This is a genomic window from Microbacterium sp. ACRRU, assembly GCF_022346945.1.
Classification (GTDB): Bacteria; Actinomycetota; Actinomycetes; order Actinomycetales; family Microbacteriaceae; genus Microbacterium; species Microbacterium mcarthurae.
On the sequence record NZ_JAKRNI010000011.1, the window covers coordinates 1 to 55,477 of the forward strand.

The window sequence follows — 55,477 nt, forward strand, 5'->3', positions numbered from 1 at the left end:
CCCTTCTTCCCCCACCCCCCGGACTTCGTCCCCCTGACGCAGAAGGCCTCAACGATGACGGCTCCCCTCCTCGAATCCGACGCGCCCGCCGCGAAGAGACCCGATCCCGCCGCCGAGCGTCGCCGCCGCCGAGCGGAGCGTTACGCCGAAGCCGCGTCCGCCGGCTGGAAGGTGTGGCTGGTCAAGATCGTCGCGCTGGCGATGATCGACGCGGCCGCGGTGTACGCCGTCATGGTGCTCGCGGGGACCGGACAGTGGGCTGTCGCCGCGGCCGTCGCGCTCATCGCGGTCGGCGTCAACGTCGTCTACCTGACCCCGGGTCTGCTGCCGGCGAAGTATTTGACGCCGGGGCTCATCTTCCTGCTGATCTTTCAGATCTTCGTCGTCGTGTACACGGTCTACATCGCCTTCACGAACTACGGCTCGGGCCACAACTCGACCAAGGACGATGCGGTGAACGCGCTTCTGCTGCAGTCGCAGACGCGCGTGGCCGACTCGGCGACCTACCCCATCACCGTCGTCGAGCAGGGGGGCGTGTTCTCGTTGCTGGTGACCGACCCCGAGACCGGCGACGCTCTGGTCGGCACGACCGACGAGGCCCTCGAGCCCGTGGACGCGGAGTTCTCCAGCGGGCGCGCCGTGTCGGCGGACGGCTACACCAGCCTCGACTTCGCGAGCATCATCGCCAATCAGGCCGAGATCGGCGCGATCGCCGTTCCCGTCTCGGACGACCCCAACGACGGGTTCCTCCGCACCACCGACGGCTCGAACGCGTACCTGTTCACGTCGAGCCTGACCTGGGATGCCGCGGCCGACACGATGACCGACACCACCGACGGCACGGTGTACCGCGACACCGGCACGGGCGCCTTCACCGCCGATGACGGGACCGAGCTTCTGCCCGGGTGGGTGGTGACGGTCGGCGCGGACAACTTCGTGCGCGCCTTCACGGAGGAGTCCATCCGCGGCCCCTTCGTCGCGGTGGCGATCTGGACGTTCGTCTTCGCGTTCCTGTCGGTGGCCACGACGTTCGTGCTGGGCCTCTTCCTCGCGATCGTGCTGAACGATCCGCGCATGAAGAGCCGCAAGTACTACCGCGTCGTGATGATCCTGCCGTACGCGTTCCCCGCCTTCCTGTCAGCGCTGGTGTGGGCCGGCATGTTCAACCAGGACTTCGGGTTCATCAACCAGGCGATCCTCGGCGGGGCCTCGATCCCGTGGCTGCAGGATCCGCTGCTGGCGAAGATCGCGATCCTCATCGTGAACCTGTGGCTGGGCTACCCGTACATGTTCCTCGTGTGCACGGGGGCTTTGCAGTCCATCCCCGACGACATCACCGAGGCGGGGCGCGTGGACGGCGCCAGTGTGTGGCAGGTCTTCCGCCACATCAAGTTCCCGCTCCTGCTGGTGTCGGTGGCTCCGCTTCTGATCTCGTCGTTCGCGTTCAACTTCAACAACTTCAACCTGATCTACATGCTCACCGGCGGCGGACCGCGATTCGCGGATGCCGCGATCAACGCCGGCGCCACCGACATCCTGATCTCGATGGTCTACAAGGTCGCCTTCGTCGGCCAGCTGCGTGACTTCGGTCTGGCCAGCGCGTTCTCGATCGTCATCTTCCTGCTCGTGGGCGTGATCTCGTACATCGGGTTCCGCCAGACCAAGGCTCTCGAGGAGCTGAACTGACATGGCCACCGACACCGCGACCGTCACCCGTCCCCGTCGTCCGGCGCCGGCGCCTCGCCGGTCGTTCGGCACCTGGTTCCGACAGACCGGGTGGCGCCACCTCGTCGGCATCGCGATGCTGATCTTCTCGGCGTTCCCCCTGTTGTACGTGCTGTCGGCGGCGTTGAACCCGGGGGGAACCCTGCTCACCGCGAACGGGCTCTTCCAGACGTTCAGCATCGACAGCTTCATCCGGTTGTTCTCTCTGCCGCAGCAGCCGTTCGCGGCCTGGTTCGTCAACTCTCTCGTGATCGGGCTGGCGACCGCGGCGGGGACGGTCTTCCTCGGTGCTCTCGCCGCGTACTCGTTCTCGCGCATGCGCTTCACGGGTCGACGCTTCGGTCTGCTGAGCCTGCTGCTGGTGCAGATGTTCCCGCAGCTCCTGGCGTTCGTGGCGATCTTCCTTCTCATGACGACGATCGCCGACGTGTTCCCCGCGATCGGACTGAACACGCAGATCGGGCTCATCATGGTGTACCTCGGCGGCGCGCTCGGGGTGAACACGTACCTGATGTACGGCTTCTTCAACACCGTTCCCGCATCCATCGACGAGGCCGCCAAGATCGACGGTGCCGGTCACGCCCGCATCTTCTTCACGATCATCCTGCGTCTGGTGGCCCCGATCCTGGCGGTCGTGGGGCTGCTGTCGTTCATCGCGACGATGAACGACTTCGTGCTGGCATCCGTGATCCTCGTCGATCCCGCGAAGCAGACCCTCGCGGTGGGCCTCTACCAGTTCGTGTCGCAGGAGACGGCGACCAACTGGTCGGTGTTCGCGGCCGGGGCGGTGCTCGCGGCGATCCTGCCGATGGCGCTGTTCCTCGCGCTGCAGCGCTACATCGTGGGAGGGCTCACGGCCGGCAGCGTCAAGTGAGCCCCGGCCCGTCGCGCTTCGCGCGCTTCTAGACTCGGATGCCATGCGAGCACTCACCGAGAACGAGGTGCGCGACGCGTTCGTCAACGCCGCACCGGACGAGCTGCGAGTCGTGGCTCTGCCGCACGACTTCCTACTGACCGATTGGGATCACCTCGACTTCTGGGCGTGGCGGGATCCCCGCACCCGGGGCCGCGGCTATCTCGTGACCGAACGCGACGGGGAAGCGACCGGGGTGGTTCTCCGGGTCGCCGACGGGCAGTCGCGGGCACGGTCGGCGATGTGCAATCTGTGCCACACGATGCAGCCGGGCGACCAGGTGGCGCTTTTCACGGCGCGCAAAGCCGGGGCCGCGGGGGAGCAGGGCGATACGGTCGGAACGTACATGTGCGCCGACCTGTCGTGCCACGAGAACGTGCGCCTGGCGATGCCCCTGGCGCCGAGTGAGATCCGCGGGAGTGTGGACATGAAGATCGACGGCACGAAACGCCGTACCGAGGCGTTCGTCGAGCGGGTGCTCGAGACGGCCGGGGTGGAGCGGTGAGCGGGCGCGTCGTCGTGATCGGCGACGCCCTGATCGACGAGCTGCGCGATGACCACGGCGTGCGCGAGTTCGTCGGTGGCGCGGCGCTGAACGTCGCGGTGGGGCTGTCGCGCCTTGGCGTGCCCGCTTCGCTCATCGCGATGGTCGGCGACGACGCCGCGGGCGAGCAGATCCGGGCGTACCTCGCAGAGTACGACGTCGACCTGCTCCCGAGTCCGTCGGAGCACGGCTCGTCGCGTGCGGTCAGCACGCGGTCGGCGGGCGGCGAGCCGGAGTACGTCTTCAACGACGCCGCGCAGAACCGCCGCGTCCACTACGGCGACGCCGAGCGCCAGGCGCTGGCCGACGCGACCATGGTGGTCGTCAGCTGCTTCCCCTTCGACGACGCCGAGCAGACGGACGCGCTCCTGGATGCCGTGGGCTCGGCGTCCGCGTCGCTCGCGATCGATCCGAACCCCCGCGCCGGCATGCTGCACGACCGCGACGCGTTCGTGCGCGGTTTCGAGAAGGCCGCCGCCCGCGCGCAGCTGGTGAAGGTCGGCGAGGATGACGCGCAGCTGCTCTACGGCGGCCCGTTGGAGGACCTGCGCGAGAAGCTGACGGGCCTCGGCGTGGATGCCGTGCTCGCCACCTACGGCGCCGGGGGAGCCGCGATCGACGCGGACGGGATGACGGTCTCGCGCGGTATCGCCGACCTCCCTGGCCGCATCGTCGACACGATGGGCGGCGGCGACGCGGTGCTCTCGACCACCGTCGCGCTCGTGCGCGAGGGCCTGCCCGAGGACGAGGCATCCTGGGGCTTCGTGTTGGACCGTGCGATGGAAGTGGCCGCGGCGACCTGCCGCAGCGAGGGAGCGCTCCTGCGCATCCCGGAGTGACCCCGCCCCGTGTTGGAACCATGCCCTCGGGGAGGGTAAGGTAGGTGATCGCGCCTCTGGTCGACTGTGAAAGCCGGGCGGGTGCGCACCTGGCGAGTTACCCAAGCGGCCAAAGGGATCTGACTGTAAATCAGACTGCATTGCATTCGGGGGTTCGAATCCCTCACTCGCCACCACCAACACCAGCAAGAGCCCCGGGAGACCGGGGCTTTTCGCTTTTCTTGCGCCTTCCCCGCCCGGGTTCCTGCCCGATGATCCGGCCGGCCTCCATCCGGACGACGACGTCGGCTTCGGCGATGAGCCGGTCGTCGTGGCTGACGCACACCACGGCGGTGCCGCGCGCCGTCTCGTCAGCGATCGCGTCGCGGATGAGCGCCGCACTGGCGGCATCCAGGGCCGTGGTCGGCTCGTCGAGCAGGAGCAGGTCGGCGCCGCGGGCGAGGCCCTGCGCGAGGAGGGCGCGCTGACGCTGACCGCCCGAGAGGGTGGCGAACGGCCGGCGGTGGAGGGCCGTCATGTCGACGCGGCGCAGCGCGTCATCGACGGCGGCTCGGGCCTCGCGGTCGAGGCGGCGCATCGCTCCGACGCGCCCCCAAGCGCCCACGACCACGACGTCGCGCACGGTAAGCGGGAGGCGCTCCGCGACCGCGGCGCGCTGCGGCACGAACGCGCGCGCCCGCGCGTCGACGACGACCGTGCCCGCGGAGGGGGCGCGCGCTCCGGCGAGCACCTCGATGAGCGTCGACTTGCCCGAGCCGTTGGGGCCGACCACCACGGTCAGGGCGTGCCGAGCGATGTCGAGATCGACGCCGTCGACCGCGCGCGTGTCATCGAAGTCGACGCGGATGCCGCGCAGTGCGGCAGCGGGCGAGAGTCGGGTGATCGGGGGCATGGCATCCATTGTATGAGTTTGAGAATCGTTCTCATTACGGATACGGTCGACTCCCGTGCCGTGGTTCACCGATCCCCTCTCCCTCGAGTTCGTGCAGCGCGCGCTCCTTGGCGGCGTTCTCGTGGCCGTGCTGTGCGCGGTCGCCGGCACCTGGGTGATCGTGCGAGGCATGGCGTTTCTCGGCGAAGCGCTCGCGCACGGCATGCTTCCCGGGGTGGCGCTGGCCACCGTCCTCGGGCTCCCCGTCCTGCTCGGCGCAGCCGTCAGCGCCGTGGTGATGAGTTTCGGCATCGGCGTGCTGCAGCGTCGGGCGCGGCTGTCCTACGACACGAGTATCGGGATGCTGTTCGTCGGCATGCTGGCCCTCGGCGTCATCGTCATCTCCCACGCCGGAAGCTTCGCGACGGATGCCACGGCGATCCTGTTCGGTGACATCCTCGCCGTCGGGACCGGTGACCTGGTCGTGCTCGTCGTGGCCACGGCGGTGGGCGTGGCCTCCGCGGCGTTCTTCCACCGCTCTCTCGTGGCCCTGGCGATCGACGAGCGTGTCGCCCGCGTTCTGCGACTGCGTCCCCGGGTCGCACAGACCGTGCTCGTGGGGCTGGTGACCCTCGCGGTCGTGGCCTCGTACCAGGCCGTGGGCTCTCTGCTCGTGGTCGGCCTCTTGGTCGCCCCGGCCGTGGCCGCCCGGCAGTGGACCGAGCGCGTCCCCACCACCATGGCACTCGCCGCCGTGATCGGTTCGGCCGCCGTCTGCGCGGGACTTCTCGTCTCGTGGCACGCGGCCACCGCCGCCGGCGCCACCATCGCCGCCACCGCGATCGCCGCAGCCGGCGTGTCCTGGGTCCTCCGCGCGGGGATCGACACCGTTCGGCGCCGCCTGGTCGCGCCCGATCTCGTCCCCGCCTGATGCAGAAAGCCTCCATGTCTCACCGTTCTCCCCTTCGTCCTTTCGTCCTGTCGCTCGCGATGGTGCTCGCGCTGACCGGGTGCGCGGCGAACGGTCCGACGGCATCCGTGACCGAACCGGCCCCCGACACCCACGGCGAGATCGCCGGGGCCGAAGAGCTCGCGGAACCGGCGCTCGGTCTCACCTCGATCGATGCCCAGGGGCAGGTGTCCCACCTCGACCTCCTCGACGAGACGACGGTGGAGCTCGGGGCGGTCCGTGCCCCGCGCGCGGTCCACAGCGACGGCCGCTACCTCTTCGCGATCGACGAGACCGGCGTCTCGGTCGTCGACAGCGGGGTGTGGACGTGGGATCACGTCGACCACTTCCACTACTACCGCGCCGAGGCGCGCGTCCTCGGCGACGTCGAGGGGGCGGGGGCGGCGACGGTCGCGACGTCGAACTCGTCGACCACCGGCGGAACGGGCGTGTTCTTCCCCGAGTCCGGCGACGCCGTGCTGCTGGACACCGAGGCCCTCTCGAAGGGGCGGCTCGTGGAGTCCTTCCGTCTTTCACGCGAGCCCGGACCCGGCATGGTCGTGCCCGCCGGATCGTTCGCCGCGGTCGCCGCGGGCGACGAAGTGACGCTGCACACGGCGGACGGCGCCACCACGGGTGAGCCGGTCGCGTGCGAGGCCGCCGCCGGGACCCTCACCACCCGCGTGGGGGCCATCATCGGATGCCAGGACGGCGCGCTCCTCATCCACGTCGAGGACGAGCGGCCGGTCGTGGAGCGTATCCCGTATCCCGACGGCGTGAACGCACCGCGGGCCACGACTTTCGCGAACCGCGAGGGGCGTCTCCGCGTCGCGGCTCTCGCGGGCGACGCCGGCATCTGGATGCTGGACACCCGCGCCCGCACGTGGACGCTCCTTCCCGTGCCCGAGCCGGTCGTCCAGGTCACCGCGGTCGACGACGCCGACGCGAACGTGCTCGCACTGACCCCCGACGGGCGCGTGCTCGTGCTCGACGGCGAGACGGGCGCCATACGCGCGGCATCCGTTCCCCTGGTCGGGGCGAGCCTCGCCGCAGGCGACCCCGTGACCCTCGTGGCCGACCAGCAACGCGCGTACCTCAACGGTCCGGCGGAGGGACGGCTGTGGGAGATCGACTTCGCCGACAACTCCCGCCTCGCCCGTGAGTTCGAGACCGCTTCCGCGCCCGTGTTCTTCGCCGAGACGGGACGCTGATATGAAACTCTCCCGCCTCGCGGCTTCGCTGCTGCTCGCCGGAGCGCTGCTCACCGGCTGCGCATCCAGCCAGGGCGAGCGCCCGCTCGTCGTGGTGTCGACGAACATCCTCGGCGACGTCGTGTCGAACCTCGTCGGCGACGACGTCGAGGTCCTGACCCTCATGCGCCCGGGCGCCGATCCGCACTCGTTCGAGATCTCGGCATCCGAGGCGGCCCGCGTGCGTTCGGCCGACCTCGTCGTCTCGAACGGGCTGGGGCTCGAGGAGGGCCTGCAGCAGCACCTCGATGCCGCCGCCGACGCCGGTGTGGCCGCCTTCGTCGCGGGCGACGTCGTCGACGTGCTGCCGTACACCTCGACCGACGCCGGGGGTGCGGACGACCCGCACTTCTGGACCGACCCCGCGCAGACCATCGCCGTCGTCGACGCGCTGGTCCCCGTCCTCGAAGGCGTGGACGGGGTGGATGCCGCCGCGATCGCCGCGCGCGCGGCCGACTACCGCGAGGCCCTCGAAGCCCTCGACGCCGACATGATGACCGCCTTCGCCGCCATCCCCGAGGCTCGGCGCGCCCTGGTCACGAACCACCACGTCTTCGGCTACCTGGCCGAGCGCTTTGGGTTCCGCGTCGTGGGCGCCGTCATCCCTGGCGGGACGACCCTCGCGGCCCCGAGCGCGAGCGATCTCGCCGATCTCGTCTCGGCGATCGACGAGGCGGGGGTGCGCACGATCTTCGCCGAGTCGTCGCAACCCGACCGCTTGATGAAGGCGCTCGCCGAGGAAGCCGACGTGGACGTGACCGTCACCGAGCTCTTCACGGAGTCGTTGACGGATGCCACCGGGGGAGCCCCCGACTACCTGACCATGATGCGCGTCAACACGGAGCGCATCGCGACCGGCCTGTCGCCCTGAGCGCCCGGCCACCCCAGAGAAGAAAGAAGAATCACATGCGCACCCTTCCCCTCCGACGCGCGGGCGTATTCGCGCTCGCGGTCGGCGCCACCGTCGGACTCGCCGCGTGCTCCGGCGGCGCCGGCGGCGGTTCGGCCGCTCCCGCCCCCGGCTCGTCGTCGTCGGCCGCCGACGAGACCGGAACCCGCGTCGCGCTGTCGTACCCGGGCGGCATCGTCGTCCTCGACGGCGAGACGCTCGAGGTCGTCGGCGACGTCGACTCCGAGGAGTTCACGCGGCTCAACTCCGCCGGCGACGGTCGGCACGTCATGGTGACCACCACCGCCGGCTTCCAGGTGCTGGATGCCGGGACGGCGCAGGACGAGCCCGTCCTCACCGACCTGGTGTTCCCCGCCGAGAAGGCCGGTCACGTCGTCGTCCACGGCGGCAAGACGGTGCTGTACGCCGACGGCACGAGCGACACGACCGTGTTCGACACCGACGCCCTGCTGGCATCCACCGACGAACTCCCCGAGACCGAGACGATCCCGGGCGTCGAGGCGCACCACGGTGTGTCGATCGTGCTGGAGGACGGCTCCTTCGTTACGACCGTGGGCAACGCCGACGGGCGCACGGGCATCGTCGTGAAGGACCCGTCGGGTGCGACCGTCGCCGAGAGCGCCGACTGCCCCGGCGTTCACGGTGAGGGCACCGCTCAGGACGAGGTCGTCGTGTTCGGGTGCGAGAACGGCGCGCTCTTCTTCGACGACGGCGAGATCACCAAGCTCGACGCTCCCGACCAGCCGTACGGGCGCACCGGCAACCTGTTCGTCAGCGAGACCAGCCCGCTGGTGATCGGCGACTACAAGGACGACCGGGATGCCGAGGGCTACCTGCTGAACCGCATCGCCCTCATCGACACCGCAGCCAAGACCCAGACCGTCGTCGACATGCCCGAGGGCGCGGAGTACACCTTCCGTGACCTCGCTCGCGGCCCCGGTGACCTCGGCTACATCCTCGCCTCCGACGGCTCGATCCACGTCTTCGACCCCGAGGCCGGCGCTTTCACGGACGCGTTCCCGGTGATCGACGCGTGGGAGGGTCCGGCCGAGTGGCAGGACGCGCACCCCGCCATCAAGGTCAGCGGTGACATCGCCTACGTGACCGAGCCCGCCAAGAACATGGTGCACGCGGTCGGCCTCACCACGGGCGAGGTTCTCACGAGCGCGACGCTCGAGGTGACGCCCAACGAGATCGCCCTCACGCGCTGAGTGCGACGAGCCGCCCCGGGACTTTCCCGGGGCGGTTTCGTGCGCTCACGCCGATTCGCGCCAGACGATCGGGCTCTCCAGCAGGATCGGGGCGTCGAAGGTCTGACCGTCGAGCTGGGCGAGGACGGCGCGGGCGGCGGTACTGCCGAGCTGGTCGGCGGGCTGGTGCACGGTCGACAGCGGGGGGTCGCAGCGCAACGCCCACGAGCTGTCGTCGAAGCCGACGATGCCGACGTCGTCCGGCACGCGGCGCCCCGCCTCGCGCAGGGCTTCCAGCGCCCCGGCGGCGACGGCGTCGCTGGAGGCGAAGATGCCGTCGACATCGGGAGCCCGGTCGAGCAGACGCTTCATGCCCGCCTTGCCGTCGGAGAACGAATAGAACGGCACGCGTTCGACGAGCTGCGGATCGAAGCCGGCGCCGAGGGCGTCGACGAACCCGGCGAGGCGGTCGGCGCCGGAGTCGCGGTCGAGGGCCGCGGCGACCATGCCGACGCGGCGACGGCCCGTGCCGACGAGCCGCCGCGTGATCTCGCGCGCAGAGCCCCGGTTGTCGATCGCCACGTGGGCGGCATCGCCGATGTCGCGAGGGTTTCCGACGAAGGCGGCGGGCAGACCCAGCTCGACGACCGCGCGCGTGATGGGGTCGCCGACGCGGGCCGAGACGATGATGACACCGTCGATGAGTCCGCCGCTGAGGTAACGCGCGAGCCGGTCGACGTCGCGCGGGGTGTCGGCGATGAGGCAGGACAGCTGGTAGTCGGCCTCGGACAGGGCGCTGTTGGCCCCCAGCAGAATGGACGCGATGTTCGGGTCCTCGACGAACAGCGAGTGCGGTTCGTGCACGATCAGGCCGATCGCCTGGGAGCTGCGCATCACGAGGCTCCGCGCGGCGCGATTGGGAACGAATCCGACCTTCGCGATGGCCGCCTCGATCGCGGACCGGGCGTCTTCCGACACGTACGGCTGCCCGTTCAGCACGCGGCTCACCGTGCCCCGCGAGACGCCCGCCTCGAGGGCGACGTCCTTCACGGTCGCGCGACGCCGACGCTCCGTTTCCACGCCCCGATCCTAGGGGGAGGAGGGGCCCTCTGTGAACGAGCACAGATTGGTAACGAAGCCTTGACGCGGAAAACGCGGGATGTCACTCTGTGTACGTTCACAGAACCTCGACGGTGAGGCATCCGCTCGAATCTGTGCACGTTCACAGAACGAGGAGCAGGATGACCGATCGCACCACCTTTACTCACGAGGGCATCGCCTTCGGGTGCGACTACAACCCCGAGCAGTGGTCGCCCGAGGTCTGGGACGAGGACATCCGTCTCATGCGCGAGGCCGGGGTCGACCTCGTCGCGATCAACATCTTCGGGTGGTCCCACCTGCAGCCGGCCTCCGACGCGTTCGACTTCGCCGCCCTCGACGACATCCTGCAGCGACTCCACGACGCCGGGATCCGCGTCAACCTCGGCACCGGCACCGCGTCGGCCCCCGCGTGGCTGAGCCGGGCCTACCCCGAAGTGCTGCCCATGGCCGAGGACGGGACCCGCCGGTACCCGGGTGGGCGTCAGGCCTGGTGCCCGAGCTCGCCGATCTTCCGCACGGCATCCCTGCGTCTGGTCGAAGCGGTCGCCGCCCGCTACGGAGCGCACCCGGCGGTGGCGCTATGGCACGTCTCGAACGAACTGGGATGCCACAACGCCCTCTGCTACTGCGACGAGAGCGCCGCGGCGTTCCGCCTCTGGCTGCGCGAGCGGTACGGGTCGATCAGCGAACTGAATCGCGCGTGGGGGACCGCCTTCTGGAGCCAGACGTACCACGACTGGGAGGAGATCCTGCCGCCGCGGGCGGCGCTGTCGGCCCGCAACCCCGGTCAGCTGCTCGACTTCCACCGTTTCAGCTCGGACGCCGTCTTCGCGCAGTACCGCGCGGAGGCCGACGTGCTCCGCCGTCTCAGCGACCGCCCGGTGACGACGAACTTCATGGTCACCGCGCACATCGAGAACATGGACTACTGGTCGTGGGCCGCCGAGATGGATGTCATCGCCAACGACCACTACCTCGACCACCGGCTCGGCGACCCCCGGAGCGAGCTCGCCTTCGCCGCCGACCTCAGCCGCGGCCTCGCCGAGGGAGCGCCCTGGATCCTCATGGAGCACTCCACCGGGGCGGTGAACTGGCAGCCGCTCAACCTCGCCAAGGAGCCCGGCCAGCTGCTGCGCAACTCTCTCACGCACGTCGCGCGCGGCGCGGACGGGGTGTGCTTCTTCCAATGGCGGGCGTCGGTGCAGGGCGCCGAGAAGTTCCATTCCGCGATGCTGCCCCACGCCGGCACCGACTCCGCGGTGTGGCGCGAGGTCGTCGAACTCGGAGGGATCGTCGACCGCCTCGGCGAGGTCGCGGGCTCCCGGGTGGTGGCGGATGCCGCGCTGGTCTTCTCGTGGGAGGCGTGGTGGGCCACCGACACCGAATGCCGTCCGAGCCAGGCGGTCGGATACCTCACGCAGGTGCACGCGGTCTACGCCGCGCTGCACCTCCAGGGCCTCACGGTCGACATCGTCCGACCGGGCGCCGACCTGTCGGCCTACCGCTTCGTCGCGGTACCGGGACTCCACCTCCTGCGCGCCGACGAGGCGGCCGTCCTGACCCGCTGGATCGATGCGGGCGGGACCGCCGTGGTCACCTTCAACTCGGGCATCGTCGATGAGAACGACCGCATCTGGGCGGGCGGCTACACCGGTCCGCTGCGCGAGGCGCTCGGCATCCACGTCGAGGAGTTCGCGCCCGTCGCCCCCGGTGTCGGGATCGCGCTCGACGACGGTACGGCCTCCCGTCTCTGGAGCGAACGCCTCCGTGCGACGACGGCCGAGACCGTCGCCCGCTTCGTCGACGGCCCGGCGGCCGGGTCGCCCGCGATCACGCGCAATGCCCACGGGCGGGGGAACGCCTGGTACTTCGCCACGCAACTGGAGCCCGCCGCCCTCGCCGACCGGCTCGGTGCGATCGCGCGCGAGGCGGGCGTCCGCCCGCCCGTCGAGGTCGATGCCCCGGGGGCGTGCGAGATCGTGCGGCGGCGCGGCGAGACCGCGTCGTACGTCTTCGTCGTCAACCACGGCGACACCGAGCTGGTCGCCGACGTGCGCGGCGCCGAGCTCGTCACGGGAACGGCGGTCGACGGACGACTGCCCGTTCCCCCCGGCGCCGTGCGCGTCGTCCGAGAGGAGAACCACTCATGACCGCTCCCGTCGCCACCGCGGCACCGGCCGGGGCATCGACGCCCCGGGTGCGCCGCCGCATCCCCCACAAGGGAGCGATCGTGGCCTTCATCGCCCCGTTCGTGGTGCTGTTCGTGCTCTTCTACCTCGTGCCGATCGGCTACGCGGTGTGGAAATCTCTGCTCGTCGTCGAGCGGGACGGCACGTTCGGTCAGGCCCGCGAGGTGTTCGGTGGGCTGGCCCAGTACGCACTGGTGTTCCAGAACACCGCGTTCTGGACGTCCGTCGGGCGCGTCCTGCTGTTCGGTGTCGTGCAGGTGCCGGTGATGCTGGGACTCGCGCTCCTGTTCGCGCTGCTGCTGGACTCGCCGTTGCTGCGCGGCAAGCGGTTCTTCCGTCTGGCGTTCTTCGTGCCCTACGCGGTGCCGGGAGTGATCGCGGCGATCATGTGGGGGTTCCTGTACTCCCCGAACCTGTCGCCGTTCCCCGCGGTCACCGCCAACGTCGACCTGCTGTCCGCCGACCTGGTGCTGTGGTCCATCGCCAACGTCGTGACGTGGGTGTTCGTGGGCTACAACATGCTCATCATCTACTCGACGCTCCTGGCGATCCCGCAGGAGATCTACGAGGCCGCACGCATCGACGGGGCGGGTCAGGCCCGCATCGCGTGGTCCATCAAGATCCCGCTCGTGCGGCCCGCTCTCGTCCTCACCGGCGTGCTGTCGATCATCGGAACCCTGCAGCTCCTCGCCGAACCGCAGACCTTCCGGTCGTTCAGCTCGGCGGTGACGAGCACCTTCACCCCCAACATGACGATCTACGCGACCAGCTCGATCCCGAACGTCTCCCTCGCCGCGGCGTTCTCGGTCGTGCTCGCGCTGGCGACCTTCGTGCTGTCGTTCACCTTCCTCCGTCTCAGCCGTCGTGGAGTCCAGTCATGAGCGCGCTCGCCCCCCACCCCACCGACACCCGCACGCTCACGACGGGCCGGCGCGCCGCGCGGCGTCCCGTGGCGACCGGCCCGCGCGAAAGCATCGTGTCGCGCACCACGGCCATGGTCGTGATGTCGATCTTCACGCTCTACTTCCTCATTCCGCTGTGGTGGCTCGTCGTGGCATCCACGAAGGACCGCGGACAGCTCTTCAGCACCAACGCGCTGTGGTTCGCCGACTTCCGGTTCTTCGAAAACGTGGCGCAGCTGTTCACCTACCGCGACGGGGTGTACCTGAAGTGGCTGGCCAACAGCGCCCTGTACGCCGGCGTCGGCGGTGTCATCGCGACCATCGTGGCCGCGATGTGCGGCTACGCGCTGGCGAAGTACCGGTTCCCGGGCCGCGAAGCGATCTTCAACACCGTCCTCGGCGGCGTCCTCGTGCCGGCGACGGCCCTCGCCCTGCCGCTGTTCCTGCTGTTCAGCCAGGTGCAGCTCACCGACACCTATTGGGCGGTGCTGCTGCCCAGCATCGTCAGCCCCTTCGGCGTCTACTTGGCGCGGGTGTTCGCCGAGGCATCCGTGCCCGACGAGCTCCTCGAGGCCAGCCGCCTGGACGGGGCGGGGGAGGTGCGCACGTTCTTCACGGTGTCGATCCGCCTGATGTTCCCCGCGCTGGTGACGGTGTTCCTGTTCCAGTTCGTCTCGATCTGGAACAACTTCTTCCTGCCGCTGATCATGCTGCGCAGCGAAGAGCTCTTCCCCGTCACGTACGGCCTCTACGCGTGGAACTCCACGATCAACCAGTTCCCCGAGCTGCGCACGTACGTGCTCGTCGGCTCACTCATCTCCATCGTCCCGCTCATCGTGACGTTCCTGCTGCTCCAGAGGTACTGGCGCACCGGGCTCGGCACGGGGGCCCTCAAGTAACGAACCTCCCGTCGGCGCGACCGACGGGCCAACCGAGAGAAGGAATCATGCAGCACAAGAAGAGAGCGGTCAGTGTCGCCCTGCTCGCCGCGGGCGCCCTGGTCATGGCGGGATGCTCGGCGTCGAGCACCGGCGGCGGCGACGCGGCGTCGTGCGCCCCCGCGGGCGAGGACGTCACGCTCACGTTCACCTCGTGGATCCCGGGCATCGAGGATGCCGTGGCGATCTGGAACGAGCAGAACCCCGACATCCAGGTCGAGGTGCAGACCGGCCCCTCCGGCAACGCCGGCACGTACCAGAACTTCTTCAACCAGCTGCAGGCGGGGAACGCCCCCGACCTGGGCCAGATCGAGTACGACGCGCTGCCGAACTTCCGCGTGCAGGACGGACTGGCGAACCTCGGCGCGTGTGAAGAGGTCGTCGCCGCTCAGGACCAGTTCGTCGACTGGACCTGGAAGCAGGTAACGCTCGGCACCGAGAACGAGGTCTACGGTGTGCCGCAGGACGCCGGCCCCATGGCGTTGTTCTACCGCAGCGACCTGTTCGCCCAGAACGGCATCGAGGTTCCCACGACGTGGGACGAGTACCGCGAGGCGGCCGTGAAGATCCGCGAGCTGGGGGGATACATCACCAACTTCTCGCAGAGCGACATCAACCAGTTCGCCGGCTTCGTGTGGCAGGCGGGCGGGCAGTGGTTCGCCAACGACGGGGACGCGTGGCAGGTCGATCTGACCGACAGCGTCTCGACCCAGGTCGCCGACTACTGGCAGGGTCTCATCGAAGACGACCTCGTCTCGTCGTACCCGGCGTGGACCGACGAGTGGAACAACGCCTACAACACCGGTGAGGTGTGGACGTGGAACTCCGCCGTGTGGGGCGCCAACTCCATCTCGAGCGGCGCTCCCGACACGGCCGGCAACTGGTCGGTCGCGCAGAGCCCGCAGTGGGAGGCCGGTCAGTCGGCGGCGGGGAACTGGGGTGGATCCTCCATCGCGGTGTTCAAGTCGACCGAGCACCTCTACGAGGCGGCGAAGTTCGCGCTGTGGCTCAACACGTCGGAGGAAGCCCTGACGTCGCTGAACACGACCGCGGCGATCTACCCCGCGACCAAGGACGGCCTGTCGCTGCCGTCGCTGCAGGAGGGCGTGCCCTTCTACGGTGACCAGAAGATCTACGACGTCTTCGCCGAGGCCTCCGGCCAGGTCGACCCCAACTTCGTGTGGGGCCCGACCATGACCCAGGTGTACGCCGACGTGTCGGACGGCTTCAAGTCGGCCGTCGCCGGTTCGGGGACTCTGGCCGAGGCACTGGCCTCCGCTCAGGAGAAGACCATCGCGACCCTCGAGGCGCAGTCGATTCCGGTCGCGGAGTAACCGCGGGCATGATCCATCACCTCCGCGCCGCGGGCGTCGACCTCATCATCGACGCCCGCGGCACGGCGGCGCCGGTCGTGGTGCATTGGGGCCGCGCCCTCGGTGACCTCGACACCGCCGCCCTCACCGCCCTGGCCGACGCGAGCGCACCCGCCATCGCCCCGAGTTCGATCGACCGCCCGTTCCGGGTGAGCGTCGTCCCTCTCCTCACGGAAGGCTGGACCGGGCGTCCCGCCGTCGAGATCTCCCCCCACGCCGCCGCGCTCCGCCACATCGGGACCGGCCGCGACGGCGACGCCGTCCTGACGATGCTCGCCCTCGGCGGCGCCCGGATCGAACTGCGGTACGCCCTCAGCCCCGAGGGCGTTCTGCTCGTGGACCGCCGGGTGCGCAACGACGGCCCCGCCGACATCGAGGTGCGCGCCCTCGCCGCCCTCCTGCCCGTGCCGTCGCGGGCCCGCGAGGTGCTCGACTTCACCGGCCGCTGGGCCGGCGAGCGCGAGCCGCAGCGCCTGCGTCCGGGCCACGGCGTGTGGGCGCGTGACACGCGCCACGGCCGAGGCGGACACGACGATCCTTTCCTGTTCACGGTCGGGACTCCCGGGTTCGGGTTCCGCCACGGCGAGGTCTGGGCCACGCACGTCGCGTGGAGCGGCGACCGCTCGGTGTGGCTCGAGCGCAGCGACCTGGGTGCGTCCGTGGTCGGGGCCGGAGAACGCCTCGACGGTCACGTGCTCGCCCCGGGCGAGACCTACGCCGCCCCCACGGTCGTGGCCGTCTGGTCGGACGAGGGTCTGGACGGGCTCTCCGCGCGCCTGCATCCGTGGGTGCGGTCGTGGGCCGCCCCGCGTGGCCCGCGCCCGGTGACCCTGAACACGTGGGAGGCCGTGTACTTCGACCACTCGCTCGAGCGGCTCACGCCCCTGGTCGAGGCGGCCGCCCGAGTGGGCGCGGAACGCCTGGTGCTCGACGACGGCTGGTTCCACGGCCGCACCGATGACCGCCGGGCGCTCGGCGACTGGACGGTCGACGAGCGGGTGTGGCCGGACGGCCTCGGTCCTCTCATCTCCCGCGTCTCGGAGGCGGGGTTGCAGTTCGGGCTCTGGGTCGAGCCCGAGATGGTCAGCGCCGACTCCGACCTCGCGCGCGCACACCCCGACTGGATGCTGACGCCCGCGGACGCGGTGTCGTGGCGGTGGCAGCACGTGCTCGACCTCACGCATCCGGATGCCTGGCGGCACGTGTTCGACAGTCTCGATGCCCTGCTGACGCAGTACCCGATCGCGGCGCTCAAGTGGGACCACAACCGCGACCTCCTCGTCCCGCACTCCGGCGGGCAGGTTAGGGCGTTGTACCGGCTGCTCGACGCGCTTCGCGCCGCCCACCCGGACGTCGAGATCGAGTCGTGCGCGTCCGGGGGTGCTCGCATCGATCTCGGCATCCTGCGGCGCGTCGACCGGTTCTGGACGAGCGACACCAACGATCCCCTCGCCCGTCAGCGGATCCAGCGGTGGACCGGCATCCTCATCCCGCCGGAGTTCCTCGGATCCCACGTGGGCGACGAACGTGCGCACACGACCGGCCGGACGGCCTCGATGGCGTTCCGTCTCGCGACGGCGCTGTTCCTGCACGCCGGCATCGAGTCCGACATCTCGCGGCTCGACGACGCTCAGCTCGACGTCCTCGCGCGATGGACCGAGGTGTACCGCACGCACCGTGCCCTGGTGCACGGGGGCACGACCGTCCGGTCCGACGATGCCGACCCTGCCCTGCTGCAGCACGGCGTGGTCTCGCCCGACCGCACCGAGGGACTGTTCGCCTACGTCGCCCTGGATCGTTTCGAGGCGGCGCTGCCGTCGCCGATCTCGCTGCCGGGCCTCGACCCGACCCGGCGCTACCGCGTGCGGGTGTGCGATGTCGGTGCTCCCGTGCGGACGGTCCAGGATGCCGATCCCGCGTGGCTCGCGAACGGAATCGAGCTCCCCGGCTCGGTGCTCGCCGAGGGCGTGCTGACGGCGCCGCTCCTGGCCCCGGGGGAGGCGCTCCTCCTTCACGCCGTCGCCCTGTGACGACAGACGAATCGCCCCGTCCCGGGTTCGGGACGGGGCGATTCGTCGTGGGGCGCGGGTCGGTCAGTCGTCCTCGGGGGTGAAGGGGACGCTGCCGGCGCTGCAGTACGAGCCCGGGGAGTGCACGAGGTGCGCGATGCGCAGCTCTGCGTCGGCGTCGCCGGACATCTGCGGACGCACCTCCGGCGAGGCGTTCCACTGGAACTGCTCGCTGTCGGGGAAGCGGCGGGCGTGGGCCTCGAGCCCCAGCGGCAGCAGGCGCATGCGTCGGTCCACCCACTCGGCATCCCAGGGCCCCTCCGTGCGGATCTGCTCTGCCGCGCGGAACTCGTAGTAGATGGTGCGGCGCAGACGGTTGCCGGTGACGGCCTCCGATCCGTGCACCACCATGACGTCGTGGACGAGCACGTCTCCGGGCTCGAGCTCCACCTGGACGACGCCGGGTGCGTCCCACCCGAACTCGTCCTGCAGCTGGCAGACGTCGACGGGGGCGAGGTGCGACCCGGGAGCCACGCGGAGCGCGCCTTCCCCGGCTTTCGACGCGTCGAGGTAGACGTCGATGTTGAAGATGCGGTGCGTACGGGGGTGCACGGCATCCTGGTGCCAGTCGATCGCGGCGCCATCGCCGGTGTCCTTGAAGACCAGGGATTCGTAGGTCGGCACCAGGTCGGGGCCGGCGAGGCTCTCGGCGATGCCGAGCACCGCGGGCGAACCGAGGAGCTCGAGCGAGGCGGGGGAGCCCTTCCCGTGGAGGTAGTCGACGCGGAACATGCGGCGGGCACCGCCCCGGGTGGCCCACTGGTAGTCGGGCCCCTCGGGGTGGTCGGGGCCGAGGGCGCGGCCGGCGGCGATCCAGTCATCGGCGGCGTCCTGCAGGCGCGCGAGCAGGTCGGCGGGGATCCGCCCGGGGAGGACGACGTAGCCGTGTGCGTCGAAGTGCGCGATCTGCTCGGGGGTCAGGTGGTACGGCGAGGTCGACACCGAGGGCAGTGTCGGCGCGAGCGAGGTCATGAGGTTCCTTTCTGTCGCCTCGGCGAGGCGTCCCCTCACGCTACGAGCCGAAGAAAGACGATCTCATCGCGTACAGACCTCGGTTCTTCCGGGATACTCGGATCATGGGTTCCGCGATCTCGTCGTTCGACCTCGCGTGTTGGCGGGGAGCGGTGCCGCGCATGTCGGTGGCGCACACGCACGACGACCTCGAGTTCAACACCGCTCCGGTGGATCTGGAGTACCTGATCGACGGGCGTCAAGTGGTCATCCCCGCGGGAGCCCTCGCGGTGTTCTGGGCGGCGCGCCCGCACCAGCTCGTTCGCGACTCGGGCGAGAGCGCGCTGGCGTGGCTGACCGTTCCGTTGGCGCAAGCGCGGGGATGGCGCCTGCCCGGCGCGTTCCTCGCGCGGATGTTCGCGGGCGAGATCGCGGTGGCGGGAACCGCCGTCGGTCCGCTGGCCCTCGCCGACCGCGTCGAGTCGTGGAGCGACGAGCTGGCGGCGGCTCACCCCCTGCGCCGCGCCGCGGTGGGGGAGGTGCAGGCGTTCGTCCTGCGCGCGGCGCACGCGGTTGCTCCTGCGGCGCCCGCGGGTCGCGCTGGCGGAGGCCTGAGGGCGGATGTGGCCGACATGGCGGCGTGGATCGCCCGTCACGCGGCGGAGGACATCTCCGTCGCAGACGTCGCCGCGCAGGTCCACCTGCACCCGCATCACGCGATGTCGGTGTTCCGGGCGGCTCTGGGCGTCACGGTCGGCGAGTACCTCGCGCAGTGCAGGATCGCACGGGCGCGCGAGCTGCTGCTCATGACGGATGCCGGCATCCCCGACATCGCGGCATCCGCGGGGTTCGGCTCGCTGAGCCAGTTCTACGCCCGGTTCCGCGAACACACCGGGGAGGCGCCGGCCGCGTACCGGCGTCGCCACGGAGGGTGACACGGCGCTAGCAGGAGGCGAGCAGCGCCCGCGACTTCGTCTCCAGGAAGGACACCAGCGCGCCGAGGACATTGACCTCGTTGCCGAGGTTCACCAACTCGACCGCCGTGAGCTCGATCGTGGTGTCGCGCGCCTCCATCGTGGCCTTCCAGCGGCCTTCGCTCCCGGCGATCGGCTGGAGGTACGTGATGGTCGCCGCCTCGCTCAGGTCGACGACGATCAGTCCGCGACGGGCGTCGGCGTCGTCCTGCTGCTCCAGCACACGGATGTCGCTGCCGGTGAGATAGCCGAGGCTTCGGAACTCGTCGAGCCACTGCTCCAGCAGCTGCATGTCGAGCAGATCACGTACAGGCACGGCGGACTCCGTCTCGGCGCTCGGGCGGCGCTCACGTCATTATCCCGTGCCGGGACGCGGACGTGACCGTACCATCATTTAAGCGTCTTAAATAGTGAGCCGAATTATTCACAGATCTAGGCAGTCGCCCATACTGTGGAGCCATGTCGTCCCGTCCCGCTCTCTCCCTCGCGCTCGACGCCTACGTCGAGGCGCGGCGCTCCGCGGAGCTGGCGACACGGGCCGAGCTGCGGCTCAGTGAGACCGAGGTGCGGGCACTGCTGCGCATCCGCGAGCGTCCCGGCATCCGGCCCTCCGAACTGCGCGACCACCTGGGCGTGACGTCGGCCGGTGTGACGACGCTGGTCGACCGGCTCGTCGAGCGCGGTCTGGTGCGTCGCGAACTCGACACCGCGGATCGCCGGATGAACCACATCCACCTCGAGGTCGACCTGGATGCCGTGCCCTGGTCACGGCTCGACCGCTTCGCGCGCGACCTCGATGGTGCCGTCGACGCCGAGCCGGCGTCGACGACCGACGACTTCGCGGAGACTCTGCACCGCATCATCCGCGCGGCGCAGGGTCCGCGCTGATCCCCGTCGCCCCATCGAACGCCGTCTGCAGGGCCGACCGCACGGCTCGGATGCCGGGACGCTCGGCCGTACCGCGCCGCACCGCCGTGAAGATCTCCCGTCGCGGCCGCCCGGGGAGGTCGAGGAGCCGGGTCGCCGGCTCGTCGCCCCCGAAGACCAGCGCCGGGATCATGCCGACCGCGTGACCGGACGCCACCAGGCGCACGTGTGCGGTGAGGTCGGCGAGCTCGAAACGCACGTCGGGTTCGAATCCCGCGGCGCGGCACTGTTGCGTCGCCCAGTGGCGGGCAGCCGTCCCCTCCGGCTCCATCACCCACGCCCGCTCGCTCAGGTCGGTGATCGACGCGGCGTCGTCGCCGTGCGCGACGGCGAGGTGGATGGCATCCCTTCCGAGCGTGCGCCGCTCGAGGAGCTGGCGCTGCTCGCGCGTGTGCCCCGGATACTGTTCGGCCACGGCGAGATCGAATCCCCGCGCGGCGACCTCGAAGAGGCTCTCTTCGGGCGCGAGCTCGACGACCTCGACACGCAGTCCCGGCTCGGTCTCGGCGAGGGCGCCCAGAGCGCGCGGGAGGATGCCGTGCGCGGCGGACTGCATCACCGCCAGTCGCACGGGGGCGCGTGACGGCTGCAGCGACTCGAGCTCGGCCCTCGCGGCCTCGTCGGCGGCGAGCATGCGGGCCGCGTGCGCGGCGAGGGCTTCTCCCTGTGCCGTGAGGCGCACGCGCCTGCCGTCCGGCTCGAGCAGGGGAACGCCGGCGTCGCGTTCGAGCTGCGCGAGCTGCTGCGAGATCGTCGACGGGCTGAACGAGAGGGCATCCGCGACCGCCGCCAGCGTGCCGCGCATCGACAGCTCGTGCAGGAGCCGCAGACGACGAAGGTCGAACATCCCGCTCCGTTCAGGTTTCGCGAACAATACCGTTCGCAAATCATCGCTTTTCTCGATCGTACGCCGGCCGCACACTGAGGGCATCCGAGGAAGGATCCCCATGTCGCTCACCGATGTCACCCCCGCCGAGATCGCGCCCGCCGACCTGGCCGACGACGCCGTCGCGCTCGTTCGACGCTGGCTGGCGGAAAGCCGTTCGGAGCCCGTCGATGCGGCGGCCACCCGACTCGCCGGTGTGCTGCGTGACCCGAACGGTCTGGCGTTCACGGTGGGATTCGTCGACGGTGTCGTCCGACCCGAAGACCTGCGCGTCGCGGCCGCCAACCTCGCCGGTCTCGCACCGCTCGTCCCCTCCTTCCTCCCCCTGCATCTGAAGGCCGCGATCCGCCTCGGCGCGCTCACCGCCCCGATCGTGCCCCGGGTGGTGGTCCCGGCCGCTCGCGCGGCGCTGCGGTCGATGGTGCGTCACCTCATCGTCGACGCGAGCGACCGCCGCCTGGGGGATGCCATTGCCGCCATCCGCGGCCGCGGCGAGGGCATCCGTCTCAACGTGAACCTCCTCGGCGAGGCGATCCTCGGGAAGAAGGAGGCGGCTCGCCGTCTGGAGGGCACGCGGCGCCTGCTCGCCCGCGACGACGTCGACTACGTCTCGATCAAGGTCTCGTCGACCGTCGCGCCGCACACCCCGTGGGCCTTCGACGCGGCGGTGTCGGACGCGGTCTCGGCCCTGCGCCCCCTCTACCGGGTGGCGAAGGAGACCGGGACGTTCCTGAACCTCGACATGGAGGAGTTCAAGGACCTCGATCTGACGTTGGCGGTGTTCGAGACGCTGCTCGGGGAGGCGGAGTTCCACGACGTCGAGGCCGGCATCGTGCTGCAGGCGTACCTTCCGGATGCCCTCGCCGCGATGATGCGCCTGCAGGACTGGGCGGCGGCGCGCGTGGCATCCGGTGGCGCCGCCATCAAGGTCCGCGTCGTGAAGGGCGCGAACCTGCCGATGGAGCGCGTGGATGCCGATGTCCACGACTGGCCCCTGGCGACCTGGCCGTCCAAGCAGGCCACGGATGCCTCGTACAAGGCGGTGCTCGACTACGCTCTGCGCCCCGAGCACACGGCGCACGTGCGCATCGGCGTCGCGGGGCACAATCTCTTCGACATCGCGCTGGCCTGGCTGCTGGCAGAACGGCGTGGCGTCACGGGCGGTGTCGATGTGGAGATGCTGCTCGGCATGGCCACGGCGCAGCAGGCGGTGGTGCGGCGCACCGTCGGCTCGATCCTGCTCTACACGCCGGTCGTGCACCCGCAGGAGTTCGACGTCGCGATCGCCTACCTCATCCGCCGCCTCGAAGAGGGCGCTTCGAGCGAGAACTTCATGTCGGCGGTGTTCGATCTCGACACGCACGAGGCGCTGTTCGCGCGGGAGCGCGACCGGTTCCTCGCGTCTCTCGCGGACATGCCGGAGGGTGTGCCCGCGTCGCACCGCGTGCAGGACCGCACCGCGGTGCCGGAGCCCGCTCCGCGGGAGGGCTTCCGCAACACCCCGGACTCGGACCCCGCGATCGCGGCGAATCGCGCGTGGGCGGCGGAGATCGTCGCGCGCATGGCGACGTCGCGCCGGGGTGCTGAGACGATCGCCGAGCACACCGTGTCGGACGAGGCGGTCCTCGATCAGCGCATCCGCGCCGCCGCCGCTGCGGCCGCCGCGTGGCGTGACCTCGGCGCCGATGCCCGCGCCGAGATCCTCCACCGGGCCGGTGACGCGCTCGAGGCGCGGCGCGCCGAGCTCGTCGAGGTGATGGGGGCCGAGTGCGGAAAGGTCGTCGAGCAGAGCGATCCCGAGGTGTCGGAGGCGATCGACTTCGCGCACTACTACGCCGAGCAGGCGCGGCACCTGGATCGTGTCGACGGTGCCCGCTTCACGCCGGTGGGCGTGACGGTGGTGACCCCGCCCTGGAACTTCCCCGTCGCCATCCCCGCTGGCTCGACCCTCGCCGCGCTCGCGGCCGGGTCCGCCGTCGTGATCAAGCCGGCCGCGCTCGCCGAGCGCTCGGGAGCGGTCATGGTGGAGGCACTGTGGGAGGCGGGCGTCCCGCGCGACGTGCTGACGCTCGTGCAGGTCTCCGAGAACGACCTCGGCCGGCAGCTGCTGACCCACCCGGCCGTGGAGCGCGTGGTGCTGACGGGCGCGTACGAGACGGCGGAGCTGTTCCGCTCGTTCCGGCCCGACCTTCCCCTGCTGGCCGAGACGAGCGGCAAGAACGCGGTGATCGTGACCCCCAGCGCCGACCTCGACCTCGCCGCGAAGGACGTCGCACTCTCGGCCTTCGGCCACGCGGGTCAGAAGTGCTCGGCTGCGTCGCTGGTCGTTCTCGTCGGGTCGGTCGCCACGTCTCGCCGGTTCCGGGACCAGCTCGTCGACGCGGTCACCTCCCTCGAGGTGGGGATGCCGTGGGACGACGCCGCCCGCGTGGGACCGCTCATCGAGCCCGCGCAGGGCAAGCTGCTGCGGGCGCTGACGACCCTCGAGCCCGGCCAGCGGTGGGTCGTCGAGCCGCGCCGCCTCGACGAGGACGGGCGACTGTGGCGACCCGGCATCCGCGAGGGGGTCCAGCCGGGGAGCGAGTTCCACCGCACGGAGTACTTCGGACCCGTGCTGGGCATCATGACCGCCGAGACGCTCGACGAGGCGATCGAGATCGTGAACGCGATCGAGTACGGCCTCACCTCGGGACTGCACGCGCTGGACGAGGCCGAGATCCAACGGTGGCTGTCGCGCATCGAGGCGGGGAACGTCTACGTCAACCGCGGCACGACGGGCGCGATCGTGCAGCGGCAGCCCTTCGGCGGGTGGAAGAAGTCGGCGGTCGGAGCGGGCACCAAGGCCGGCGGTCCGCACTACCTCTTCGGATTCGGGACGTGGACGGATGCCGAGTCCTCCGCGCCGCGCGGGGGAGATCCCCTCGTCGGGTCGGCGTCGGCGGCCGTTCCGGCAGAGGACCGCGAGTGGCTCGCTTCCGCTCTGGCATCCGATGCCGCCATCTGGTCGAGCGAGTTCGCCGTCGCGCGTGACGTCACGGCGCTGCAGTCGGAGCAGAACGTGTTGCGGTACGCCGCGGTCCCGGTGACCGTGCGTCTCGAGGACGCGCGCGACGTCGCTCTCGTCCGGGTGGTGGCTGCGGGCGTGCGGGCCGGGTCGACCGTGACGGTCAGCGCCGGCCGCGAGCTGTCGCCCGCGGTGCGGGCCTGGCTCGAGGGCGCGGGCGTGGCCTCCGCGATCGAGGACGCCGGCGCGTGGGAGCGTCGAGCGGCTCGTCTCGTCCGCACCGGCGGCCGTGTGCGCCTGCTCGGCGGTTCCCCGGACGCGTTCGCCGCGATCACCGACGGATCGCCCGCTGTCGCGGTGTACGCGGGTGAGCCGACCCGCTCCGGCGAGGTCGAGCTGCTGCCGTTCCTCCGCGAACAGGCGGTGTCCATCACGGCCCATCGCTTCGGCACGCCGCGGCGATACACGGTGCCGCCGCTCGTGGCGCCCTGACAGTCGGATGAGGTGACGGCGCGCGCGCTCGTGACGCTCCGGCGGGTGGGCTGCGCCGCGGCGTGCCCGCTTCCGGGGCTCGGGCGGCTGGGCGACGCCGTCGTGTGCACCTCCGGGACTTTGACGAGGCGGCGACGCCGTGGTGTCCGCGCTTCCGAGGGTCTGACGGCCCCTACGCCGTGCCGCTGGCGGCGATCCGTTCCGCTGCGAGGCGGACCGACGCGGGGATCGCGGTCGACGGTCGGGTCTGCGCGGAGGTGACCGGGTCGCCGGCCACCACCCGAAGGGGGAGGGTGCCGGCCCATACCGAGCGGTCTTCCCCGTCGTCGTCCTCTTCGACTGCGGAGCCGGCGTTGTCTTTGACGCTGGCTTCGGCGAGGGGCAGACGCAGGACCATGGTCGCCGCGAGCTCCCGCGCGGTCATGGGGCGCACTTCCGCCGGACGTCCGGGCATCAGGTGCTCCGACAGGGTGAGGAGAGCGCTTTCCTTGTCGTCGGGAAGGACGACGGATGCCATCCCGTGCACCACGGCGCAGCGGTAGCGCATCGAGCTGTCGAACAGGGAACGCGCGTACTTCAGTCCGAGCAGGTGCGTGACGGTCAGAAAGACCGGCGTCCCCGCGGCGATCCTCCGGAAGAAGTCGCTGCCGGTCGACCCGTGGATGAGGACGTCGTCGCCGTCACGACCGATGCCGACCGGAAGCGCCACGGGGCGCCCGTCGCGCGAGATCGCGAGCGTCGCCGCGAGGGCCCCGTCGATGATGTCGTAGAGGGCTGCGCGATCGGTGACCTGGTGATGCGGGAGCCGTCGGATGCGGGTCAGGGGAGTGAGCGGCAGATCGGTCATGTGACGATCTCACGCCCCCGCGAGGACCGATGCATAGACCGGTTTTCCCTGGATCGGGTGGACCAGTGCCAGGATCGGTTCCGTGATCTCGTCCGGCATCCTGGATCGCTCCTCGCCCGTCCCGCTGCACACGCAGCTCACCCAGGGGCTCCGAGGTGCGATCGTCGACGGACGCCTCACGCCGGGGGAGCCGCTTCCCTCGACGCGCACGCTCGCCGCCGATCTCGGCATCGCCCGGGGGACCGTCGTCGCCGCGTTCGAGACGCTCGCGGGTGAGGGGTACCTCGTGGCGCGGCCCGGCGCGCGCACGACGGTCGCGGTGCTTCCGCGGCAGCCGTCGTTCGCCTCGGAGGTGCCGCCACAGCCGTCGGCGACCGCTCCGTCGGCGACCGATCTGCGTCCGGGCCGCCCCGGCACGCGGGGGCTCGCCGATGCCGCGTGGCGGTCGGCGTGGCGGCGGGCGAGCGCGGTCGACCCCGCGCCCGATGTCGACGACGAGACCGGGCTGCTCGCGCTGCGTGAGCAGATCGCCCGCCACCTCGGGCGTACCCGGGGGCTGACTGTCGATCCGGGCGACGTGATCGTCACGGCCGGGACGAGCGACGCCCTGCTGCTGTTGGCCGTGAGCCTGTCGGGTTCGCGGCGCGCGCGGGTCGGGATCGAGAACCCGGGCTACCCGCGTGTTCGCATGATCCTGGGTCGCGCCGGCATCGAAATGGTCCCCCTGCCGGTGTCGGTCGACGGGGGACTCGATCTGGATGCCGTGGAGCGGCACCGAGACCTGGATGCCGTCGTCGTCACACCCCACCACCACTACCCGCTCGGAAGCCGACTCGACGCGGCGGCGCGGGCGCGCCTGACCGCGTGGGCGCGAGACACCGGGACGGTGGTGATCGAGGACGACTACGACAGCGAGTTCCCGCACGGTCGCGCTCCGCTCCCGCCCCTTCGCCTGCTCGACCCTAGGAATGTCGTGCTGATCGGAAGCGTGTCGAAGGTGCTCAGCCCCGCACTGAGGTGCGGCTGGGTGGTCGCCTCGGGAGGGGTGCGGGACCGGATCCGCCAGGCCCGCGCCGACCTCGACGCGCCGGTGTCGGAGGTCGCGCAGCAGGCCTTGGCGCTGTACCTCGCGGACGGTTCGCTCGCGCGGCACACCGCGCGTCGCCGCCGCGACTACCGCCACCGGCGGCAGCTCGTGCTGGAGGCCCTCGGATCCATCGCGGGGGTGTCGCTGGCGGCCGTGAACGGCGGGCTGCACGCCGTGGCGCTGCTGTCGCCGGCCGAACCGGCGGAGGAGGCGGCCCTGGTCGACGCCATCGCCCAGCGCGGCGTGCTCGTGGCCGGGCTCGGGGCGTATTCGGTCCCCGACGCGCCCTCGAGTCCCGCTGTCGGCATCGTTCTGGGATACGCCGAACCGACCATTCCGCAGCTCGTGGAGGCGCTCGCCGTCGTCGCGAAGGTGCTGCGCGCCCGCGACGCCGGTGGCGGGGGGCGCTCTCCCCACAGAGGGAAGGGGGAGCGCCGGCGCGGCGGATGGGGCGTGGGGAGAGCCGTCCCCGCAGAGGGCGCGGCAGGCAAGGGCCAGGGCGGCGGGGCGGGCCCGGGGCTGTAGCGGGACCGATGACGACGGGCAGGGGGCAGCCACCGAGCCGATCGCGGAGAGCGATGGTCTGAAGCCGAGGCGTGTCGCCCGGCTCCATCCCCGCGGGATCAGAACGGCGGCGGATCCGTATCCGGTACGAACAACACCCGGGGTGCGAGCTTCTCGGTGCGTTCTTGTCCCAGGGGACTGTGGAAGGTGAGCGTCCCATCGGGAGCCTGCGTCACCGTCCATCCGGTCTCGGTCTTCAGCGTGTGGTGTCGGACGCACAGGTGACACAGGTTGGCGAGGTGGGTCGGGCCGCCCTCGTGAGCTTCATGGTTGTGATCGATCTGGCATCGCGCGATGGGGGCCCGGCATCCGGGAGCCCGGCAGTGCCGATCGCGGGCAGCGAGGAAGCGCCGCTGCGCGGCTGTCGGCGTGTACCGGTCGACGTCCAGCACGGTCCCTGACACGGGGTGGCAGAGGACGCGGTCCCAGCCGGGAGCGTGGGCGGCGAGGTGCCGCGCCGTCGCGGCGTCGATCGGGGTGAGGCCGTCGATACTGGCACCCGCGTCCGCGTGCCCGAGGAGCGTCAGAACGGGAACCGTGATCTGCACCCGGCCGCGAATCGCCCCCAGTCCGCCCGGGCAGTCGGCATCCGTCGTCGGGTCGATCGCGGGGGCGGCGGTCAGCAGCAGGTCGGCGCAGACGTCAGCTCCGATCTGCGCCAGAGTGCGGGTGTCGCGTGCCTCGGCGTCGGTCGGGCGGGTTCCCGCTCGCGCCTCCGACTCGGCCGCCGCCAGGGACGACCCCGCCGCAGCCGGTGCCGCTGCATCCGAGACGGGCGCGCCCGCCGCCACGCGCACTGCCGCCGCTCCGCGCGCCGCCGCCGCCGCCGCCACAGACGCCCCCGCCGCAGCTGGAGCCGCTGCGTCCAAGACGGCCGCCCCCGCCGCATCGGCCGCAGCCCGCGCGCCGTCGACGACCGCCTCTTTGCGCAGCGCGGCGTCGCGAATCGCAACGGCCTGCCGCCGCAGGCGGTCGCGGATCCCGTAGGCGACCGTCGCCGGCAGGATCACGCTCAGTTCGGCCATGCCGTCGGCGAGGTCGCGCACGCTCACGCCGCGCGTCGCGGCGGCGCGCGCGTGGCGCGTGCTCATTCCGACGGGGTGCACGCTCTCGGCGAGCTCACGTCCGAAAGCGCGCACGCGTCCAGGTGATTCGCGTTCCGCGCGGGCGAGCACGACCTGCTCCCATCCGGCGCGCGTCGCGTCGTCGTCGAGCACGACCCCCGTCTCGAGGATCGCCTGTGCGTGGCGCGCGCCGATGCGCCCGGCGGAAAGAGCGTCGACCGTCGCGGCGAACTTCTCGGTCAGCGTGTGCGCGTCGGAGAGTTCTCGCTGCACCGTGAGGTCATGACTCTGCGTCGCGACGGCGATCTCGAGCGCGAGTGAACGGACGGGCATCTCGCGCTCCCTCGCGTTCCGGGAGCGCGAGCGGGCGACCTCGTCGAGCGCGATACGCAGGGCCTCGGAACGCAGCCTCACAAGCTCGGCGTGAGTCTTCGCCGCCTGCCGCGACTGTTCCCGAATCTGCTCGACGAGTGTCCGCAGCGAGCCACCCTCATCCCTCCCGAGGGGGATGGAGCGGGGGGTGGATGCCATGACTCCACGCTAGAACACATGTTCGACACTCTGAAGTGATCTCGTCTGAACCTCGCCCGGAATCACCCTTCGGTGATGCGGTTGCCAGGATTCCGCACTCTCGCGCTGGCCATGGATCTTCAACGTCGCCGCACTGTGCCCCAGAGTCTCGCACTTCCGCGCCGTTCCAGAACTCTCAGCCGCCGTCACTGCGCCCGGAACCCCCCGTTCAGCGCCGTTCGAGGATCTCCAGCGCCGCCATCGCCGCGTTGTGCCCCGCGATGCCGCTCACCGCGCCGCCGCGCTGCGCCGAGGATCCGCACACGAGGATGCGTCCGTGGCCCGTCTGCACGCCCCATCGCTCGGCGGGCCCCAGCCCGTCGGCGGGGCCCTCCAGCCACGGCCACGAAAGACCGCCGTGGAAGATGTCTCCTCCGATCATCCCGAGCGACCGCTCGAGGTCGGTGGTCGTGCGCGCCTCGATGCACAGGCGGCCGTCGGGGGCCTCGAGGATGCAGTCCCGCAGGGGCTCATCCAGCACCGAGTCCAGCGACTGTTGTGCCGCGGCGAGCAGGCGGGCTCCGGCCGCGACGGGATCCTGGCCGTCGATGAGTCGGTGCGGCACCTGCAGTCCGAACAGGGTGAGGGTCTGCGCACCACTGGCGCGGAGCTCTTCGCCGAGGATCGACGGGTCGGTGAGCGAGTGGCAGTAGATCTCGGCGGGGAGCGGCTCGGGCACGAGTCCCGCGGATGCCGCAACGTAGGCGGCATCCAATTGGGTCATCGTCTCGTTGACGTGGAACGTGCCCGCGAACGCCGCCTCGGGCGTCACCGACGTGTCCTTCAGCCGCGGCAGGCGGGAGAGGAGCATGTTGACCTTGATCTGCGCGCCCTCGGGTGCGGGGGCCTCGGTGGGGGCTCCGCCGGCGGTGAGCAGTCGCGCGAGCACCGCGTTCCCCACTCCGCTGAGCACGACCTCTCCGACGTAGGCCTCGGACCGATCGGTCACGCCGTGCACCTCACCCGAGGGCGAGACCGAGATGACCTCGATACCGGTGCGGATGTCGACGCCGGACTCGCGGGCCGCCCGTTCCAGCTCCGCGGTCACGGCCCCCATGCCTCCAACGGGGACGTCCCAATGGCCGGTCTCGCCGCCGATGACGTGGTAGAGGAAGCATCGGTTCTGAGCGAGTGAGGTGTCGTCCGAGGACGCGAAGGTGCCGATGAGTCCGTCGGTGAAGGCGATGCCGCGGGCGAGGTCGCTGTCGAGCGACGCGCGCAGGAGGTCACCGAGGGGCCGTTGGGTCAGAGCGGTCCAGAGATCGTCGTCGTCGAGTCGGCGTCGAACTTCGTCGGCGGTGGGCAGCGGCTCGGTCATCGTGGGGAAGACGGCCCGCCCGAGCGGGGCGAGTCGCTCGCCGAGCGCGGCGAACCGCTCCGCTTCCGCCGTGTCGCCGAGGGTGCGCGCAAAGGACGCTGCGGTGGCGTCGGCGTCGTGCGTATCGATCAGGATGCCGCGCGTCGGATCCGCCGGGTCGGGGGTGTAGGACGAGTACCGGCGCCGACGGAGATCGATCCGGAGCCCGAGATCGTCGATGATCGTCCGTGGCAGAAGGCTCACCAGGTACGAGTACCGCGACAACCGGGCGTCGACTCCCGGCCACGGCCGCTCCGAGACGGCGGCGCCGCCGACGGCATCCTGCTTCTCCAGAACCACGACCGATCTCCCCGCGCGGGCGAGGTAGGTTGCGGCGACGAGGGCGTTGTGTCCTCCGCCGACGATGACGACGTCGTAGCGAGTGGTCTCCGGGGCGCTCATGCCCCCACGGTAACGAGTCGGACCCGGGCCGCCCAGGGCTTGGCATCGCAGTAGCGTGGATGCCATGACCCTCGCCGCAGACCTGCTCGACATCGCCACCCGCATCGCTCGGGAAGCCGGGGATCTGGCCGCGCGCCGACGCCGAGAGGGGCTGGAGATCGCGACGAAGTCGGTCGCCGCCGACATCGTCACGGCGGCGGACCGCGAGGTGGAGGCCTTCATCCGTGCCGAGCTCGCGCGCGAGCGCCCCGACGACGGCTTCTTCGGCGAGGAGTCTGCGGCGCAGGAGAGTGCCAGCGGTGTGACGTGGGTCGTCGACCCGATCGACGGCACGGTCAACTACGCCTACGGCATTCCCGCGTGGGCCGTGAGCATCGCGGCCGTCGAGGGCACCGCCGACCCCGCGACGTGGACCGCCGTCGCCGGGGTCGTCTACAACCCGGTGTCGGGCGAGATGTTCCGCGCCTCCCGCGGGGGCGGCGCGTGGCTGGGCGAGCAGCGCCTGTCGGTCACGCGCGAGGTCGGCCCGGCCGGTGGTCTCATCGCGACCGGTTTCGGCTACGACCCCGCAACGCACGCGCCGACCCTCGAGCGTCTGAGCCGAGTGATGCCGATCGCCCGTGACATCCGGCGCATCGGGGCGGCCTCGCTCGATCTCGCATCGGTCGCCGCCGGTCGCTTGGATGCCTACTACGAGAAGGGCACGCACCCCTGGGATCACGCGGCGGGGGTGCTGCTCGTCGAGGAAGCCGGCGGACGTGTCGGCGGGGCACCCGGGGGTCGCCCCGGGAACGCGATGGTGGTTGCCGCGGGGCCGGACTTCTTCGACCGGCTCGCCGCACTGCTCGAACCCGAACTGCGGAACTCGGAGCGTTGATGGCATTCCCAGCCGTCCGAGGGTAGGGTGTTTACCTGATCGTTATTTTCGCGACCCGAATCAGCGGAAATGGCAGAAGCCCAGAAAGCCCGAAGCCGTCGCCCTCGCGACACGACACGAGAGCCCCCGCGCGTTGCCGTCAGAATCCCCCCAGACTGAGCCCGCCCGTACCCGGCGATCCAGTCGACCCTCCGCCGCGCCCAGCGCCACCGAGCTGACGCGGGCCGAGAGGCGTCGTCGCGCCGTTCCGGTCCCCGCCGCCGATGAGCCGTCGGCGCCGGTGGCATCCGACCCCGCCCCGATCGACGCCGAGAGCGCGGCACAGCCCGAGATCGTCGAGCAGGTCGCCGCCGCCGTCGTCGAGACGGTCATCGCCGCGACGATCGTCCCCACTCTGCCGGCGGCGCGCCGTCGGTCCGCGCGGCCCACGGCAGGATCCGCCGTCTCGGCGCCCACCGAGAAGACTCCGACCGCATCGACCGAGGGCTCGGCATCCGACGCCCTCGAGGTGACGGTCGTCGACGAGCGTCGTACGGACGACGACGAGGTCGCCGTCATCCTGCAGAGCGCCGACGCGTCCGAGGCGACGACGCCCGTGACGCTTCCCACGTCTCCGATCACGCTCCCGGCGACCCGCCGAAGCCGTCGTCGTCCCGCGGCGATCGACGACCCTCGCCCGATCGTCTCCGACGCTCCGCGCGGGGAGGACGCCCCCTCCGACGCAGGCGCCGCTCCAGCGGACCGCGAGACCGTTGACGAGGCCGCGGATCGCGAGGCCGTCGACGAATTCGAGGCCGCCGCACGGCTGTTCGCCTTCACCGGCGAGACCCCCGTGCAGGAAGCCGCCTCCGAGCCCATCGTTGCGCCGGCGCGTCCGGTGACGCAGGGAATCCCAGTGGATGCCGTTGCACGCCGCCGCAACGGCCGTCGCGTCGCCGCCGCGTCGTTCTCCGTCGGCGTGATGGGGTTGGTCGGTCTGATGACCGTCGGGATGACCATGCCGGTCAGCGCTCTCGCCTCGGCCAGCGGCACCGCCAATGTCGCCTCGGCGGAAACGGCGACCCAGAACCTCGCCGTGGGCGGTGGCGACGTCGCCGGTGGCGAGATCCAGGCCTATGTCGCCCCCGCGGAGGCCCAGGCGGGCGTCGTGGATCGTGCCGACGGCTACAGCGCCGCAACCTACGCGCAGATGGCCGCCGACTCGGGCATCTCCAACTTCTCGAACTTCTTCGTCAACGACCCCACGGCGGCGATCCAGTGGCCGTTCGCGGTGGGTGTTCCGATCACGTACGGCTTCGGCATGCGTGACGGTCGGATGCACGAGGGCGTCGACTTCGTGCCCGGCGACGGGTCGCCCATCCAGGCGATCGCCGACGGCACCGTGCGCATCGCCACCGAAAGCGGTGGCGCCTTCGGTGTCACGGTGGTCATCGACCACGAGGTCGACGGCCAGCTGATCTCGAGCCGTTATGCACACATGCAGTACGGCTCACTGCAAGTCACCCCCGGGCAGAAGGTGACGGTGGGGACATTCCTCGGCCGTACCGGCAACACCGGCCGCTCGTTCGGCGCGCACACCCACTTCGAGCTGCTGCAGAACGGGTCGACGCCGATTGACCCCCTGCCGTGGCTGCGTCAGCACACCGGTGGCTGACTCGATTCGAGGATGACGGCTCTGCTCTGATATCCTCTTCTAGTTGCCCGGAGAAATCCGGGTACGCCCCGATAGCTCAGTGGCAGAGCACTTCCATGGTAAGGAAGGGGTCGTCAGTTCAATCCTGACTCGGGGCTCACAGCATCTCTTCCCAGGGATGCCGCGCGGCGGGGTAGCTCAGTTGGTGAGAGCGCACGACTCATAATCGTGAGGTCGCGGGTTCAAGCCCCGCTCCCGCTACCGAAGCATCACAGAAGCCCCGGCCCTGCCGGGGCCTCTGCTGTTGCTGCCAGGTCCTCGTGGAGTCATCCCCTACGTTCACCCGGACGACCCGTGATCGCGGGGAATCGCGTCGCATGAACGTGAGGTAATGCCTCCGGTACCGTGTCCGCTTCATGCGTCATCAATGACAGCCGCTATGAAGGCCGCCGCGATCAAACATTTCGACTCGCGAAATGCATATAGGAATAATCGTTCGCGAGGCGTACCACTAATCCATCGAAAGATCGCTTCAATTGGGGGGCGCCACCTGATTCAGCGAGATCTCGCGCGAATCGAACAGCCCCCGCTTCGCGATCACCATCGTGTACCCGCGCGCGCGCAGGTCTCGTGCATTCTCAGGCGTCAGCGGCCGACGACCGATCTTCTCCCATCCGACGGCAAGCCGGTATCCGTGAGTAATGGTGCGTTCGCGTGCCATTCGTTCCTCCCCGAGGTCATAATGGCATCGGAATAGACGATTTACGAAATGGGGGGTTTCGTAGGTCTGAACGGTGCGTCGCGGGGGCCCCGATCGCCCCGACGGCCGTTCCCCGTCAGCTCTCCCCAGTCGGCCGCCGGCGCCCCTCCGGGCCGGAGCGACGCCAGGAACGCCATATGTACCTGGAAGCATGCCAGGCAAAGCGTCGTCGCCCATCCGATGGTCTCGCCCGCATGAACCGCCTTGTACAGGACCCGGTCCGCCTGCTGAATGCGGCGGATCTCGACGCGGCCGTACTCGTGGCCGTGCGGGTCGATCATGCGCCAAACGCCCGTGGGGCCTTCGACCGCGGCGAGAATCGGATGCCATTGCGTCACGGTGTGCCGGAACCTTTCTCCGGCCGAGGACCCCCACCGTATCGGCGGCCACCGACATCGAAGCAAGACCGTCGGGACCGGCCTGGATCACGGCGTCTCCAACGCGCCCCATCGGGCCGGATAGCGAAATCGTCTGAGCAAGCCTCCGTGTTCCCCTATTCTCGGCATCATGGGGGCGGCAATTCGGGCCACGGGCGTGGTCAAGAAGTTCGGCGAGGTCACGAGCGTCGATGGGGTGGATCTCTCCATTCCGGCGGGCTCGTTCTACGGCATCGCCGGACCGAACGGGGCGGGCAAGACGACGACCATTCGCATGATCACGGGTCTTCTCGAACCGGATGCCGGCCGCATCGAGGTCGACGGAATCTCCGTATGGCCGAATCCCCGACGTGCCAAAAGCGTTCTCGGCTATGTCGCCGACAATCCGCCGCTGTTCGGTCGCCTGACGGCGCGGGAAATGCTCGATTACGCCGGAATGCTGCGCGGAGTGGCCGCGGAAGACATTCGGACCCGCGGCGACGACCTTCTGCGAGTCTTGGATCTCGAGGCCGATGCGGGGCGACCCATCGCTGATTTCTCGCTGGGCATGACCAAACGCGTCGGGCTTGCCGTCGCCATGCTGCACGCTCCGCGCGTCCTGATTCTCGACGAACCGTTCGGAGCCCTAGATCCTGTCAACACGCAGGTGATGGAGCAGATGCTGCAGCGGTTCCGCGAGGGAGGCGGCACGGTGGTGTTCTCGAGCCACGTGCTCGACGTGGTGCAGAAGCTGTGCGATCGGGTCGCGATCATCGCACGGGGTGCCGTGGTGGCGGAGGGCACCGTCGCGGAACTGTCGCACGGTGGATCACTGCAAGACGCCTTCGTCGACATCGTCGGTGGACGCGAACTCGCCGAGGGGGATCTGTCGTGGCTCTCGTCCTCGCCCGCCTGAAACTCGCCCTCCAGATCGGGGGCGCGCGGGCATCCAGCCTCGGTATCGTCGCGTTCGCGCTCGCGTGGGCGCTCGGCATCCTGGGCGGACTCGCCGGCGGGTTCCTCGTCGCGTTCTTCGACTCGGGCGGTTCGCCGTTCGGCGACCTTCTGGTGCTGCTGCTGTTCGTGGCCATCTTCGGTGCGTGGATCGTGCTGCCGATCGCGACGCCCGTTCCCACCGCGAACATCATCGATCCCGCGGTGCTGGAGCAGTATCCGCTCAGCCGGGCACAGCAGGTCACGGGACTGCTGCTCGGCGGGCTCGCCTCGCCGGCGGCGGCGGCGACGTTCCTGACCGCCGCGGGCGGCGTCGCGGCCGTGAACGTCGGAATTGGCGAGCGGGTGGTCGCCGTGGCCGGGGGAGTGCTCTTCACGGTCTTGTGCGTGGCCGCGTCATCGGCGGTGCGCGCCCTGTTCGCCGAGGCTCTGTCGGCGCGACGCGGGCGCGATGTCGCGGTGATCGCGTCGACCCTCATCGTGGTGGCGCTCTACGTCCTGCCGCACCTGCTTCGCCCTCTGCTCGGGGCGGCCGAGGACGCGGGCGCGATCCTCGTCACGATCCTGACGTGGACGCCGCCGGGAGCCGTCGGAGCGATGGGGTACGTGCTCGAGACCGGCGACGTGGTGGGCACGCTGGCCCGCCTCGCGGTCGTCGTCGCAACCATCGCTGTCGCTCTGCTGCTGTGGGGCCTCGCACTGCGACTTCACGTCCGGGGTCGGACGGCGCGGGCCGTGGCATCCGGTCACCACCGGTCGGCCGCCGACCTGACCCTCGTACCGCTGGTGCTGCGGGTGTTGCCCACCGGTCCCGCGCTCGCCGCGGCGAGCCAACACCTGCGGTACTACTTCTTCCGCGCGCCGCGGGCGGCGCAGGTCGTCATCCTGGGGCCGGTCGTCGGGGTGATGTTCTCAGCGACCCAGGTGCATGCGACGGGCCTGACGTTCGCCGTCGCCGTGGGCGCGGTGGCGATGGGCTCGAGCGCCCTGTTGAACCTGTTCGGTTTCGACGGGCGCGGTGTCGAGCTCACCGTGCAGACGGGTGGCTCGCTCGCGAGCGTGCTCCGGGGCAAGCTCCTCGCGGTCTCGCTGTTCCTCGTTCCCGGGGTGGCCCTGCTCACGATCGGCCTCGGCATCGCGACGGGCATGGCCGATCAGATTCCTCTGGCGTTGGTGTCGGCGCTCGCCGGGCTGCTGCTCGCGTTCGCCGTCGGCGCCGCCTGCAGCGCCTGGAATCCGTATGACCAGGAGGCGCCGCAAGGCGACCGCAGCACCATCGCCGTGCGGATGTACCTCGCGTTCGGTCTCGCCTTCGCGCTCGTCTACCTGGTCGGCTGGCTGAACACGTCGCTGCAGCCCGCTGTGCCCGTCGAGGTCGTCCTCGGCGCCGCGCTCGTGCTGTCCGCGATCGCCGCGACACTCTCCACCCGGATGAGCGGCCTCTTCCTCGACCGGCATCCCGAACGTCTCCTCGCGGCCTTCACCCCGCGCTGATCACCCCCTCGAACGACAGGAGTTCCCATGTCCGCACCGACCCCCACCATCAGCAAGGGCCGCCTCTGGCTGAACAGCTTCATCATGGCTCTGGCCGCCAGCTGCGGGTATCTCATCGTGGCGCTGATGAGCCAGCACCAGGTGCTCACGATCGTCATCGCGATGGCCTCGATCACGCTCGTGCTCACGCCGATCTTCTACTGGACCAACTCCCGGCGGGCGCGGCTGGGCAACGCGCCACGCCGCGGTGCGTGACGCGAGCGCACGTTCCCCGCTTCGACGCAGCGTCGGCGGCACGGGATAGCGTCGAGTCATGAGCGACGATCCCGTTCCCCCGGCAGCCCTCGGCCTGGGGCTGGCCGCCGTCGGACGGCCGGCCTACATCACCGCGGGCCGCGACGACGATCTCGGCGCTCCGGCCGAGAGGTCGATCGCGGCGATGCGCGCGCGCACGCACGCACTGCTCGACGAGGCATGGCGTCTCGGCATCCGCTACATCGACGTGGCTCGCTCGTACGGTCATGCCGAGGACTTCCTCGGCGCATGGCTGCGGGAGCACCCCGAGCGCGCCACGGAGCTGACCATCGGGTCGAAGTGGGGCTACGCCTACGTCGGCGGCTGGCGGATGGATGCCGAGGTGCACGAGCGCAAAGAGCACTCGGTGGCGATGTTCCAGCGACAGTGGCCCGAGACGCTCGAGGCCCTCGGACGCGCTCCCGATCTCTACCTCGTCCATTCCCTCACTCCCGACAGCCCCGCCCTGGAGGACGCCGCCCTGCTCGACGAGCTCCGCCGACTGGCCGACACCGGGGTGCGCGTCGGACTCTCCACGAGCGGACCCCATCAAGCCGCCGTGCTCGACCGGGCTCGAGAACTCGATCGCACGCCGTTCACGGCGGTGCAGGCCACCTGGAACCTGATCGAGGGCTCGGTCGGGCCGGCGCTCGTGCGCGCCCACGACGACGGCTGGACCGTCGTGGTGAAAGAGGTCCTCGCCAACGGCGAACTCGCCGCGGGCCCGGCGGAGGTCGCCGCGGGCGCCGCGACAGCGGGTGTCCCGGCCGACGCCTTCGCGATCGGGGCCGCGAGGGCCCAGCGCGGCGTCGACATCGTGCTCAGCGGGGCCTCGACGCTCGCGCAGCTGCGGCGCGGGGCGCACACGGCCCCGCTGCCCGTGAACGACGACGACCGCGCGCGGTGGGCCGTCGATCCCGAGCTCTATTGGCGGCGGCGATCGGAGCGCGCCTGGCGATGACGGTCGCCGGAGGCCGCGTCAGCGGTGATCGCGCCAGGAGTGTCGCGGCTCGAATCCCAGCACCCGTCGCGCCTTGTCGATCGAGAGCAGCGTGTCGGTGCCCTCGAGGTCGCCACGGGTCTCGACGTTCGGGAAGACCTCGGCCACCAGCTCGGAGTTGGGCCGCGTCATGACCGTGTCGGCGGCCGCGATGATGAAGCGGTCGAATCCCGCGGGCGCGTTCTCGAGCGCACGCTCAACGGCTTGGGCGCCGTCCCGTGCGTCGATGTAGCCCCACAGGTTCCACTTGCGGGTGCGCGCGTCGGCGTCGAACGGGAACTCGACGTAATCCTCGGGCACCATGACGTTCGAGAACCGCAGAGCCGTGATCGACAGCTCCGGATGCCACCGCACCAGCTCACCGGCGAGGTGCTCCTCGAGCACCTTGACCAGCGAGTAGACCGACTCGGGGCGCGGCGCGTACTCCTCATCGACCGGGATGTACGGCGGGTCGACATCGAACGGGAGCCCGAGAACGGTCTCGCTCGACGCGTACACGATGCGGCGGATCCCCAGCCGCACGGCCGCCCAGAACACATTGAACGTGCTGGTCATGTTGTTGTGGAACGTCGCGACGTCCGAACGGATGCCGGGAGCGGGGACCGCCCCCAGATGCACCAGGGCGTCGACACCTTCGTGCTGGTCGTTGACGCCGGCGAGGGCGTCGATCACCTGGCCGTAGTCGGTCAGCTCGACCTGCACGAATCCGGGCCCGCGCTCGCCGCGCACGTCGAGGCCGATGACCTCGTGGCCGGCGGCGCGCAGCTCGCGAGCGACGACGGTGCCGAGTTTTCCGGATGAACCGGTGAGGGCGATGCGCATGAGCGTCCTTCGATCGGGGGAACGCTACGACGTTACCCGTGTGCTGGGGGGTCGAGGCCGCGCGACCGGAACGCCCCCTCGATCGCGGATGCCACGAGTTCGCGAGTTCGTCAAGAGCCCGCGCGCCGCCGGGCCGGGGTGTTTCGCTATGGGTCGGATCCGGTTCGTGAATCGTCACGGGACCGGACGCAGATCATCCGACGGGAATCGCCATGACCACTTTGTCCTCCGCGACCGACGCGTTCCTCGCGTCGCGCGCGGCGGACGGCGACCAGACCGCTTTCGGCGTGCTCGTCCGCCGCCACGCACCGTTTCTGGTCGCGTTCGCCACCAAGCTCACCGGGTCGCGGGCGGACGCCGACGACTGCGTCCAAGAGGCGCTCATCACCGCCTGGCGCCGGCTGCCCGATCTCGCCGATCCCGAGAAGGTGCGCAGCTGGCTGACCACGATCGTGTCCCGCAAGGTCACCGATCGCATGCGGTCCCGGAAGATCTCGGAGCAGATCGACGAGGAGATGGTCTCTCTCGGGGATGACCCCGAGCGCTCGGTTGTGGCATCGTCGCAGATGGACGCGCTGAAGAAAGTCCTCGCCGATCTCCCCGAAGAGCTTCGTGTCGTGTGGGTCCTCCGAGAGATCGGCGGGCACAGCTACGACGAGATCGCCTCCGAAGTCGGCGAGACACCCGCGACGGTGCGGGGACGTCTCGCGAGGGCGCGCAAGACCGTGTTGGAACGCATGCAGGAGTGGAGGTGATCGAATGAGTGACGACGTGAACGATGTGGGCGGCTCGGGGTACTCGCTCGAAGACCTCTCCGCCTATCTCGATCGTGGGCGCACCCCCCGGATCCCGGCGATCGAGCGCAATGCCGAGTGTCAGGCCCTGCTGGCCTCGATGGAGCGGATGGGGCGACTCTCCCGCGAGATCGTCGACGAGCAGGCCTCCGAGCCGCTCGCGGAGTCCTGGTACGACGGCATCATGCGCGAGGTCATGCGCGAGTTCCGGGCCGGACGCGACATCCCGCTGGCCCGTACCGAGGACGGCACGCAGCTGGTGGTCACCGAAGGGGCGCTCTACGAACTGATCCGAACGGTCGGTGACGAGGTTCCGGGTGTGCTGGTGGGGCGTGTGCGTCTCGAACAGACGGATGCCGCGGCACCGCTCGACGTGCGGGTGACCGTCAGCGTGCTCTTCGGTCACCCGATGGGGCAGACGGTGGAACGTATGCGCCAGGGGATCCGGGATGCCATCGAGCGTCACGGCGATCTGCGGGTGGGCCGCGTCGACGTCACCGTCGGCGACGTGCACCTCGAGGGGGAGGACGAGGGATGACGGACAACGCTGCCGAACTGGCACCGCGAATCGACCTGGCGGTCACGTCGGTCGCCGGAGTGCGCGAGTCCTACTCCGCCCGACCGGTCGTGGCGCGTGCCTATGAACGGATGGCGGAGGTGGAGGGTTCGCTCGCGGCCGTCGAGGAGGCGGGTGACACCCGCGCCATCACCGTGTGTATCGGCGTCTCGGCCGACGACGACAGCGCGGCGGTGGCATCCGCGGTCGCTCGCGCCGTGCGCGGCGCGGGCGCCGGCTCGTCCGACACCGTGCGCGTCCGCGTCGCTCGCCTGGTCGCCCCACGCGTCTGACCTTCGCGGCCGCCTCAAAGAAACAGCGCAATACGCTGGAGAGCACCGACTCTCGCCTCTCGGAGGACGCATGCCCGCCCAGCCCGTCATCGCCGTCACCGGTTCCACCGGAGCCGTGGGAGGGCGGGTTGCACGCGACCTGGCTGCCCGCGGCATCCCGCAGCGTCTGCTCGTGCGTGACCCGGCACGCGCCCCCGAGCTCGACGGTGCCGAGGTGCACGTCGCGGGGTACTCCGACGCCGATGCTGCCGCCGCCGCGCTCGACGGCGTCACGACGCTGTTCATGGTCTCGGCATCCGAGACGGCCGACCGGGTCGAACACCACCGCCAGTTCATCGACGCGGCCGCACGCGCGGGTGTGCGCTCGATCGTCTACACGTCGTTCCTCGCCGCCGCACCCGACGCGGTGTTCACTCTCGGGCGGGATCACGCCGCGACCGAGGAGATCATCCGCGCCTCGGGGATGTCGTGGACGTTCCTGCGCGACAACTTCTACATGGACATGATGGAGCTCTTCGCGGGAGACGACGGCGTCATCCGCGGGCCCGCCGGCGAGGGGCGGTGCTCGCTCGTCTCTCGCGCGGACGTGGCCGCAACGGCCGTCGCGGTCCTGCTCGACCCCGCCGCGCACGCCCACGCGACCTACGACCTCACCGGTCCCGAGGCTCTCACGCTGAAGGAGGTGGCGGAGAAGATCTCGGCCGTGCGCGGCCATCCGGTGCGCTTCATCGACGAAAGCGTGGACGATGCGTACGCGTCCCGCGCGGTGTTCGGGGCTCCCCGGTGGCAGGTCGACGCCTGGGTGAGCACGTACACCGCGATCGCGAGCGGTGACCTCGCCGGGATCTCCGGCGACGTCGAGGCCGTCACCGGTCGCCCCGCCCAGACGTTCGAGGAGTTCCTCGGCGCGGTCGGCTGAGCGGTCGCGCCGCCGCGGACGACGACGCGACCGCCTCCGTTCAACGGCGGAGGATCCGTCGCGCCAACCGGTTGCCGAGGAACTGAGCCAGCTGGACCAGCACGATGATGATGCCGATGGCGATCCACATCGTGAGGAAGTCCCACCGACGGAAGCCGTAGGTGAGGGCGAACGAGCCCAACCCGCCCGCTCCGACGGCGCCGGCGACCGCGGTCATGTCCACGATCGCGACGACGACGAACGTGTACCCGAGGATGAGCGGTCCCAATGCTTCGGGCACCAGCAGCGTCGCGATGATCCGCCACGGCCCCGCGCCCGCGGCGCGCGCCGCTTCGATGACCCCGGGGCTGATCGTGACGAGATTCTGTTCGACGATGCGCGAGAAACCGAACGTCACGGCGATCGACAGCGGCACCACGGCCGCGGTCGTCCCGATCGCCGTGCCCACCACGGCCGCGGTGACGGGCGAGAGCGCCAGGATCAGCACGATGAACGGAATCGGTCGGAACACGTTCACGAGAAGGTTCAGCACGACGTTCACGGCTCGGGCGGGAAGCACACCGCCCGCGCGGGTGACATAGAGCGCGAGCCCGAGCAGAAGGCCGCCGATCCCGCCGAACACCATCGTGAGCAGCACCATGGTGAGCGTCTGGCCGATGGACTCGAGCAGGATGGGGCCGTACCGGTCCCAGCTCCATTGCGTTGCCGCGGGGGCGATCAGGGCGGTGAGAGAGGTCATCGCGCCACCTCCTCGGCACGGGTGACGGCGCGCAGCTGCGCGATCACGGCATCCACGGGGTCATCCGATCCGGTCAGTTCGATCGTGAGAGAGCCGAACGAGCGCTGCTGCAGCGAGCTGATGCCCCCGTACAGCAGCTCGAAGGTCACGCCGGTGTTCGCCGCGCGAGACAGGATGCCGCCGATCCCGGCGCCGTCGATGACGTCGGCGATCACGATCCGTCCGGGGTGCGCGGCGCGCAGGCGCGCGAGGTCGTCGGGGCTCGGACGGTCGTGCAGCGCGGTGGACACGAACGACCGGCCCGTGTCGGAGGAGGGCTCGGCGAACACGTCGAACGCCGTTCCGCTCTCGACGATCCGGCCGGCGCTGAGGACCGCGACCCGATCCGCGATCGCCCGCACGACGTCCATCTCGTGCGTGATGACCACGACGGTGACCCCCAGCTCCCTGTTGACGCGACGCAGGAGGTCGAGGACGTCCGCGGTGGTCGCCGGGTCCAGCGCGCTCGTGGACTCGTCGGCGAGGAGGATCGGGGGAGAGGTCGCCAGGGCACGGGCGATCCCGACCCGCTGCTTCTGACCGCCCGACAGCTGGTCGGGGTACGCGTGCGCACGATCGAGCAGCCCGACGAAGTCCAGCAGCTCGGCGGCGCGCTTCTCGCGGTCGGCCTTGGACCATCTCGCGACCTTCAGCGGATACATGACGTTGCCGGCGACGGTGCGCGAGGCGAAGAGGTTGAACTGCTGGAAGATCATCCCCGTCCGTCGCCGGATCGGGCGCACCTGCCGCTCCGGCAGGGTCGAGATGTCGACCCCGTCGACGACGACCGTGCCCGAGGTCACACGTTCCAGGCCGTTGATCAAGCGCACGAGCGTGCTCTTGCCCGCGCCCGACTGACCGATCACGGCGAAGATCTCGCCCGCGTCGATGTCGAGATCGACACCGTCGAGCGCCGTGACGGTGCTTCCGTCGACGTCGTAGGTCTTGGTCACGCCCGAGAGGCGGATGAGCGGCGGCATGGCGGCCTCAGGCCCCCGCATCCTTCTCGTCCTCGATCTCGGCGAGCCACTCGCGCACCTGCGCGGGCTGCTCCTCGACGATGCGGGCGGTGCCGCTGGACTCCGCCACGACGATCTCGGTGACACGCGGGTCGTGGTAGGCCTCCCACACCTTCTGGAAGACGGGGTCGTCCTCCTCGCCGGCGCGCGACGCGATGATGTTGATGTACGGCCAGCTGTTCGCATCCGACGGGTCGACCGAGTAAATGGCCTTGTCGATGATGCCGGCGTCGGTGGCGAAGGTGTTGTTCACGATCGCGGCCGCGATCGAGGGGTCCTGGAGTGCGGGGGCGGTGAGCGACGCATCGACCGGTTCCACCTGCACGCGGCTGGTCACGACGTCGGCCGGGGTCGGGGTGGTGGCGTCGTTCAGTTCCAGCAGGCCGGCCGACTCGAGCACCTTCAGCGCACGCGCCTGGTTGGTGGCATCCTGCGGGATGGCGACGCGACCGCCCTCGGGGATGTCGGCGACGTCGGAGTACTGCTCGGAGTAGATCGGCAGGGGCACGATGATCGTCGGGCCCACCACGGCGAGACCGTCGCCGGTGGCGTTGTTGTGGTCGGAGAGGTAATCGACGTGCTGGAAGGCATTGAGGTCGATCGAGCCGTCGGCGAGGGCCGGGTTGGGGGTCTCGTACGAGTCGAACGGGACCACCTCGAGATCGATCCCCTCCTCCGAGAGGATCTCCTCCAGCACCGGCCAATGTCCCTGCGCGGCGTCGGTCGTCCCCAGACGCACGGTGGTGCGCTCGCCGCCGGCGGTGTCATCGGACGACGTGAACAGCCGCGGGATCACGAGCGCACCGGCGACGATGACGGCGACCGCGGCGACCGCGATCAGGGCGTACAGTCCGCCGCGGCGGCGGGGCTTTTCGGGAAGGACGGGCCCGGTAGGGCCGTTCGTGCGATCACTCATGGTGCTCTCCTTGGTGCAACACCCGGTTCGGGGCGTCCGAGCACCGTAGGCAGTGCCACACGGCATCCTCAATTCGCGTGACGAAGCGTGACCATCGAGGACCGGATCACCGGTATTCCTCGCCGCGCGCGCCCTCCCTCGGGTATGCTGACCGCGTGCTGACCTGTCGCTGTTGTCGCTGAACGCCCCCGCGTTCTTCTTCGACGACCCCGTCAGCCGCGCCCTCCGGCGCATCGACCCTCAGGATTCCACCGTGCGTTACGCCCAGAGCGTCGCCGACCTCGTCGGCAACACCCCCCTCGTCCGCCTGAACCGTGTGACCGATGGCATCGCCGCGACGGTCCTCGCCAAGATCGAGTACTTCAACCCCGGCGGTTCCGCGAAGGACCGCATCGCCGCGAACATCGTGGATGCCGCCGAGCGGGACGGACTGCTCCGCCCCGGTGGCACCATCGTCGAGCCCACGAGCGGCAACACCGGAGTCGGTCTCGCTCTCATCGCGCAGCAGCGCGGCTACCGGTGCGTCTTCGTGGTGCCCGACAAGGTCGCCGAAGACAAGCGCGCGGTCTTGCGCGCCTACGGCGCCGAGGTCGTGGTGACCCCCACGAACGTCGAACCCGACGACCCGAACTCGTACTACAGCGTGTCCGACCGGCTCGTGCGCGAGATCCCCGGCGCCTTCAAGCCCAACCAGTACGCCAACCCGAACGGCCCGCGCAGCCACTACGAGACCACCGGGCCGGAGATCTGGCGCGACACCGACGGTGCCCTGACCCACTTCGTCACCGGCGTCGGCACCGGCGGCACCATCAGCGGCACCGGACGCTACCTCCGCGAGGTCGCCGGTTCGGCCGTGCGCATCATCGGCGTCGACCCGGTCGGCTCGATCTACTCGGGCGACGACATCCACGGGTACGACGTCGAGGGCGTGGGAGAGGACTTCTGGCCGCCCGCGTTCGACCCCACCGTGGTCGACGCGTACGAACGGGTCTCGGATGCCGAGTCGTTCGCGATGACGCGGCGCCTGGCCCGCGAGGAGGGGCTGCTCGTCGGCGGCTCCAGCGGCATGGCGGTCGTCGGCGCCCTGCGCGTGGCGCGCGACCTTCCCGCCGACGCTGTCGTGGTCGTCCTCCTCCCCGACCACGGCCGCGGTTATCTCAGCAAGATCTTCGACGACCAGTGGATGGCCGACCGCGGCTACGAGGTCGAGCCCGTGGCATCCGTCCTTCCCGTTTCGAACCCCCAGGAGCACTCCGCATGAGCACCCACGACGCCGCCCGCGGCTTCGACAGCCTCGCCGTCCACGCGGGGCAGGCGTTCGACCCCACGACCGGTGCGGTGATCCCGCCCGTGCACCTGTCGACCACGTACGCGCAGGACGGCATCGGCGGGCTCCGCGGCGGCTACGAGTACGGCCGCAGCGGCAACCCCACGCGCACCGCCCTCGAGACCCAGATCGCCGCGCTGGAGGGCGGCGTCCGTGCCCTCTCGTTCGCGTCGGGCCTGGCCGCCGAGGACGCGCTCCTGCGCGCCGCGCTCGTCCCGGGCGACGAGGTCCTGCTCGGCAACGACGTCTACGGCGGCACGTACCGTCTGCTCGCGCGCGTGCTGAGCCCGTGGGGCGTGAAGCTGCGCGTGGTCGACATGAGCGACCTGGATGCCGTGGCATCCGCGATCCAGGAACGCGCGCCGCGCATGGTCTGGGTCGAAACGCCCAGCAACCCCATGCTGCGGATCACCGACATCGCCGGCCTCGCACGCCTCGGTCACGACGCGGGCGCGATCGTCGTCGTGGACAACACCTTCGCGTCGCCGGCGCTGCAGCGTCCGCTGACCCTCGGCGCCGACGTGGTCGTGCACTCGGCCACGAAGTACCTCGGGGGCCACTCCGACGTCGTCGGTGGCGCGCTCGCTTTCGCCGACGCGGAGCTGGCCGAGAAGACCCAGTTCCTGCAGTTCGCCGCCGGCGCGGTGTCGGGTCCCTTCGACGCCTACCTCACCACGCGCGGCATCAAGACCCTCGGCATCCGGATGCAGCGCCACAGCTTCAACGCGCAGGCCGTCGCCGAGCACCTCGTCACGCACCCGCGCGTCGCGAAGGTCTACTACCCGGGCCTGCCCGCGCACCCCGGTCACGCACTCGCCGCGGCGCAGATGAGCGGGTTCGGCGGCATCGTGTCGCTCGAGCTCGCCGACGGCGCGACCGCGCGACGCTTCGCCGAGTCGACGCGTCTGTTCACGCTGGCGGAGTCCCTGGGCGGTGTGGAGTCGCTCGTGAACTACCCGGATGCCATGACCCACGCCTCGGTGCGCGGCACCGAGCTGGCCGTCCCCGACACGATCGTGCGCCTCTCGGTGGGGATCGAGTCGGCCGACGACCTCGTCGCCGACGTCGACCAGGCCCTCGCCGGCCTCTGACGCCCGGCGTCCCATTCGCGTGAGGCGCCAACTTTTGTCGCCCGCGACGATGTCGGGGCGACAAAAGTTGGCACCTCACGCGGGGGAGCGGCCGGGTCAGCGCTCGGCGCGAGCGAGGTTCTGCTCGAGCTCCTCGCGGGTCTGGCGGATGCCGTAGCCCGGGGTGTCGCGTTCGATGCGCCAGCTGTCGGCGAGGGGGCCGATGGCGACCGTGTCGAAGCCGAACTCGTCGTAGACCCGGGTGGCGACATCGATGCCCTCGGGGGAGTCGCTCGCCGTGGCCAGGGCCCGGCGCCCGGGCGTGCCGGTGGGAGAACCGGTGGTGAGGATCTCGGCGGCGACGATGTGGTTGAACGCCTTCACCACCGTGCTCTCGGGCAGATGCTCCTGCAGCATCTGCGCGGTGGTGGTGCGCTTGTCGTCGAGTGCCGCGATCCGCCCGTCGCGCTCCCAGTAGTAGTTGTTCGTGTCCAGCACCGTCTTCCCGCGCAGCGGTGCGACGGGAATCTCGCGGTACGCCTTCAGTGGGACGGTCACCACGACGAGTTCCCCGGCCTCGGCGGCGTCGTGGGCCGTGGCGGCGTGCGCCTTGTCGCCCAGCTCTGCGACGAAGTCGGCGAGCGTCTCCGGTCCCCGGGAGTTGGCGATCACCACGTCGTATCCGTTGTTCACGAAGCCCCGCGCGAGGGCCTGCCCGATGTGTCCTGCTCCGATGATTCCTACGGTGGTCATACTCGTACCGAACCGTCGGGCCGCCGAGCGCATTCCCCCGCGAGATAGACGAACCGAGTTAGTTAGTTAGCAGCCTGAGATATCAGTGTCAAGAGGGAGATCCTTCCGGTTCCGCGGGGTAGCTTCTTTCCTGTCGCACCCTCGCGATCGTGGTCGCAGACCGGTGTTCGGGTCACCGTTCCGCTTGACCTGTGAGGGCGACGGCCCCCGGTGGACGCGGCTTCGGACCACCGGGGGCCGCTTTCTTTCCCGCCCCGGGTCGCGTCCGGAGAGCCGTTGCGAAGGTGGAAGACTGGTGCGTCGGCGGGCGTCGGCCCGTCGCGACCCCATCGCGCGAGGATTCCGCACAGTGATCGAACAGACCCGCCCTCCCCGCTCCGCCCGCTACTACACCGTCTGCATCGGGGTCGGCCTGCTCGCGGGTCTGCTCTCCGGCCTCTTCGGCGTGGGGGGTGGCACGGTGATCGTGCCCCTCCTCGTGCTGCTGCTCGCCTTCGACCAGCGTTTCGCCGCCGGCACCTCGCTCGCCGCCATCGTCCCCACCGCCTCCGTCGGTGTGATCACCTACGCGATCGACGGGCACGTCGCGTGGATCCCCGCGCTCATCCTCGCCGCGGGTGCGGTCGGTGGGGCGCAGATCGGCACGTGGCTTCTCCCGCGACTGTCGCAGACCGCGCTGCGCTGGGCCTTCGTCGCGTTCCTCGTCGCCGTGATCGTCAGCCTCTACTTCGTCATCCCCTCCCGCGACGCCGAGCTCGAGCTGACCCTCGTCACGGGACCGGGGCTCGCCCTGCTCGGCCTGATCACCGGCATCCTGGCGGGGTTGCTGGGCGTGGGCGGCGGCATCATCGTGGTGCCGGCGCTGCTGCTGTTCTTCGGCACGAGCGATCTCGTCGCGCGAGGCACGTCGCTGCTCATGATGATCCCCACCGCCATCTCGGGCACGGTCGGCAACCTGCGTCGGTCCAACGTCGACCTCTCCGCGGCGGCCTGCATCGGGATCGCCGCCTGCACGACCACCGCGCTCGGGGCTTTCCTGGCGAAGCTCATCGACCCGTTCGTCGGCAACGTGCTGTTCTCGCTGTTCCTCGTCTTCATCGCCAGCCAGATGGCCGTGAAGGCCGTGCGCGGACGACGCCAGCGCTGAGGATGCCGGGGCGGCGGTCGATAGACTGAACCGGTGCCCGTGAACCCCGAACTGGTCGGTCGTGCCTTCCCGCCGACCGCGCCGTACCTCGTCGGCCGTGAGAAGGTGCGCGAGTTCGCCCGCGCCGTCTTCGCCGACGCCGCCCCGCACTCCGACCCCGAGGCCGCGCGTGCGCTCGGCTACGCCGACGTCGTCGCGCCGCCGACGTTCGCCATGGTCGTGCAGGACCTCACGCTGCAGCAGCTGCTCGGCGACCCCGACTCGGGCATCGAGCTGTCCCGTCTCGTCCACGCCGAGCAGCGCTTCCGCTACACGCGCCCGATCGTCGCGGGCGACGAACTCACCGCGACGCTGTCGGTCACCGGCATCCGTTCCCTCGGGGGCAACGCGATGATCACCAGCGAAGCCGAGATCGTGGATGCCTCCGGCGCCCACGTCGTGACGACGACCAGCGTCCTGCTGGCCGGGGAGGCCGGCGCATGAGCGCGTTCACTGTGGGAGAGATCGTCGCCGAACGCTCCGTGCACCTGACGCGCGAGTCGCTCGTGCGCTACGCCGGCGCATCCGGCGACTTCAACCCCATCCACTACCGCGATGACGTCGCCGCCGCCGTGGGCCTGCCGGGTGTGCTCGCCCACGGGATGCTCACGATGGGCATCGCCGTCGGCACCCTCGCAGACGCGATCGGCGACACGGGGCGCATCCTCGAGTACGGCGTCCGCTTCACCCGGCCCGTCGTCGTCGACCCCGACTCCGGGGCCGACCTCCACGTCAGCGCCAAGGTCGGCGCCGTGGACGACGAGGCCGCCCGTATCGACCTCACCGTGACGCACGCGGGGACCACCGTCCTCGGCAAGGCGCAGGTGCGCGTGCGGCTGTCCTGATGGCCGAGGTCACCCCCGTACCCCTGTCCGGCTTGACGACGCTGCGGACGGGTGGACTCCCGGCGCGCGCCATCGAAGCGCGGACGTCCGACGAGCTCGTCACCGTCCTGCGCGACGTGTGGGCGACGGGTGAGCCGTGGCTCGTCGTGGGGGGCGGCTCGAACCTGTTCGTCGGCGACGAGCCCTTCGACGGCACGGTCGTGCTCGTGCGCACGTCGGGGATCGAGGAGCTTCCCGGGTCGCGCGCGGACACGGTGCGCCTGCGCGTCCAGGCGGGCCACGATTGGGACGCTCTCGTCGCCGAGACGGTCGACCGCGGTCTCGCGGGCATCGAGGCGATGTCGGGCATTCCGGGAACGGTCGGCGCCGCGCCCGTGCAGAACATCGGGGCGTACGGTCAGGAGGTCGTGCAGACCCTCGTCGAGGTGGAGCTGCTGGACGAGTCCACCGGCGAGCTGTCGACGGTCCCGGCATCCGATCTGGGGCTGGGCTTTCGCACCTCGGTGCTGAAGCAGCACTACGGGTCGGTCGCCGAACGGCCCGCCGTCATCGTCTCGGTGACCCTCGAACTCGCGCGGGTCGGCGACGGTGAGCGTCCCATCGAGGGCGCTCAGCTGCGCGGAGCCCTCGGACTGGATGCCGACACGGCGGTGTCGCTGCGCTGGATCCGCGAGCACGTGCTGGCCACGCGCGCCCGAAAGGGCATGGTGCTCGACGACGAGGATCCGGACACCTGGAGCGCGGGGTCGTTCTTCCAGAACGCCATCGTGTCCGAAGCGTTCGCGCGGACTCTGCCCGCCGAGTGTCCCCAGTGGCCGTTGTCGCCGGCGGTGGACCCGGTGACGGTGATCCCTCTGGCAGCGTTCGACGGCGTCGTGCCGCCGCCGACGGCGGAGCGCCGCGAGGTGAAGGTGAGCGCGGCGTGGCTCATCGAGCACGCGGGCCTGTCGCGCGGTTTCCGTTTCCCCCGCTCGCGCGCCGGTCTGTCGACCAAGCACACTCTCGCGCTGACGAACCGTGGCGAGGCGACCGCCGCCGAGATCGCCGAACTCGCGCGCTTCGTGCAGCAGCGCGTGCAGTCGGAGTTCGGTCTGCTCCTGCAGCCCGAGCCCGTCCTGGTGAACGTCGAGCTGTAGCCCCTCCAGGGCGCGAGTCGCCAGGATTTGTCGCCTCGGCGCTCGCACGGGCGACAAAAGCTGGCGACTCACGCGAGGAGGAGGCGGCGGAGACGGGCGAGCAACACCTCGGGGGCGTCGAAGTCGCGGGCCGTCACCACCGTCACCCGGTAGCCGAGGGACTCCAGCTCGGCACGGCGGGACTGGTCGCGGCTCCACTGATCCGGATCGCGGTGGTAGTCGCCGTCGTACTCGATGATGAGGCGGGCCTCCGGATAGAGCAGGTCGACGCGAGCGACGAAGCGGTGCCCGTCGAAGATCTCGACATTGGTCTCGGGCGTCGGAAGTCCCGCCTGGATCAGCAGGACGCGAAGCTCAGACTCCCGCGGCGACTCGGCCCGGTCGTCGGCGAAGTCGACGGCGAGCCGCCGCCGGCGAGATCCTCGCCCACCCAGGAAGCGCAGATGCGTACGCTCGAGCTGCCCTCGCGTGGCGAGGGGCCGACGACGCGAGATCAGATGGTCCGAGATGGCGGTCAGCTGCCCGACGCTGAGGCTCTCGGCGAGCTCGGCCCACGTCCGAAGGGCGGATGTGCACCGGATGCCATCCACCTCCACGATGTCGTCCGGACCCACCGTCAGCGCGCGTCCCCTCGTTCCCGGACGACGGATGCGATTGCGCCCGCGGGGCACGCCGACCACCGGATGACTCCACGCCCGCGTGGCGACGGGCAGAGGCAGGGGCATCCCGAGAAGGACGGCCGCCGTCGATCCGCAGAAGAACGTATGGTCAGGCGCGGCGCGCTGGAGTGCGGCCAGCCGCTGCCGCTGCGTCGCTGACGCTTCGACGCGCACCCCCGTGTGCGGGCTCGTCCAGCGCGCTGACCGCAGGCTGCTGGGCGAGAGACCGGATGCCGAGCCCTCGGCGACGGTGAAAGCGGGAGCGGGGGCGACGAGGTGGGGCGATATCGGCATCCGCCGATCCTCGTGCCTCGTCGCCCCTCCCATTCGGGTCTCTCCCCAGGTGGAGGAGGGTCACCCCGTGTGAGTCGCCAAGATTTGTCGCCCGGGCTCCGCTCCGGGCGACAAATCTTGGCGACTCGCGCCCTGGGACTAGGAGAAGAGGCGCTGGAGGCGGTGGATGCCCTCGAGGAGCTCCGCGTCGCCGAGGGCGTACGACAGGCGCAGGTAACCGCTCGGGCCGAAGGCCTCGCCGGGGACCACGGCGACCTCGGCCTTGTCGAGGATGAGGTCGGCGAGCTCGAGCGAGGTCGTGGGTGTCACGCCGTCCCACTCGCGGTTCAGGAGCCCCCGCACGTCGGGGTACACGTAGAAGGCGCCGAGCGGGTTGGGAACCTCGACCCCCTCGATCTTCGCCAGCTCCGAGACGATCAGGCGGCGGCGCCGGTCGAAGGCCTCGCGGAACTGCTCGGCCTCGTCCTGCGGGCCGTTGAGGGCCGCCGCCGCGGCGATCTGCGCGATGTTGTTGACGTTGCTCGACAGGTGCGACTGCAGATTGCCGGCGAGCTTCATGGCATCCGCGGGCCCTACCATCCAGCCCACTCGCCACCCGGTCATCGCATACGTCTTGGCGACGCCGTTGACCAGCAGGGTCTGGCCGGCGAGCTCGGGCACCGCCTCGACGATCGAGACCGCGCGGGCACCCTCGTACGTGAGGTTCTGGTAGATCTCGTCGGTGATCACCCAGATGCCGTGTTCGAGCGCCCAGCGGCCGATCTCGGCCGTCTCTTCGGGCGTGTAGACCGAGCCCGTGGGGTTCGAGGGCGAGACGAACACCAGCACGGTGGTCTTGTCGGTGCGGGCGGCCTCGAGCTGGGCGACGGTCACCTTGTAGTCCTGGTCGGCCCCGGCGAACACCTCGACGGGCACGCCGTCGGCGAGCGCGATCGCCTCGGGGTACGTCGTCCAGTAGGGCGCAGGGAGCAGCACCTCGTCGCCGGGGTTCACCACGGTCTGGAAGGCCTGGTAGACGGCCTGCTTGCCGCCGTTGGTGACGATAACCTGCGACGCCGGGACCTCCAGGCCGGAGTCGCGTCGCGTCTTGGCCACGATCGCCTCGCGCAGCACCGGAAGGCCGGCGGCGGGGGTGTACCGGAAGTTCGCGGGGTCGCGCAGCGCCTCGGCCGCGGCATCCACGACGAACTGCGGGGTGGCGAAATCGGGCTCGCCGGCCGCATAGGAGATGACGGGACGGCCGGCGGCCTTGAGGGCCTTGGCCTTGGCGTCGACCTTCAGGGTCGCGGATTCGGCGATGGCGGAGAGCTTGCGGGAGAGCGGAGCGCGGTCGGTCACGGCACAGAGCCTACTCGGCACGCCCGGGATGCCGCGGGCCCCGCGTCGGCGCGGACGCCGGTGTCACACGGTCGAGCCGACCAGCACCCACAGCATCGGCAGGACGAGGAGAACGCCGAGCCCCAGCCCGATGATCGACAGGACGGGGTTCCGGTGCTGCCGCACACGAAGGACAATGCCGATCACCCCGATGACGACGGCGACGCCCCCGAGGAACGCCATGATCGGCAGCAGCACGATTCCGAGCCACCAGATGGCGTTCATCTCGGGGGAGAGGCCGATGAGGAAGATCATCAGCGCCGGCAGCAGGATGAGCGCCGCGAGGATGATCGCGACGATCCCGAGGGCGTCGGTCGCGCGCCGACCGGCGGGGGAGACGGATGCCATGCGCTCACGGTAGCGCGTGGCGGACACGAGCGAGGGGCCGGAGCGCTGAGCCCCGGCCCCTCGTGGAATCCGGTCAGTCCAGGTGCTTCGCGTACGCCGGGAGCGTCAGGAAGGACGGGAACTCGTCGCGCAGCGCCACCTCGCGGAACACGTCGGCGGCGTCTTCGAAGCGGTCGCCCTCGAAGCGGGTCACCTCGGACAGCACGTCGCCGAGCAGCCCCTCGACGTACTCGCGCGTGATGCGCGTGCCGTCGTCGGTCGAGCGGTCCTGGTGGATCCACTGCCAGATCTGCGAGCGCGAGATCTCCGCGGTCGCGGCGTCCTCCATGAGGTCGTCGATCGCGACGGCCCCGAGGCCCCGCAGCCACGCCTCGATGTAGCGGATCGCCACCGAGACGTTGCCGCGCACCCCGCCCGCGGTGATCGGCAGGCCGATCCGCAGGTCGAGCAGCTGCTCGGCTCGCACCTCGACGTCCTCGCGCAGCCGGTCGAGCTGGTTGTCGCGGTCGCCGAGCACCGCGTCGAACTCGGCGAGGGCCACCGGGATCAGGTCGGGGTGGGCCACCCACGTGCCGTCGAAGCCGTCGCCGGCCTCGCGCCGCTTGTCGGCGGCGACCTTCTCGAACGCGGCCTCGGTCACCTCGGGCTTCCGGCGGTTGGGGATGAACGCGCTCATGCCGCCGATCGCGTAGGCGCCGCGCTTGTGGCACGTGCGCACGAGCAGCTCGGTGTAGGCCCGCATGAACGGAACCGTCATCGTGACCTCGCTCCGGTCGGGCAGCACGAACCGTGCTCCGCGACCGCGGTAGGTCTTGATGATCGAGAAGATGTAGTCCCAGCGGCCGGCGTTCAGTCCCGCGCAGTGGTCGCGGAGGGCGAAGAGGATCTCCTCCATCTCGAACGCCGCGGGCAGCGTCTCGATCAGCACCGTCGCCCGGATCGTGCCGTGGGCGAGGCCGAGGCGCTCCTCGGTGAAGGAGAACACGTCATCCCACAGCCGTGCCTCGTCGGCGGACTCGATCTTCGGCAGGTAGAAGTACGGTCCCCGGCCCGCCGCGATCAGCGCGTGCGCGTTGTGGAAGACGTACAGGCCGTAGTCCACGAGGGACCCGGATGCCGCCAGCTCCCGGCCCGCGCGGTCGATCACCGTGATGTGCTTCTCGGGCAGGTGCCATCCGCGCGGGCGCATCACGATCGTGGGCGTGCGCTCGGCGGTGACCCGGTACTCCTTGCCCTCGGGGCTGGTGTAGCTCAGCTGCCCGCGGATCGCGTCGAACAGCGAGAGCTGGCCCCCGATGACGTTGCGCCACGTGGGGGAGGTGGCATCCTCCTGGTCGGCCAGCCAGACCCGCGCGCCGGAGTTCAGCGCGTTGATGGTCATCTTGGGGTCGGTCGGACCGGTGATCTCGACGCGGCGGTCCTCGAGTCCGGGGCCGGCACCGGCCACCTGCCACGACGGGTCCTCGCGGATGTGCGCCGTCTCGGAGCGGAAGTGGGGGTCGTGTCCGTTGCCGATCTCGAACCGTCCGCGCAGGCGGGCGGCGAGCCGGTCGTGGCGGCGGCGGCCGAAGCGGTCGTGCAGCTCGGTGAGGAACGCGAGGGCCGCAGGGGTGAGGATCTCGCCGTCGCGCCCCTCGAGAGGGCGCTCGATCCGCAGGTGCGGCGCGGTCGCGGATGCCGCGGGCGCGGGGTTCCGTCGATCGGTGGTGGGCGGGGGTTCGATGAGGGTCATGATCGTCGCTTTCGTGTGGGCCTCGGTGTCCACGACACGCGGGCGGAAGATCCTGGCATCCGCGTGTCGTGGACACTCGATGAGCAGAGAGGGGGTCAGTGGAACTGCGCGGCTTCGGTGGAGCCGGCGAGGGCGAGCGTGGCGCTGTCGGGGTTGAGCGCGGTCGAGACGACGTCGAAGTAGCCGGTGCCCGCCTCGCGCTGGTGCTTGGTGGCGGTGTAGCCGACGGCCTCGGCGGCGAACTCGGCCTCCTGCAGCTCGACGTACGCGCTCATGGCGCGTTCGGCGTAGCCGCGGGCGAGGTTGAACATGGAGTGGTTCACGGCGTGGAAGCCCGCGAGGGTGATGAACTGGAACGCGTACCCCAGGGCGGCGAGGTCCGCCTGGAACGTCGCGA

At 70.5% G+C, this 55,477-nt stretch carries 53 protein-coding genes and 3 tRNA genes (1 of these 56 cut by a window edge); 36 read left to right on the forward strand and 20 right to left on the reverse strand.

The window, feature by feature from the left end; translation table 11 throughout:
- Positions 1-54 precede the first annotated feature (54 nt).
- From MHY30_RS07460 to MHY30_RS07480, 5 genes are all read left to right on the forward strand, one after another.
- Positions 55-1,686, forward strand: a complete 1,632-nt coding sequence (locus tag MHY30_RS07460) for an ABC transporter permease subunit (protein WP_239276311.1) — start codon at positions 55-57, stop codon at positions 1,684-1,686.
- A gap of 1 nt (position 1,687) precedes the next feature.
- A complete protein-coding gene (locus MHY30_RS07465; protein WP_239276244.1) occupies positions 1,688-2,599 on the forward strand; it encodes a sugar ABC transporter permease in 912 nt (303 codons plus the stop codon).
- Between the two features lie 43 nt (positions 2,600-2,642).
- Positions 2,643-3,143, forward strand: a complete 501-nt coding sequence (locus tag MHY30_RS07470) for an FBP domain-containing protein (protein ID WP_239276245.1) — start codon at positions 2,643-2,645, stop codon at positions 3,141-3,143.
- Complete coding sequence (locus MHY30_RS07475) at positions 3,140-4,021, forward strand: PfkB family carbohydrate kinase (protein WP_239276246.1); 882 nt, start codon at positions 3,140-3,142, stop codon at positions 4,019-4,021. Before MHY30_RS07470 ends, MHY30_RS07475 begins: the two co-directional genes overlap by 4 nt.
- Positions 4,022-4,112: 91 nt before the next feature.
- Positions 4,113-4,197, forward strand: a tRNA-Tyr gene (locus tag MHY30_RS07480).
- On the opposite strand, the gene aztA is transcribed toward MHY30_RS07480, so the two are convergent.
- Positions 4,185-4,913: a zinc ABC transporter ATP-binding protein AztA gene (gene aztA, locus MHY30_RS07485; protein ID WP_239276247.1), complete on the reverse strand. Its 729-nt coding sequence runs from the start codon at positions 4,911-4,913 to the stop codon at positions 4,185-4,187. The two genes, MHY30_RS07480 and aztA, sit on opposite strands and share 13 nt — an antisense overlap.
- Before the next feature lie 55 nt (positions 4,914-4,968).
- On the opposite strand from aztA, the gene aztB reads away from it, so the two are divergent.
- From aztB to aztD, 4 genes are read left to right on the forward strand one after another with little or no spacing between them, the layout of a single operon-like run.
- The gene (gene aztB, locus MHY30_RS07490) at positions 4,969-5,823 is read left to right on the forward strand and encodes a zinc ABC transporter permease AztB (RefSeq protein WP_239276248.1); all 855 of its coding nucleotides are present in this window, start codon (positions 4,969-4,971) and stop codon (positions 5,821-5,823) included.
- Positions 5,824-5,837: 14 nt separating this feature from the next.
- Positions 5,838-7,052, forward strand: coding sequence for an ABC transporter (locus MHY30_RS07495; RefSeq protein WP_239276249.1), 1,215 nt, complete (start codon positions 5,838-5,840; stop codon positions 7,050-7,052).
- Position 7,053: 1 nt separating this feature from the next.
- Entirely contained in the window at positions 7,054-7,962 is a 909-nt protein-coding gene (gene aztC / locus MHY30_RS07500; RefSeq protein WP_239276250.1) for a zinc ABC transporter substrate-binding protein AztC, read from the forward strand.
- 35 nt (positions 7,963-7,997) lie between these two features.
- Positions 7,998-9,212: a zinc metallochaperone AztD gene (aztD, locus tag MHY30_RS07505; RefSeq protein ID WP_239276251.1), complete on the forward strand. Its 1,215-nt coding sequence runs from the start codon at positions 7,998-8,000 to the stop codon at positions 9,210-9,212.
- Between the two features lie 45 nt (positions 9,213-9,257).
- Here the strand turns inward: aztD and MHY30_RS07510 are convergent, their stop codons facing one another.
- Positions 9,258-10,271 (reverse strand): LacI family DNA-binding transcriptional regulator, encoded by a 1,014-nt coding sequence (locus MHY30_RS07510; protein WP_239276252.1) that lies wholly within the window; start codon positions 10,269-10,271, stop codon positions 9,258-9,260.
- A gap of 161 nt (positions 10,272-10,432) precedes the next feature.
- Here MHY30_RS07510 and MHY30_RS07515 point away from each other — a divergent pair, with 161 nt between their 5' ends.
- The 5 genes from MHY30_RS07515 to MHY30_RS07535 are packed head-to-tail and all read left to right on the forward strand — an operon-like array spanning position 10,433 to position 17,724.
- Complete coding sequence (locus MHY30_RS07515) at positions 10,433-12,442, forward strand: beta-galactosidase (RefSeq protein ID WP_239276253.1); 2,010 nt, start codon at positions 10,433-10,435, stop codon at positions 12,440-12,442.
- Positions 12,439-13,362, forward strand: a complete 924-nt coding sequence (locus tag MHY30_RS07520; RefSeq protein WP_239276254.1) for a carbohydrate ABC transporter permease — start codon at positions 12,439-12,441, stop codon at positions 13,360-13,362. The genes MHY30_RS07515 and MHY30_RS07520 overlap by 4 nt, the downstream gene beginning before the upstream one ends.
- Positions 13,359-14,282: a carbohydrate ABC transporter permease gene (locus MHY30_RS07525; RefSeq protein ID WP_239276255.1), complete on the forward strand. Its 924-nt coding sequence runs from the start codon at positions 13,359-13,361 to the stop codon at positions 14,280-14,282. Before MHY30_RS07520 ends, MHY30_RS07525 begins: the two co-directional genes overlap by 4 nt.
- A gap of 47 nt (positions 14,283-14,329) precedes the next feature.
- Positions 14,330-15,655 carry an ABC transporter substrate-binding protein gene (locus MHY30_RS07530; RefSeq protein ID WP_239276256.1) on the forward strand — a complete coding sequence of 442 codons (1,326 nt, stop codon included), beginning with the start codon at positions 14,330-14,332 and terminating at the stop codon, positions 15,653-15,655.
- Between the two features lie 8 nt (positions 15,656-15,663).
- Positions 15,664-17,724, forward strand: a complete 2,061-nt coding sequence (locus tag MHY30_RS07535) for an alpha-galactosidase (RefSeq protein ID WP_239276257.1) — start codon at positions 15,664-15,666, stop codon at positions 17,722-17,724.
- Positions 17,725-17,787: 63 nt separating this feature from the next.
- Here MHY30_RS07535 and MHY30_RS07540 read toward each other — a convergent pair whose 3' ends face one another.
- On the reverse strand, positions 17,788-18,735 hold the full coding sequence (locus MHY30_RS07540) for a phytanoyl-CoA dioxygenase family protein (protein ID WP_239276258.1): 948 nt from the start codon (positions 18,733-18,735) through the stop codon (positions 17,788-17,790).
- Between the two features lie 104 nt (positions 18,736-18,839).
- Here MHY30_RS07540 and MHY30_RS07545 point away from each other — a divergent pair, with 104 nt between their 5' ends.
- Entirely contained in the window at positions 18,840-19,649 is an 810-nt protein-coding gene (locus MHY30_RS07545) for a helix-turn-helix domain-containing protein (protein WP_239276259.1), read from the forward strand.
- 7 nt (positions 19,650-19,656) lie between these two features.
- Here the strand turns inward: MHY30_RS07545 and MHY30_RS07550 are convergent, their stop codons facing one another.
- Positions 19,657-20,004, reverse strand: a complete 348-nt coding sequence (locus tag MHY30_RS07550; RefSeq protein ID WP_239276260.1) for a hypothetical protein — start codon at positions 20,002-20,004, stop codon at positions 19,657-19,659.
- Between the two features lie 143 nt (positions 20,005-20,147).
- Between MHY30_RS07550 and MHY30_RS07555 the strand changes: the two genes are divergently transcribed.
- Positions 20,148-20,576 carry a MarR family transcriptional regulator gene (locus tag MHY30_RS07555; RefSeq protein WP_239276261.1) on the forward strand — a complete coding sequence of 143 codons (429 nt, stop codon included), beginning with the start codon at positions 20,148-20,150 and terminating at the stop codon, positions 20,574-20,576.
- Here the strand turns inward: MHY30_RS07555 and MHY30_RS07560 are convergent.
- Positions 20,548-21,462 (reverse strand): LysR family transcriptional regulator, encoded by a 915-nt coding sequence (locus tag MHY30_RS07560; protein WP_239276262.1) that lies wholly within the window; start codon positions 21,460-21,462, stop codon positions 20,548-20,550. The genes MHY30_RS07555 and MHY30_RS07560 overlap by 29 nt on opposite strands.
- Before the next feature lie 100 nt (positions 21,463-21,562).
- Here MHY30_RS07560 and MHY30_RS07565 point away from each other — a divergent pair, with 100 nt between their 5' ends.
- A complete protein-coding gene (locus MHY30_RS07565; protein WP_239276263.1) occupies positions 21,563-24,997 on the forward strand; it encodes a bifunctional proline dehydrogenase/L-glutamate gamma-semialdehyde dehydrogenase in 3,435 nt (1,144 codons plus the stop codon).
- Between the two features lie 172 nt (positions 24,998-25,169).
- Here the strand turns inward: MHY30_RS07565 and MHY30_RS07570 are convergent, their stop codons facing one another.
- The gene (locus MHY30_RS07570) at positions 25,170-25,844 is read right to left on the reverse strand and encodes a pyridoxamine 5'-phosphate oxidase family protein (RefSeq protein ID WP_239276264.1); all 675 of its coding nucleotides are present in this window, start codon (positions 25,842-25,844) and stop codon (positions 25,170-25,172) included.
- Positions 25,845-25,926: 82 nt separating this feature from the next.
- On the opposite strand from MHY30_RS07570, the gene MHY30_RS07575 reads away from it, so the two are divergent.
- Positions 25,927-27,456: a PLP-dependent aminotransferase family protein gene (locus tag MHY30_RS07575; RefSeq protein WP_239276265.1), complete on the forward strand. Its 1,530-nt coding sequence runs from the start codon at positions 25,927-25,929 to the stop codon at positions 27,454-27,456.
- 98 nt (positions 27,457-27,554) lie between these two features.
- Here the strand turns inward: MHY30_RS07575 and MHY30_RS07580 are convergent, their stop codons facing one another.
- Entirely contained in the window at positions 27,555-29,090 is a 1,536-nt protein-coding gene (locus MHY30_RS07580) for an HNH endonuclease signature motif containing protein (protein WP_239276266.1), read from the reverse strand.
- Positions 29,091-29,298: 208 nt separating this feature from the next.
- Positions 29,299-30,888 carry an NAD(P)/FAD-dependent oxidoreductase gene (locus MHY30_RS07585; RefSeq protein WP_239276267.1) on the reverse strand — a complete coding sequence of 530 codons (1,590 nt, stop codon included), beginning with the start codon at positions 30,886-30,888 and terminating at the stop codon, positions 29,299-29,301.
- A gap of 64 nt (positions 30,889-30,952) precedes the next feature.
- Here MHY30_RS07585 and MHY30_RS07590 point away from each other — a divergent pair, with 64 nt between their 5' ends.
- From MHY30_RS07590 to MHY30_RS07605, 4 genes are all read left to right on the forward strand, one after another.
- A complete protein-coding gene (locus MHY30_RS07590; RefSeq protein WP_239276268.1) occupies positions 30,953-31,765 on the forward strand; it encodes an inositol monophosphatase family protein in 813 nt (270 codons plus the stop codon).
- 280 nt (positions 31,766-32,045) lie between these two features.
- Entirely contained in the window at positions 32,046-33,419 is a 1,374-nt protein-coding gene (locus MHY30_RS15325) for a peptidoglycan DD-metalloendopeptidase family protein (RefSeq protein WP_239276269.1), read from the forward strand.
- A 65-nt stretch (positions 33,420-33,484) separates the two neighbouring features.
- Positions 33,485-33,556: transfer RNA gene (locus MHY30_RS07600), tRNA-Thr, on the forward strand.
- A gap of 29 nt (positions 33,557-33,585) precedes the next feature.
- Positions 33,586-33,659: transfer RNA gene (locus MHY30_RS07605), tRNA-Met, on the forward strand.
- A 271-nt stretch (positions 33,660-33,930) separates the two neighbouring features.
- On the opposite strand, the gene MHY30_RS07610 is transcribed toward MHY30_RS07605, so the two are convergent.
- Positions 33,931-34,119 carry an alternative tryptophan synthase beta-subunit gene (locus MHY30_RS07610; protein ID WP_239276270.1) on the reverse strand — a complete coding sequence of 63 codons (189 nt, stop codon included), beginning with the start codon at positions 34,117-34,119 and terminating at the stop codon, positions 33,931-33,933.
- 41 nt (positions 34,120-34,160) lie between these two features.
- Positions 34,161-34,496 carry a hypothetical protein gene (locus tag MHY30_RS07615; protein ID WP_239276271.1) on the reverse strand — a complete coding sequence of 112 codons (336 nt, stop codon included), beginning with the start codon at positions 34,494-34,496 and terminating at the stop codon, positions 34,161-34,163.
- A gap of 169 nt (positions 34,497-34,665) precedes the next feature.
- On the opposite strand from MHY30_RS07615, the gene MHY30_RS07620 reads away from it, so the two are divergent.
- The 4 genes from MHY30_RS07620 to MHY30_RS07635 are packed head-to-tail and all read left to right on the forward strand — an operon-like array spanning position 34,666 to position 38,217.
- Positions 34,666-35,430 (forward strand): ABC transporter ATP-binding protein, encoded by a 765-nt coding sequence (locus tag MHY30_RS07620; RefSeq protein WP_239276272.1) that lies wholly within the window; start codon positions 34,666-34,668, stop codon positions 35,428-35,430.
- Positions 35,406-36,962, forward strand: a complete 1,557-nt coding sequence (locus MHY30_RS07625; RefSeq protein WP_239276273.1) for a hypothetical protein — start codon at positions 35,406-35,408, stop codon at positions 36,960-36,962. The genes MHY30_RS07620 and MHY30_RS07625 overlap by 25 nt, the downstream gene beginning before the upstream one ends.
- Before the next feature lie 27 nt (positions 36,963-36,989).
- Positions 36,990-37,217 (forward strand): hypothetical protein, encoded by a 228-nt coding sequence (locus tag MHY30_RS07630; protein WP_239276274.1) that lies wholly within the window; start codon positions 36,990-36,992, stop codon positions 37,215-37,217.
- Positions 37,218-37,275: 58 nt separating this feature from the next.
- Positions 37,276-38,217 carry an aldo/keto reductase gene (locus MHY30_RS07635; RefSeq protein WP_239276275.1) on the forward strand — a complete coding sequence of 314 codons (942 nt, stop codon included), beginning with the start codon at positions 37,276-37,278 and terminating at the stop codon, positions 38,215-38,217.
- A gap of 18 nt (positions 38,218-38,235) precedes the next feature.
- Here the strand turns inward: MHY30_RS07635 and MHY30_RS07640 are convergent, their stop codons facing one another.
- On the reverse strand, positions 38,236-39,078 hold the full coding sequence (locus MHY30_RS07640; protein WP_239276276.1) for an NAD(P)-dependent oxidoreductase: 843 nt from the start codon (positions 39,076-39,078) through the stop codon (positions 38,236-38,238).
- Between the two features lie 212 nt (positions 39,079-39,290).
- On the opposite strand from MHY30_RS07640, the gene MHY30_RS07645 reads away from it, so the two are divergent.
- The 4 genes from MHY30_RS07645 to MHY30_RS07660 all read left to right on the forward strand — a co-directional run bounded on the left by MHY30_RS07645 (position 39,291) and on the right by MHY30_RS07660 (position 41,640).
- The gene (locus MHY30_RS07645) at positions 39,291-39,833 is read left to right on the forward strand and encodes an RNA polymerase sigma factor (RefSeq protein WP_239276277.1); all 543 of its coding nucleotides are present in this window, start codon (positions 39,291-39,293) and stop codon (positions 39,831-39,833) included.
- A 4-nt stretch (positions 39,834-39,837) separates the two neighbouring features.
- A complete protein-coding gene (locus MHY30_RS07650) occupies positions 39,838-40,410 on the forward strand; it encodes an Asp23/Gls24 family envelope stress response protein (protein WP_239276278.1) in 573 nt (190 codons plus the stop codon).
- Entirely contained in the window at positions 40,407-40,721 is a 315-nt protein-coding gene (locus MHY30_RS07655; protein ID WP_239276279.1) for a hypothetical protein, read from the forward strand. Before MHY30_RS07650 ends, MHY30_RS07655 begins: the two co-directional genes overlap by 4 nt.
- Before the next feature lie 70 nt (positions 40,722-40,791).
- A complete protein-coding gene (locus MHY30_RS07660; RefSeq protein WP_239276280.1) occupies positions 40,792-41,640 on the forward strand; it encodes an SDR family oxidoreductase in 849 nt (282 codons plus the stop codon).
- Between the two features lie 40 nt (positions 41,641-41,680).
- Here MHY30_RS07660 and MHY30_RS07665 read toward each other — a convergent pair whose 3' ends face one another.
- From MHY30_RS07665 to MHY30_RS07675, 3 genes are read right to left on the reverse strand one after another with little or no spacing between them, the layout of a single operon-like run.
- Positions 41,681-42,379: a methionine ABC transporter permease gene (locus MHY30_RS07665; protein ID WP_239276281.1), complete on the reverse strand. Its 699-nt coding sequence runs from the start codon at positions 42,377-42,379 to the stop codon at positions 41,681-41,683.
- Positions 42,376-43,419, reverse strand: a complete 1,044-nt coding sequence (locus tag MHY30_RS07670; protein WP_374204592.1) for a methionine ABC transporter ATP-binding protein — start codon at positions 43,417-43,419, stop codon at positions 42,376-42,378. The genes MHY30_RS07665 and MHY30_RS07670 overlap by 4 nt, the downstream gene beginning before the upstream one ends.
- On the reverse strand, positions 43,406-44,353 hold the full coding sequence (locus MHY30_RS07675; protein WP_239276282.1) for a MetQ/NlpA family ABC transporter substrate-binding protein: 948 nt from the start codon (positions 44,351-44,353) through the stop codon (positions 43,406-43,408). The genes MHY30_RS07670 and MHY30_RS07675 overlap by 14 nt, the downstream gene beginning before the upstream one ends.
- A gap of 172 nt (positions 44,354-44,525) precedes the next feature.
- Between MHY30_RS07675 and MHY30_RS07680 the strand changes: the two genes are divergently transcribed.
- Positions 44,526-45,614: a pyridoxal-phosphate dependent enzyme gene (locus MHY30_RS07680; protein ID WP_239276283.1), complete on the forward strand. Its 1,089-nt coding sequence runs from the start codon at positions 44,526-44,528 to the stop codon at positions 45,612-45,614.
- The gene (locus MHY30_RS07685) at positions 45,611-46,771 is read left to right on the forward strand and encodes a cystathionine gamma-synthase (protein ID WP_239276284.1); all 1,161 of its coding nucleotides are present in this window, start codon (positions 45,611-45,613) and stop codon (positions 46,769-46,771) included. Before MHY30_RS07680 ends, MHY30_RS07685 begins: the two co-directional genes overlap by 4 nt.
- Positions 46,772-46,867: 96 nt before the next feature.
- Here MHY30_RS07685 and MHY30_RS07690 read toward each other — a convergent pair whose 3' ends face one another.
- Positions 46,868-47,503 carry an NADPH-dependent F420 reductase gene (locus tag MHY30_RS07690; protein ID WP_239276285.1) on the reverse strand — a complete coding sequence of 212 codons (636 nt, stop codon included), beginning with the start codon at positions 47,501-47,503 and terminating at the stop codon, positions 46,868-46,870.
- 349 nt (positions 47,504-47,852) lie between these two features.
- Between MHY30_RS07690 and MHY30_RS07695 the strand changes: the two genes are divergently transcribed.
- From MHY30_RS07695 to MHY30_RS07710, 4 genes are read left to right on the forward strand one after another with little or no spacing between them, the layout of a single operon-like run.
- Positions 47,853-48,650, forward strand: a complete 798-nt coding sequence (locus MHY30_RS07695; protein ID WP_239276286.1) for a sulfite exporter TauE/SafE family protein — start codon at positions 47,853-47,855, stop codon at positions 48,648-48,650.
- Positions 48,651-48,683: 33 nt separating this feature from the next.
- Positions 48,684-49,133, forward strand: a complete 450-nt coding sequence (locus tag MHY30_RS07700; RefSeq protein WP_239276287.1) for a MaoC family dehydratase N-terminal domain-containing protein — start codon at positions 48,684-48,686, stop codon at positions 49,131-49,133.
- A complete protein-coding gene (locus tag MHY30_RS07705) occupies positions 49,130-49,534 on the forward strand; it encodes a MaoC/PaaZ C-terminal domain-containing protein (protein ID WP_239276288.1) in 405 nt (134 codons plus the stop codon). The genes MHY30_RS07700 and MHY30_RS07705 overlap by 4 nt, the downstream gene beginning before the upstream one ends.
- A complete protein-coding gene (locus MHY30_RS07710; RefSeq protein ID WP_239276289.1) occupies positions 49,534-50,670 on the forward strand; it encodes a UDP-N-acetylmuramate dehydrogenase in 1,137 nt (378 codons plus the stop codon). The genes MHY30_RS07705 and MHY30_RS07710 overlap by 1 nt, the downstream gene beginning before the upstream one ends.
- A 68-nt stretch (positions 50,671-50,738) precedes the next feature.
- Here MHY30_RS07710 and MHY30_RS07715 read toward each other — a convergent pair whose 3' ends face one another.
- The 5 genes from MHY30_RS07715 to aceA form a co-directional block, all read right to left on the reverse strand.
- Entirely contained in the window at positions 50,739-51,623 is an 885-nt protein-coding gene (locus tag MHY30_RS07715; RefSeq protein ID WP_239276290.1) for an endonuclease domain-containing protein, read from the reverse strand.
- A 138-nt stretch (positions 51,624-51,761) separates the two neighbouring features.
- Positions 51,762-52,961: a pyridoxal phosphate-dependent aminotransferase gene (locus MHY30_RS07720; protein ID WP_239276291.1), complete on the reverse strand. Its 1,200-nt coding sequence runs from the start codon at positions 52,959-52,961 to the stop codon at positions 51,762-51,764.
- Between the two features lie 63 nt (positions 52,962-53,024).
- On the reverse strand, positions 53,025-53,348 hold the full coding sequence (locus tag MHY30_RS07725) for a hypothetical protein (RefSeq protein ID WP_239276292.1): 324 nt from the start codon (positions 53,346-53,348) through the stop codon (positions 53,025-53,027).
- 73 nt (positions 53,349-53,421) lie between these two features.
- Positions 53,422-55,080 (reverse strand): malate synthase A, encoded by a 1,659-nt coding sequence (gene aceB / locus MHY30_RS07730; RefSeq protein WP_239276293.1) that lies wholly within the window; start codon positions 55,078-55,080, stop codon positions 53,422-53,424.
- Between the two features lie 95 nt (positions 55,081-55,175).
- Positions 55,176-55,477: the final stretch of an isocitrate lyase gene (aceA, locus tag MHY30_RS07735; protein WP_239276294.1), read on the reverse strand. It continues 1,015 nt past the right edge of the window; 302 of the gene's 1,317 nt are visible here — the last part of the coding sequence; its start codon lies off the right edge, out of view — the gene reads right to left on this strand; the stop codon is at positions 55,176-55,178.

Excerpts from the sequence above, each read along its gene's own strand:
- MHY30_RS07610 (WP_239276270.1), bottom strand. The coding sequence starts at position 34,119 with ATGGCACGCGAACGCACCATTACTCACGGATACCGGCTTGCCGTCGGA.
- aztD (WP_239276251.1), top strand. The coding sequence starts at position 7,998 with ATGCGCACCCTTCCCCTCCGACGCGCGGGCGTATTCGCGCTCGCGGTC.
- MHY30_RS07660 (WP_239276280.1), top strand. The coding sequence starts at position 40,792 with ATGCCCGCCCAGCCCGTCATCGCCGTCACCGGTTCCACCGGAGCCGTG.
- MHY30_RS07520 (WP_239276254.1), top strand. The coding sequence starts at position 12,439 with ATGACCGCTCCCGTCGCCACCGCGGCACCGGCCGGGGCATCGACGCCC.
- MHY30_RS07565 (WP_239276263.1), top strand. The coding sequence starts at position 21,563 with ATGTCGCTCACCGATGTCACCCCCGCCGAGATCGCGCCCGCCGACCTG.
- MHY30_RS07460 (WP_239276311.1), top strand. The coding sequence starts at position 55 with ATGACGGCTCCCCTCCTCGAATCCGACGCGCCCGCCGCGAAGAGACCC.
- MHY30_RS07470 (WP_239276245.1), top strand. The coding sequence starts at position 2,643 with ATGCGAGCACTCACCGAGAACGAGGTGCGCGACGCGTTCGTCAACGCC.
- MHY30_RS07590 (WP_239276268.1), top strand. The coding sequence starts at position 30,953 with ATGACCCTCGCCGCAGACCTGCTCGACATCGCCACCCGCATCGCTCGG.
- MHY30_RS07710 (WP_239276289.1), top strand. The coding sequence starts at position 49,534 with ATGGCCGAGGTCACCCCCGTACCCCTGTCCGGCTTGACGACGCTGCGG.
- MHY30_RS07705 (WP_239276288.1), top strand. The coding sequence starts at position 49,130 with ATGAGCGCGTTCACTGTGGGAGAGATCGTCGCCGAACGCTCCGTGCAC.
- MHY30_RS07690 (WP_239276285.1), bottom strand. The coding sequence starts at position 47,503 with ATGACCACCGTAGGAATCATCGGAGCAGGACACATCGGGCAGGCCCTC.
- MHY30_RS07715 (WP_239276290.1), bottom strand. The coding sequence starts at position 51,623 with ATGCCGATATCGCCCCACCTCGTCGCCCCCGCTCCCGCTTTCACCGTC.
- MHY30_RS07620 (WP_239276272.1), top strand. The coding sequence starts at position 34,666 with ATGGGGGCGGCAATTCGGGCCACGGGCGTGGTCAAGAAGTTCGGCGAG.
- MHY30_RS07525 (WP_239276255.1), top strand. The coding sequence starts at position 13,359 with ATGAGCGCGCTCGCCCCCCACCCCACCGACACCCGCACGCTCACGACG.
- MHY30_RS07535 (WP_239276257.1), top strand. The coding sequence starts at position 15,664 with ATGATCCATCACCTCCGCGCCGCGGGCGTCGACCTCATCATCGACGCC.
- MHY30_RS07645 (WP_239276277.1), top strand. The coding sequence starts at position 39,291 with ATGACCACTTTGTCCTCCGCGACCGACGCGTTCCTCGCGTCGCGCGCG.
- MHY30_RS07465 (WP_239276244.1), top strand. The coding sequence starts at position 1,688 with ATGGCCACCGACACCGCGACCGTCACCCGTCCCCGTCGTCCGGCGCCG.
- MHY30_RS07640 (WP_239276276.1), bottom strand. The coding sequence starts at position 39,078 with ATGCGCATCGCCCTCACCGGTTCATCCGGAAAACTCGGCACCGTCGTC.
- aztC (WP_239276250.1), top strand. The coding sequence starts at position 7,054 with ATGAAACTCTCCCGCCTCGCGGCTTCGCTGCTGCTCGCCGGAGCGCTG.
- MHY30_RS07540 (WP_239276258.1), bottom strand. The coding sequence starts at position 18,735 with ATGACCTCGCTCGCGCCGACACTGCCCTCGGTGTCGACCTCGCCGTAC.
- MHY30_RS07545 (WP_239276259.1), top strand. The coding sequence starts at position 18,840 with ATGGGTTCCGCGATCTCGTCGTTCGACCTCGCGTGTTGGCGGGGAGCG.
- MHY30_RS07585 (WP_239276267.1), bottom strand. The coding sequence starts at position 30,888 with ATGAGCGCCCCGGAGACCACTCGCTACGACGTCGTCATCGTCGGCGGA.
- MHY30_RS07655 (WP_239276279.1), top strand. The coding sequence starts at position 40,407 with ATGACGGACAACGCTGCCGAACTGGCACCGCGAATCGACCTGGCGGTC.
- MHY30_RS07570 (WP_239276264.1), bottom strand. The coding sequence starts at position 25,844 with ATGACCGATCTGCCGCTCACTCCCCTGACCCGCATCCGACGGCTCCCG.
- MHY30_RS07665 (WP_239276281.1), bottom strand. The coding sequence starts at position 42,379 with ATGACCTCTCTCACCGCCCTGATCGCCCCCGCGGCAACGCAATGGAGC.
- MHY30_RS07725 (WP_239276292.1), bottom strand. The coding sequence starts at position 53,348 with ATGGCATCCGTCTCCCCCGCCGGTCGGCGCGCGACCGACGCCCTCGGG.
- aceB (WP_239276293.1), bottom strand. The coding sequence starts at position 55,080 with ATGACCCTCATCGAACCCCCGCCCACCACCGATCGACGGAACCCCGCG.
- MHY30_RS07630 (WP_239276274.1), top strand. The coding sequence starts at position 36,990 with ATGTCCGCACCGACCCCCACCATCAGCAAGGGCCGCCTCTGGCTGAAC.
- MHY30_RS07675 (WP_239276282.1), bottom strand. The coding sequence starts at position 44,353 with ATGAGTGATCGCACGAACGGCCCTACCGGGCCCGTCCTTCCCGAAAAG.
- MHY30_RS07685 (WP_239276284.1), top strand. The coding sequence starts at position 45,611 with ATGAGCACCCACGACGCCGCCCGCGGCTTCGACAGCCTCGCCGTCCAC.
- MHY30_RS07580 (WP_239276266.1), bottom strand. The coding sequence starts at position 29,090 with ATGGCATCCACCCCCCGCTCCATCCCCCTCGGGAGGGATGAGGGTGGC.
- MHY30_RS07560 (WP_239276262.1), bottom strand. The coding sequence starts at position 21,462 with ATGTTCGACCTTCGTCGTCTGCGGCTCCTGCACGAGCTGTCGATGCGC.
- MHY30_RS07555 (WP_239276261.1), top strand. The coding sequence starts at position 20,148 with ATGTCGTCCCGTCCCGCTCTCTCCCTCGCGCTCGACGCCTACGTCGAG.
- MHY30_RS07515 (WP_239276253.1), top strand. The coding sequence starts at position 10,433 with ATGACCGATCGCACCACCTTTACTCACGAGGGCATCGCCTTCGGGTGC.
- MHY30_RS07635 (WP_239276275.1), top strand. The coding sequence starts at position 37,276 with ATGAGCGACGATCCCGTTCCCCCGGCAGCCCTCGGCCTGGGGCTGGCC.
- MHY30_RS07495 (WP_239276249.1), top strand. The coding sequence starts at position 5,838 with ATGTCTCACCGTTCTCCCCTTCGTCCTTTCGTCCTGTCGCTCGCGATG.
- MHY30_RS07530 (WP_239276256.1), top strand. The coding sequence starts at position 14,330 with ATGCAGCACAAGAAGAGAGCGGTCAGTGTCGCCCTGCTCGCCGCGGGC.
- MHY30_RS07650 (WP_239276278.1), top strand. The coding sequence starts at position 39,838 with ATGAGTGACGACGTGAACGATGTGGGCGGCTCGGGGTACTCGCTCGAA.
- MHY30_RS07670 (WP_374204592.1), bottom strand. The coding sequence starts at position 43,419 with ATGCGGGGGCCTGAGGCCGCCATGCCGCCGCTCATCCGCCTCTCGGGC.
- aztA (WP_239276247.1), bottom strand. The coding sequence starts at position 4,913 with ATGCCCCCGATCACCCGACTCTCGCCCGCTGCCGCACTGCGCGGCATC.